At 55.9% G+C, this 57,671-nt stretch carries 45 protein-coding genes and 1 pseudogene (1 of these 46 running past the window's edge); 24 read left to right on the forward strand and 22 right to left on the reverse strand.

Annotation, left to right across the window (positions count from 1 at the left end):
- The first annotated feature begins 115 nt into the window (after nucleotides 1-115).
- The gene (locus tag VGM48_RS19205) at nucleotides 116-919 is read left to right on the forward strand and encodes a LytTR family DNA-binding domain-containing protein (RefSeq protein ID WP_331582048.1); all 804 of its coding nucleotides are present in this window, start codon (nucleotides 116-118) and stop codon (nucleotides 917-919) included.
- Between the two features lie 26 nt (nucleotides 920-945).
- Here the strand turns inward: VGM48_RS19205 and VGM48_RS19210 are convergent, their stop codons facing one another.
- Both VGM48_RS19210 and VGM48_RS19215 read right to left on the reverse strand, forming a co-directional pair.
- On the reverse strand, nucleotides 946-2,295 hold the full coding sequence (locus tag VGM48_RS19210) for a HAMP domain-containing sensor histidine kinase (RefSeq protein ID WP_331582049.1): 1,350 nt from the start codon (nucleotides 2,293-2,295) through the stop codon (nucleotides 946-948).
- Between the two features lie 3 nt (nucleotides 2,296-2,298).
- A complete protein-coding gene (locus VGM48_RS19215; RefSeq protein WP_331582050.1) occupies nucleotides 2,299-3,654 on the reverse strand; it encodes a sigma-54 dependent transcriptional regulator in 1,356 nt (451 codons plus the stop codon).
- Nucleotides 3,655-4,182: 528 nt separating this feature from the next.
- On the opposite strand from VGM48_RS19215, the gene VGM48_RS19220 reads away from it, so the two are divergent.
- The 11 genes from VGM48_RS19220 (at nucleotide 4,183) to VGM48_RS19270 (ending at nucleotide 23,476) form a co-directional block, all read left to right on the forward strand.
- Nucleotides 4,183-5,232, forward strand: coding sequence for an efflux RND transporter periplasmic adaptor subunit (locus tag VGM48_RS19220; protein ID WP_331582051.1), 1,050 nt, complete (start codon nucleotides 4,183-4,185; stop codon nucleotides 5,230-5,232).
- A gap of 59 nt (nucleotides 5,233-5,291) precedes the next feature.
- On the forward strand, nucleotides 5,292-5,468 hold the full coding sequence (locus tag VGM48_RS19225; protein ID WP_331582052.1) for a hypothetical protein: 177 nt from the start codon (nucleotides 5,292-5,294) through the stop codon (nucleotides 5,466-5,468).
- A gap of 27 nt (nucleotides 5,469-5,495) precedes the next feature.
- Nucleotides 5,496-6,173, forward strand: a complete 678-nt coding sequence (locus VGM48_RS19230; RefSeq protein WP_331582053.1) for an ABC transporter ATP-binding protein — start codon at nucleotides 5,496-5,498, stop codon at nucleotides 6,171-6,173.
- A 126-nt stretch (nucleotides 6,174-6,299) separates the two neighbouring features.
- Nucleotides 6,300-8,738 (forward strand): ABC transporter permease, encoded by a 2,439-nt coding sequence (locus VGM48_RS19235; RefSeq protein ID WP_331582054.1) that lies wholly within the window; start codon nucleotides 6,300-6,302, stop codon nucleotides 8,736-8,738.
- Between the two features lie 48 nt (nucleotides 8,739-8,786).
- Nucleotides 8,787-11,231: an ABC transporter permease gene (locus VGM48_RS19240; protein WP_331582055.1), complete on the forward strand. Its 2,445-nt coding sequence runs from the start codon at nucleotides 8,787-8,789 to the stop codon at nucleotides 11,229-11,231.
- 2 nt (nucleotides 11,232-11,233) lie between these two features.
- A complete protein-coding gene (locus VGM48_RS19245) occupies nucleotides 11,234-13,627 on the forward strand; it encodes an ABC transporter permease (RefSeq protein ID WP_331582056.1) in 2,394 nt (797 codons plus the stop codon).
- Between the two features lie 88 nt (nucleotides 13,628-13,715).
- Nucleotides 13,716-16,127, forward strand: coding sequence for an ABC transporter permease (locus VGM48_RS19250; RefSeq protein ID WP_331582057.1), 2,412 nt, complete (start codon nucleotides 13,716-13,718; stop codon nucleotides 16,125-16,127).
- Nucleotide 16,128: 1 nt separating this feature from the next.
- Nucleotides 16,129-18,519, forward strand: coding sequence for an ABC transporter permease (locus VGM48_RS19255; protein WP_331582058.1), 2,391 nt, complete (start codon nucleotides 16,129-16,131; stop codon nucleotides 18,517-18,519).
- A gap of 234 nt (nucleotides 18,520-18,753) precedes the next feature.
- Nucleotides 18,754-21,144, forward strand: coding sequence for an ABC transporter permease (locus VGM48_RS19260; RefSeq protein ID WP_331582059.1), 2,391 nt, complete (start codon nucleotides 18,754-18,756; stop codon nucleotides 21,142-21,144).
- Nucleotides 21,145-21,301: 157 nt separating this feature from the next.
- On the forward strand, nucleotides 21,302-21,970 hold the full coding sequence (locus VGM48_RS19265; protein WP_331582060.1) for an ABC transporter ATP-binding protein: 669 nt from the start codon (nucleotides 21,302-21,304) through the stop codon (nucleotides 21,968-21,970).
- 24 nt (nucleotides 21,971-21,994) lie between these two features.
- The gene (locus VGM48_RS19270; protein ID WP_331582061.1) at nucleotides 21,995-23,476 is read left to right on the forward strand and encodes a TolC family protein; all 1,482 of its coding nucleotides are present in this window, start codon (nucleotides 21,995-21,997) and stop codon (nucleotides 23,474-23,476) included.
- 13 nt (nucleotides 23,477-23,489) lie between these two features.
- Here the strand turns inward: VGM48_RS19270 and VGM48_RS19275 are convergent, their stop codons facing one another.
- Entirely contained in the window at nucleotides 23,490-24,677 is a 1,188-nt protein-coding gene (locus VGM48_RS19275) for a homoserine O-acetyltransferase family protein (protein ID WP_331582062.1), read from the reverse strand.
- Between the two features lie 74 nt (nucleotides 24,678-24,751).
- Between VGM48_RS19275 and VGM48_RS19280 the strand changes: the two genes are divergently transcribed.
- Together VGM48_RS19280 and VGM48_RS19285 are read left to right on the forward strand one after the other, a co-directional pair.
- Nucleotides 24,752-25,183 carry an OsmC family protein gene (locus tag VGM48_RS19280; RefSeq protein WP_331582063.1) on the forward strand — a complete coding sequence of 144 codons (432 nt, stop codon included), beginning with the start codon at nucleotides 24,752-24,754 and terminating at the stop codon, nucleotides 25,181-25,183.
- Nucleotides 25,184-25,211: 28 nt separating this feature from the next.
- On the forward strand, nucleotides 25,212-26,375 hold the full coding sequence (locus tag VGM48_RS19285) for a trans-sulfuration enzyme family protein (protein ID WP_331582064.1): 1,164 nt from the start codon (nucleotides 25,212-25,214) through the stop codon (nucleotides 26,373-26,375).
- A 143-nt stretch (nucleotides 26,376-26,518) separates the two neighbouring features.
- Here the strand turns inward: VGM48_RS19285 and VGM48_RS19290 are convergent, their stop codons facing one another.
- Together VGM48_RS19290 and VGM48_RS19295 are read right to left on the reverse strand one after the other, a co-directional pair.
- Nucleotides 26,519-27,802 (reverse strand): citrate (Si)-synthase, eukaryotic, encoded by a 1,284-nt coding sequence (locus tag VGM48_RS19290; RefSeq protein WP_331582093.1) that lies wholly within the window; start codon nucleotides 27,800-27,802, stop codon nucleotides 26,519-26,521.
- Nucleotides 27,803-28,108: 306 nt separating this feature from the next.
- A complete protein-coding gene (locus VGM48_RS19295; RefSeq protein WP_331582065.1) occupies nucleotides 28,109-29,203 on the reverse strand; it encodes an LptF/LptG family permease in 1,095 nt (364 codons plus the stop codon).
- 354 nt (nucleotides 29,204-29,557) lie between these two features.
- Between VGM48_RS19295 and VGM48_RS19300 the strand changes: the two are divergent.
- A pseudogene (locus VGM48_RS19300) lies at nucleotides 29,558-30,454 on the forward strand (glycosyltransferase); the annotation flags it as partial.
- A gap of 358 nt (nucleotides 30,455-30,812) precedes the next feature.
- Here the strand turns inward: VGM48_RS19300 and tgt are convergent.
- Nucleotides 30,813-31,952, reverse strand: a complete 1,140-nt coding sequence (tgt, locus tag VGM48_RS19305; RefSeq protein ID WP_331582066.1) for a tRNA guanosine(34) transglycosylase Tgt — start codon at nucleotides 31,950-31,952, stop codon at nucleotides 30,813-30,815.
- A 2-nt stretch (nucleotides 31,953-31,954) separates the two neighbouring features.
- Between tgt and VGM48_RS19310 the strand changes: the two genes are divergently transcribed.
- From VGM48_RS19310 to VGM48_RS19320, 3 genes are all read left to right on the forward strand, one after another.
- A complete protein-coding gene (locus VGM48_RS19310; protein WP_331582067.1) occupies nucleotides 31,955-33,319 on the forward strand; it encodes a glycosyltransferase in 1,365 nt (454 codons plus the stop codon).
- A complete protein-coding gene (gene rsmG, locus VGM48_RS19315; protein ID WP_331582068.1) occupies nucleotides 33,292-33,969 on the forward strand; it encodes a 16S rRNA (guanine(527)-N(7))-methyltransferase RsmG in 678 nt (225 codons plus the stop codon). The genes VGM48_RS19310 and rsmG overlap by 28 nt, the downstream gene beginning before the upstream one ends.
- A gap of 129 nt (nucleotides 33,970-34,098) precedes the next feature.
- Entirely contained in the window at nucleotides 34,099-34,752 is a 654-nt protein-coding gene (locus VGM48_RS19320; RefSeq protein ID WP_331582069.1) for a response regulator transcription factor, read from the forward strand.
- A 210-nt stretch (nucleotides 34,753-34,962) separates the two neighbouring features.
- On the opposite strand, the gene VGM48_RS19325 is transcribed toward VGM48_RS19320, so the two are convergent.
- The 6 genes from VGM48_RS19325 to VGM48_RS19350 form a co-directional block, all read right to left on the reverse strand.
- A complete protein-coding gene (locus tag VGM48_RS19325; protein WP_331582070.1) occupies nucleotides 34,963-36,903 on the reverse strand; it encodes a M1 family metallopeptidase in 1,941 nt (646 codons plus the stop codon).
- A gap of 26 nt (nucleotides 36,904-36,929) precedes the next feature.
- Nucleotides 36,930-37,394, reverse strand: a complete 465-nt coding sequence (locus VGM48_RS19330; protein ID WP_331582071.1) for a hypothetical protein — start codon at nucleotides 37,392-37,394, stop codon at nucleotides 36,930-36,932.
- Nucleotides 37,395-37,517: 123 nt separating this feature from the next.
- Nucleotides 37,518-38,240 carry a 16S rRNA (cytidine(1402)-2'-O)-methyltransferase gene (rsmI, locus tag VGM48_RS19335; RefSeq protein WP_331582072.1) on the reverse strand — a complete coding sequence of 241 codons (723 nt, stop codon included), beginning with the start codon at nucleotides 38,238-38,240 and terminating at the stop codon, nucleotides 37,518-37,520.
- A gap of 8 nt (nucleotides 38,241-38,248) precedes the next feature.
- Nucleotides 38,249-38,494 carry a phosphoribosylformylglycinamidine synthase subunit PurS gene (purS, locus tag VGM48_RS19340; protein WP_331582073.1) on the reverse strand — a complete coding sequence of 82 codons (246 nt, stop codon included), beginning with the start codon at nucleotides 38,492-38,494 and terminating at the stop codon, nucleotides 38,249-38,251.
- Between the two features lie 6 nt (nucleotides 38,495-38,500).
- Entirely contained in the window at nucleotides 38,501-39,310 is an 810-nt protein-coding gene (locus tag VGM48_RS19345; RefSeq protein WP_331582074.1) for a CDP-alcohol phosphatidyltransferase family protein, read from the reverse strand.
- A 33-nt stretch (nucleotides 39,311-39,343) separates the two neighbouring features.
- Nucleotides 39,344-40,648, reverse strand: coding sequence for an aminopeptidase P N-terminal domain-containing protein (locus tag VGM48_RS19350; protein WP_331582075.1), 1,305 nt, complete (start codon nucleotides 40,646-40,648; stop codon nucleotides 39,344-39,346).
- Nucleotides 40,649-40,983: 335 nt separating this feature from the next.
- Here VGM48_RS19350 and pckA point away from each other — a divergent pair, with 335 nt between their 5' ends.
- Nucleotides 40,984-42,600: a phosphoenolpyruvate carboxykinase (ATP) gene (gene pckA / locus VGM48_RS19355; protein WP_331582076.1), complete on the forward strand. Its 1,617-nt coding sequence runs from the start codon at nucleotides 40,984-40,986 to the stop codon at nucleotides 42,598-42,600.
- A 563-nt stretch (nucleotides 42,601-43,163) separates the two neighbouring features.
- Here pckA and VGM48_RS19360 read toward each other — a convergent pair.
- Both VGM48_RS19360 and trpS read right to left on the reverse strand, forming a co-directional pair.
- Entirely contained in the window at nucleotides 43,164-43,799 is a 636-nt protein-coding gene (locus VGM48_RS19360; RefSeq protein ID WP_331582077.1) for a deoxynucleoside kinase, read from the reverse strand.
- 22 nt (nucleotides 43,800-43,821) lie between these two features.
- Complete coding sequence (trpS, locus tag VGM48_RS19365; RefSeq protein WP_331582078.1) at nucleotides 43,822-44,829, reverse strand: tryptophan--tRNA ligase; 1,008 nt, start codon at nucleotides 44,827-44,829, stop codon at nucleotides 43,822-43,824.
- A 130-nt stretch (nucleotides 44,830-44,959) separates the two neighbouring features.
- Between trpS and gatC the strand changes: the two genes are divergently transcribed.
- Genes gatC through VGM48_RS19380 form a run of 3 tightly spaced genes read left to right on the forward strand, consistent with a single transcriptional unit; the run spans nucleotide 44,960 to nucleotide 46,792 of the window.
- On the forward strand, nucleotides 44,960-45,250 hold the full coding sequence (gene gatC, locus VGM48_RS19370; protein ID WP_331582079.1) for an Asp-tRNA(Asn)/Glu-tRNA(Gln) amidotransferase subunit GatC: 291 nt from the start codon (nucleotides 44,960-44,962) through the stop codon (nucleotides 45,248-45,250).
- A 19-nt stretch (nucleotides 45,251-45,269) separates the two neighbouring features.
- Nucleotides 45,270-45,980: an ABC transporter ATP-binding protein gene (locus tag VGM48_RS19375; protein WP_331582080.1), complete on the forward strand. Its 711-nt coding sequence runs from the start codon at nucleotides 45,270-45,272 to the stop codon at nucleotides 45,978-45,980.
- Nucleotides 45,980-46,792, forward strand: a complete 813-nt coding sequence (locus VGM48_RS19380; protein WP_331582081.1) for a cob(I)yrinic acid a,c-diamide adenosyltransferase — start codon at nucleotides 45,980-45,982, stop codon at nucleotides 46,790-46,792. Before VGM48_RS19375 ends, VGM48_RS19380 begins: the two co-directional genes overlap by 1 nt.
- Nucleotides 46,793-46,798: 6 nt before the next feature.
- Here the strand turns inward: VGM48_RS19380 and VGM48_RS19385 are convergent, their stop codons facing one another.
- Entirely contained in the window at nucleotides 46,799-47,452 is a 654-nt protein-coding gene (locus tag VGM48_RS19385; protein WP_331582082.1) for an ABC transporter ATP-binding protein, read from the reverse strand.
- A gap of 147 nt (nucleotides 47,453-47,599) precedes the next feature.
- On the opposite strand from VGM48_RS19385, the gene VGM48_RS19390 reads away from it, so the two are divergent.
- Complete coding sequence (locus VGM48_RS19390; RefSeq protein ID WP_039131553.1) at nucleotides 47,600-47,821, forward strand: DUF2795 domain-containing protein; 222 nt, start codon at nucleotides 47,600-47,602, stop codon at nucleotides 47,819-47,821.
- Nucleotides 47,822-47,852: 31 nt separating this feature from the next.
- On the opposite strand, the gene VGM48_RS19395 is transcribed toward VGM48_RS19390, so the two are convergent.
- The 7 genes from VGM48_RS19395 to VGM48_RS19425 are packed head-to-tail and all read right to left on the reverse strand — an operon-like array spanning nucleotide 47,853 to nucleotide 56,349.
- Nucleotides 47,853-48,665 carry an enoyl-ACP reductase FabI gene (locus VGM48_RS19395; protein WP_331582083.1) on the reverse strand — a complete coding sequence of 271 codons (813 nt, stop codon included), beginning with the start codon at nucleotides 48,663-48,665 and terminating at the stop codon, nucleotides 47,853-47,855.
- Between the two features lie 28 nt (nucleotides 48,666-48,693).
- The gene (locus tag VGM48_RS19400) at nucleotides 48,694-48,906 is read right to left on the reverse strand and encodes a hypothetical protein (protein WP_331582084.1); all 213 of its coding nucleotides are present in this window, start codon (nucleotides 48,904-48,906) and stop codon (nucleotides 48,694-48,696) included.
- Nucleotides 48,903-50,558 (reverse strand): DNA repair protein RecN, encoded by a 1,656-nt coding sequence (gene recN / locus VGM48_RS19405; protein WP_331582085.1) that lies wholly within the window; start codon nucleotides 50,556-50,558, stop codon nucleotides 48,903-48,905. Before recN ends, VGM48_RS19400 begins: the two co-directional genes overlap by 4 nt.
- A gap of 41 nt (nucleotides 50,559-50,599) precedes the next feature.
- Nucleotides 50,600-52,042 (reverse strand): hypothetical protein, encoded by a 1,443-nt coding sequence (locus VGM48_RS19410; RefSeq protein WP_331582086.1) that lies wholly within the window; start codon nucleotides 52,040-52,042, stop codon nucleotides 50,600-50,602.
- Between the two features lie 31 nt (nucleotides 52,043-52,073).
- Complete coding sequence (locus tag VGM48_RS19415; protein WP_331582087.1) at nucleotides 52,074-52,829, reverse strand: zinc ribbon domain-containing protein; 756 nt, start codon at nucleotides 52,827-52,829, stop codon at nucleotides 52,074-52,076.
- An 8-nt stretch (nucleotides 52,830-52,837) separates the two neighbouring features.
- Complete coding sequence (locus VGM48_RS19420) at nucleotides 52,838-53,944, reverse strand: Nif3-like dinuclear metal center hexameric protein (protein WP_331582088.1); 1,107 nt, start codon at nucleotides 53,942-53,944, stop codon at nucleotides 52,838-52,840.
- Complete coding sequence (locus VGM48_RS19425; RefSeq protein ID WP_331582089.1) at nucleotides 53,941-56,349, reverse strand: hypothetical protein; 2,409 nt, start codon at nucleotides 56,347-56,349, stop codon at nucleotides 53,941-53,943. Before VGM48_RS19425 ends, VGM48_RS19420 begins: the two co-directional genes overlap by 4 nt.
- Nucleotides 56,350-56,431: 82 nt before the next feature.
- Between VGM48_RS19425 and VGM48_RS19430 the strand changes: the two genes are divergently transcribed.
- Nucleotides 56,432-57,671: the 5' portion of a carboxypeptidase M32 gene (locus VGM48_RS19430; protein ID WP_331582090.1), read on the forward strand. The gene runs 272 nt beyond the window's last position; 1,240 of the gene's 1,512 nt are visible here — the first part of the coding sequence; it begins with the start codon at nucleotides 56,432-56,434; its stop codon lies off the right edge, out of view.

Consider the following 57,671-nt stretch of genomic DNA (forward strand, 5'->3'; position numbering starts at 1 on the left):
TTTCCGACATCTGTTTAACATAGAAGGATATTCATTTAAAACCCGTCATTATATATATAAACGGTAACCGAAAAAAAGCGAGCATAACTAATTTTGTTCATCAAAATTTAGCGAAATGAAAGTCCTGATCGTAGAAGACGAAAAGCCGGCGTCAGAGAATCTGATCGAAGAATTACAGGCTATTGATGATAACATCGACGTCGTGGCGGGCTGCTACAGCGTCGATGAGACCGTCCGCTGGCTAAACCGCAATCCGCAGCCGGATCTCATCCTCATGGATATCCAGCTCTCCGATGGCCTCTCCTTTAACATCTTCAAAGCCTGCGAGGTCACCTGCCCCGTCATCTTCACGACGGCCTATGACAAATACCTAACCCAGGCCTTCGAATATAGTAGCATCGACTATCTGCTAAAACCTATTAGCCAGGATAAATTAAAAAACGCGATAAGAAAATATAAAACCCTCCGCAACCATTTCGTCGGCAGCCAGGACCATGCCAACGGCTATAATGGCAACGGCAACGGCCTCCACGCCATGGGCGACTCCGCCTACTACTCCGGCCACGCCGATCGCATCAGGTCCCGCATCCTCGTCCGCAAAGGCGTCGAATTCCAGGCCGTCCGCGTCGAAGACACCGGCTATTTCTTCACCGAACACAAACTGATCTTTCTGGTAGACAAAGACAACCGGAAATACATGGCGGAAAAAAGCAACCTCAGCGAGCTCGAGGAAGAATTGGACAAAAACGTCTTCTATCGCGCAAACCGAAAATATATTATCAACGCCAACTATATCAAACGCTTCAAACCCCTCGAAAGAAGCAAGATCAGCGTGGAACTGACCCTTCCCGTCAACGAAGAGATCATCATCAGCCAGGAGAACGCCGCTTCCTTCAAAAAATGGATCGCCCAAAGCTGATCCCGTGGACCCGTAGTCCGCTTTGCCTAAAAATGTAACAGGAAACTACTCCCCACCCCCTCCGACGACTGCACCTGGATATTCCCCTTATGCAGCAGGAGTATCTGCTTACAAAGACTCAACCCGATGCCGCTCCCCGTCTTCTTCGTGCTGAAAAACGGGATAAAGATATTATCCATCACCTCCGGCGACATCCCCGTCCCATTATCCGAAACCTTGATAATCGCCTTGCCATTCGGGCCCATCACCGCAGATAACGTGATCGTCGGCTCCGACCGTTCCTTCACCGCATCGATGGCATTCACCACCAGGTTGATCAACACCTGCTCGATCAGCGCCGAATCGGCCTCCATCGAAATATCGGGATCCAGCATGATAATTTCCAGCTCGATATGCTTCTGCTCCAGCGTCGGCTCCATCAGCACATGCAGGTTCTCGAACAGGTCCCGCGCATACACCTTCTTCAGGTTCAACGTCGTGATCTTGTTAAGCGACCGGTACGTCTCCGCAAACTTCAGCAACCCCTCGCTCCGCCGCTGGATCGTCCCGATCCCCAGCTCCAGGTCTTCCAGCGCCGACTCCTGCCCTTCTCCCCGCATCAGCTTCGCCGACTCCTGCAGCCGCAGCAACATCGTCTCCGCCAGCGAAGAGATAGGCGCCACCGAATTCATGATCTCGTGCGTCATCACACTCAGCAGCCGCTGCCAGGCCTTCGCCTCCGTCTCATCCAACGCCTCGTTCACGTCCTGAAATGCGATCAGTTTATAGACCCGCCCGTCGGTCTGAAAGGCCGTCGCCGCCAGCAGCGTCTTGAAAACATGCTTGTCCCGCGTAAGCGACACGATCTTGCTCTCCCCCGGCCGCAGATTCAGGATCTCCTGGCAAAGCAGCGGGTCCCGCCGCTCCAGCGAAGAGATACTCTTCAGATAAGGCACCCCGAGCATATTCTTGATGGCCTCGTTCATCCACCCTATTTCCCCACTCTTATGCTCATACGAAAGGATACCCGTATTCACCAGCTCCAGTATCTTCTGTAGATACTGGAATTGCGTCTCCCGTTCCCGGCTGATCAGCTTGAAGGTGGAATTGATCTCATTAAACCCCTGCCGCAACGACTGCAGCTCCACCGGCGCCTCCTTCACATCGAAATACCGCGAAAAATCCCGATAGTGGATCGACTCCACGAATTGCTCCACCTCCTGCTGCGCCTTGCGGTGAAAATTATAAAAATCGATCAGTTGGAATATCACGACGACCAGCACGACCGCCAGCTTCTCATACATCCCCTTTACCAGCAGGAATGAGGCACAGGACAGCGTCAGGAACATAAAAAGCACCCGGATGAGGATCCGTTCCTGGTAGCGTTTGAATATCATAGGCTAAATATCGTATTTGCTGAGCCTCCGGTACAATGCCGTACGGGTAAGACCCAGCTCCTTGGCCGCTTTGGAAATATTTCCATTATGTTTTTCGATCACCTTGAGAATGGCGTTCTTTTCGATCGTACTCAGCTTCAGCTCCTGCGGCTCATCCGACTGCGCCGGCGCCGACTCGATCGGCGAAAAGATAAGGTCCTTCGCCTGCAACACATCCCCCTCCGCCATAATCACCGCCCGCTCGATCGTATACTGCAACTCCCGCACATTCCCCGGATAATGATAGGACTTCAGCTTCTCCACCGCCTTCGCATCGAAATCATGCAGCGGCTTCATATACTTGTTGGTATAGATCTTGTCAAAATGCCGCGCCAGCAGCACGATGTCCTCCTCCCGCTTCCTCAGCGGCGGGACCACGATCTCCACCGTATTGATCCGGTAGATAAGGTCCTTCCGGAACCGCGCCTCATTGGCCAACTCGGTCATCGGTACGTTCGTCGCGCAAATAAGCCGGATATCGATCGGCACCGATTGATTGGCGCCAAGCCGGGTCACCACCCGGTTCTGCAACACCGACAACAGCTTCGCCTGCTGATGAAGCGAAATATTGCCGATCTCATCAAGGAACAGCGTTCCCCCGCTCCCCGACTCGAACCGGCCCATCCGGTCCTCCCGGGCATCCGTAAAGGCTCCTTTCTTATGACCGAACAACTCACTCTCGAAAAGGGTCTCCGTCAGCGCCCCGACGTCGACTTTAATATACGGCTTCTCAGCCCGCAGCGAATGCTGATGGATCGCCTTGGCAATAAGATCCTTCCCGGTGCCGTTCTCCCCCAATATCAGGATATTCGCATCCGTAGGCGCAATCTTCGAGATCTTGAAGAAAATATCGCTCATCACCTCCGACTCTCCCAGCAGTTCACTCCCGATGACCGAATCCGACAACGTCTCATAACCCGCTTTCTTCGGATCGTTCTTCTTCAACGCTTCCTTGATCGTCGTGATCAGCCGCTCGTTATGCCAGGGCTTTACCACAAAATCCGCGGCCCCCTCCTTTAACGACCGCACCGCCAGATCGATATCCCCGTAAGCCGTGATCATGATAACGGCGGCGGTCGACCCAAACTCCTTTATCTTCCGCAGCCAGAAAAGCCCCTCATTTCCCGTATTGATGCTGCTGTTGAAGTTCATATCCAGCAGGATAAGATCAAAAGTCCGCTTTGCCAGCAAGGCCCGGATATTCTCGGGATTCTTCTCCGTCACAATATCCGCAGCCTCCGTCTTCAGTAAAAGTCTCACCGCAGTCAGTACATCCGGGTCGTCATCTACAGCTAGTATATTGGCATTTTTCAGATTCATAAAAAATTTTGTTGTTAATATGCAACATCGGGTATCTACAAGTATACCTTAAATATAAAAGTATGGCAATTAATTTTTTATATAAGGAGGGCCCAAAACCGATGTGTATCAAAACCGGACACTTCTTGTATCAAAAATGAACTACAAATTCCGTAGGACGCACCTAAGAAACTGTAAATCATGGGTATTGTATTCTGGCATGTGTTTGATATTATCCAGTAAAGAATTTTTTAAGAATTTTCTCATGTGTAGACCTCCCGGTATCTTTATACTGGGGGGCTTTTAAAAAGGACTCTAAACAAACTTAAATTCTTTATGGTAGACATAGTCAGACCGAAAAAAACCTGGACAACCAAACGTTTAATGACCATCGCCGGCATAACGGCCCTTGTTTTACTCATCGCCGGAAGTTTTTATTTCACCTCTGGAAAAAATAGGCTGAACGTTGATCTTGAACGTATTACGGTATCGGAAATCACCAAAGCGCCCTTCCAGGAATCCATTCCCCAGAATGGAACCGTCCTCCCTTTGACCACGATTTACCTGGTGACCACCGATGGGGGCCGGGTTGAACAGAAATACGTCGAGGATGGCGCCATCCTGAAGGCAGGCGACCCGATCCTGAAGCTGGCCAACACCGATCTGGAACTTAGCATGTCGGGGCAGGCCACCCAGGTTTCCTCCATGCTGGCCAACATGCAGCTGGCCGAGGTGAATGCAGCACAGAACACCGTTAATAAACAAACGTCCCTGGCCGCCGTGGAACTCCAGTTCGCCGAAGCTGAGCGCATTTACAACCTGGATAAAAAGCTGTACGCCAAGAACGCCATCGGCGCCCAGGAAATGGCCTCCGCAACGAACAACTATAACAGTTATAAAACGACCCTGGCCCTCCAGCAGGAGATCCTCCGTCAGGATACCGTCTCCCGGCAACAGCAAAGCGAGCAGAATAAACAATCGCTCGAACGGGCAAAGGCCTCGCTGGATATCGTACAAAGGAAGGTCGCCGGCCTCATCATCCGTGCCCCTGTCGATGGCCAGCTGACCTCCCTCGACGCCGAGATCGGACAATCGAAGACCCCCGGCTTCGCCCTGGGCCAGCTCGACGTACTCGACGGCTTCAAGGTCCGGCTCTCCGACGTGGACGAACACTATATCAACCGCGTCTTCTCGGGCCAGACCGGTACCTTCAACCTGGGCAACGACACCACCTACAAACTCAAGATCGTCAAGGTGTATACCCAGGTGACAAATGGCCGCTTCATGGTCGACATGAACTTCGTCGGCAAGGTGCCCAAAGGCATCCGCAAAGGCCAGACCCTGCAGATCACCCTTGCGCTCAGCGACGAAACAACCGCCGTCCTCGTACCCAAAGGCGGGTTCTACCAGCAGACCGGCGGTAACTGGATTTTCAAGGTCAGCGATGACGGAAAAACAGCCTATAAGGTCGATATCCAGCTCGGCCGCCAGAACACGGACTATTACGAGGTGCTCTCCGGCCTCAAGCCCGGCGACAAGGTGGTGACCAGCAGTTATGAGAATTATGGAAATATGCAAGAACTGGTTCTAAAAAAATAGTATCTTAAACAGTGTAACACTACGCCTTCAACAAGCGTCTATTACAAAAAACCAACTATATGCGTCTGCGATTCCTTCTCACCCTCGGCCTCGTCCTGTGTATGGCGACCATCGCCACCTCGAACGAATGCCTCCGCTACTGCCGCCACGCAGTGGTCCAACCGACACCGGCCCCGGCCTCTTCGGTCACCGGTGAGTATTCAACGCTGCTTGTAAATAAACTTCTTTATATATAACACATTACACTCTAAACAGCTAATAGTATGATCAAGATCTCCGAACTTCAAAAAACCTACCGCACAGAAGAGGTGGAAACCATCGCTCTGAACAGGCTCAGCTTCGAAGTAAAAGAGGGCGAATTCGTTTCCGTCATGGGCCCCTCGGGATGTGGGAAATCCACCCTCCTGAATATCCTCGGCTTGCTCGACGATCCCGATGGCGGCAGCTTCCTCTTCAACGGTATCGAAGTAGCCCATTTCAACGAAAGAAAACGCGCCGACCTCCGCAAGCGTAACATCGGTTTCGTTTTCCAGAGTTTCAACCTGATCGATGAGCTGACCGTTTTTGAGAATGTAGAACTCCCCCTCATATATCTCGGCGTAAAAGGCCCCGAAAGAAAACAACGCGTGGAAGCGGTCCTCGACAAAATGCAGATCATGCACCGTCGCAACCACTACCCCCAGCAACTCTCCGGCGGTCAGCAACAGCGTGTCGCCGTCGCCCGCGCCGTCGTCAACAACCCCAAACTGATCCTCGCCGATGAACCGACCGGTAACCTGGACTCCTCGAACGGTAACGAAGTAATGACCCTCCTCACCGATCTGAACGAACAGGGCACCACGATCATCATGGTAACACACTCCGAACACGACTCCCGCTACAGCCATCGCATCATCCGCATGCTGGACGGACAGACCGTTACGGAAAACATCCTTATCTAATCGGCGGTGGGTCCGGCAAAGCCGGCCCCCGCTATCGCGCCCCGCGCTACCGCGCGGCCGCCGACCAACCAACGGAAGCTCTCGAAAATTTTTGTAATGGTCCCAAAAGGCCCAAACGCTAATACTATGCTCAAAAATTATCTCAAGATCGCCTTCCGCAACATGGCCAAATACCGGGTCATCTCCTTCATCAATCTCTTCGGCCTGACCGTCGGCCTCTCCTGCTGCCTGCTCATCCTCACCTATATCCTGCACGAGGAAAGCTATGATAAATACAACAGCAAAGCAGATAGGATCTGGCGCGTCACCCGCAGCTTCAATAACAAGGACGGCATCGTCTCCCTGCACCTCGGGGCCGTGGCTCCCCCCTTTGGCCCCCTCCTGCAAAACGATTTCCCCGACATCCAGAAGGTCACCCGCCTCCTCCCCAGCGGCACCAGCCCCGTCCGCTACGAAGAAAAACTCTTCAACGAAGACAACATCTTCTTCGCCGATAACAACCTCTTCAACGTCTTCGACGTCCACCTCATAAAAGGCGATCGCACAAACGCCCTCACCGATCCCTTCACCGTCGTCATGACCGAAGCCGTCGCAAAAAAATATTTCGGCGACGCCGACCCCATCAACAAGGTCGTCCGCCTCGACAACCGCTACAACTTCCGGGTCTCCGGCATCATCGACCCACTCCCGGAAAACTCCCATTTCCACCCGGAATTCATGCTCTCCTTCAACACCCTGAAGGACTCCGCCATCTATGGCGAACGTGGCCTGATGACCAACTGGGGCAACAACTCCTTCTTTACCTACCTGCTCCTGCCGGAGAACTATCCGGCAAAGAACCTCGAAGCCCAGTTCCCGGCCTTCATCGACAGGCACATGCCCTCCAACAAAAAGGACCCCTCCTCCCAGGCCTCCCGCTTTACCAAACTTTACGTCCAGAAACTGACCGATATCCACCTTCACGGCCATACCGACGAAGAGATCGAAGCCAACGGCGACAGCAGCCGCGTCACCATCTTCGGCGCCATCGCCCTCTTTATATTGCTCATCGCCTGCATCAACTATATGAACCTCTCCACAGCCCGCTCCACCCTCCGGGCCAAAGAGATCGGTATCCGTAAAGTGTCGGGCGCCCAACGCTACGAGATCATCGCCCAGTTCCTCAGCGAATCGGTCCTGATCGCCTGGCTGGCCATCCTGCTGGCCGCCGGCCTCACCCTCCTGCTGCTACCCTGGCTCAACGGCCTCAGCGGCCTCCATCTCTCGGCGCAGATCCTCCTGCACTGGTATGTCCTGCTGCCGCTGTGCCTCACCCCCTTTGTCGTAGGCATCCTCTCCGGCATCTATCCCGCCCTCTTCATGTCCTCCTTCCAGCCCGTCAAAGTGCTGAAAGGCCTGTTCAAGGCCGGCGGCAAGACCGTCAACTTCCGCAAGGTGCTCGTCGTTCTGCAGTTCTCGATCTCCATCGTCCTGCTGATCAGCACCGCCATCGTATTCCAGCAGCTGCACTACATGCAAAACGCCTCCCTCGGCTTCGACAAGGACCAGGTCCTCACACTTCGCTATAACAACGGCCTCGATCAGACCTACGAATCCTTCCGCAACGCCCTGCAGGAAGATCCCCATGTCCTCGCCACCACCCGCTCTTCACGCATCCCCAGCGGCCGCCTCCTCGATGAACAGGGCGCCCAGTCCGAAAGCGGCGACTCCCTCCGCCCCGTCAACGCAGACATCAAATACGTAGCCGTCGACCACGATTTCGTAAAAACATATGGTATCCCCATCGTCGCCGGCCGCGATTTCTCCCGTAACTATGCCACCGACAGCACGGGCTATCTCCTCAACGAAGCCGCCACAAAAGTCCTCGGCATAAAAACCCCACAGGAAATGGTCGGCCGCAACTTCGCCTACGGTGGGGTAAAAGGTAAGGTGGTCGGCATCATGGGCAACTTCAACTTCGAAGACATGCACCAGTCCATCCTGCCCATCATCTTCATCATCCCCCCCGCGGCCCAGGCCGGCAATACCTACGGCAACATCTCCGTCAAACTCGCCGGCGCCAATATAAACACCACCATGGCCCATATCGAAAAGGTCTGGAAACGCTACCTCCCCGAAGTCCCCTACGAATACACCTTCCTCAACGAACGGTTCCAGAAACTTTATAAAACAGAACAACAACAAGGTTCCCTGTTCACCACCTTCGCCGGCATCGCCATCTTCATCGCCTGCCTCGGCCTGCTCGGCCTCAGCGCCTTTGCCATCTCCCAACGGATAAAAGAGATCGGCGTCCGCAAAGTCCTCGGCGCCAGCACCAGCAGCATCATCACCCTGCTCTCGACCGATTTCCTCAAACTGGTGGCCGTCGCCGCCCTCATCGCCTTCCCCATCGCCTGGTTTACCATGCACAACTGGCTGCGCGATTTCGCCTACCGCATCTCGATCCAATGGTGGGTCTTCATCGCCGCAGGGATCCTCGCCGCCGCCGTCGCCCTGTTCACCATCGGCTTCCAGGCGATAAAGGCCGCCCTCGCCAACCCTGTCAAAGCGCTGCGTTCGGAATAAGCATGCGGGCGGCCGCACGGCCGCCCGCTCCAACATAAAAACTAAAATATGTTCCGCAACCACCTCCGCCTCGCCTGGCGCGGCCTCCTCAAACGCAAGGGCTACTCCGCCCTCAACATCTTCGGCCTGGCCATCGGCATCACCTGCTGCCTGCTCATCTTCCATTACGTTGCCTTCGAACGGTCCTACGACACCTTCCAACCCAATGCGAAGCGTATCGTTCGCGTCCGCCTCGACAACTACCAACAAGGCAAGCTCGCCTGGCAGTCCGCCACTTCCTACCCCGCCATCGCCCCCACGATGAAAAAAGAATTCCCGGAAGTGGAACAGTTCGGCCGCCTCATCGACGCCGATCTCCTCCTCACCAACCCGGAGAAGAACGTCAAATTCAACGAACTCAAAGGCTACTACGCCGACCCCAGCATGATCGGCATGCTCGACGTCCGCCTCCTGAAAGGCAACCCCGCCACCGCCCTCGACGGCCCCGATAAGATCATGCTCTCCCAATCCATGGCCAGAAAATACTTCGGCGACCAGGACCCCCTCGGCAAACACCTCCGCGCCCAGGGCGACGGCGTCACCGAGAACTATGAAGTGACCGGCGTCTTCAAAGACTACCCCGTCAACTCCCACCTCATCCTCAACCACCTCGTATCCTACTCGACCCTCGGCAAGATCCTCCGCGCCCAGGGCGACTCCTCCAACCCAACCGAAATGGCCTGGGGCTGGTATGATTACTATGACTATATCCAACTGAAACCCGGCGCCGACTATAAAGCCCTCGAAGCAAAACTCCCCGCCTTCTGCAACCGCCACATCAACAACGACGAATGGCGCATAAAGAACAACGTTCACAGCGAACTCTACCTGATCCCCCTCTCCGATATCCATCTCTACTCCAACTATAACCAGGAGGCCGAGGTCAATGGCAACGGCAAAGCCGTCGGCTTCCTCTTCCTCATCGCCTTCCTCATCATTTCCATCGCCTGGATCAACTACACAAATCTGGCCACCGCCCGCTCCCTCGAAAGAGCAAGAGAGGTCGGCCTCCGCAAAGTCCTCGGCGCAGTCCGCGCCGATCTCATCATTCAGTTCCTCGCCGAAAGCCTGCTCCTCAATACGCTCGCACTCGCGCTGGCCGCGATCGCCGCCGAACTGGTGGCCCCCGCCTTCAATACCCTCATCGGCAGCGACGCCGGCCCGTTCCACCTGCCACTCGATTACACCCTCGGCTTTGCAGCCATCTTCCTGCTCGGCTCCCTGCTCTCCGGCATCTACCCCGCCTTCATCCTCTCGGGCTACCACCCCATCACCGTACTGAAAGGACTCTTCAAAAACTCCACCCGCGGCCTGATCCTCCGCAAAAGCCTGATCATCGGCCAGTTTGCCGTCTCGGTCATCCTCATCACCGGCACCATCCTCGTCTATCAACAGGTCCAGTATATGCGCCATCAGCAGCTCGGCGCCAATATCAACCAAACCCTCGTGCTCGGAGGCGCAAGCTCCATTCAGCAGGACTCGGTATATAAAACGATCTTCCAGCCCTTCAAGAACACCCTGCTCCAGCAGAGCGGTATCCAAAGCGTCACCGCCTCCTCCAACGTCATGGGCCAGGAGATCTACTGGACCAACGGCATCAACCGCATCGGCGCAAACACAAAAACCGCCGTCACCCTGTACATCCTCGGCATCGACTACGATTTCATCCCCTCCTATAGCCTAAAACTCGCCGCCGGCAGAAATTTCTCCCAACAATTCCCAACCGACGCAAAGGCCGCACTCCTCAACGAAAAAGCCGCAACCCTTCTCGGCTTCGCCAGCACCGCCGATGCCCTGCAGGGAAAAATAAAATGGGGCGGTGATACCCTCCATATCGTCGGAGTGCTCGCAGACTACCATCAGCAGGGACTTCGCAACGCGATCAACCCCATGCTCATCCTCCCCCGACCCGAGAACCGCAATTATTATTCAATAAAATTCACCAGCGACAACCCCCATGAGACCATCGCCACGGTAAAAAAGGCCTGGGACCACTATTTCCCCCAGGATCCCTTTAACTATTACTTCCTCGATGAGAACTTCAACCAGCAATACAAAGCCGATACCCGCTTCGGCACCGTCTTCGGCCTGTTCTCCACGCTCGCGATCATCATCGCCTGCTTCGGCCTCCTCGGTCTCTCCGCCTATAACGTCCTGCAGCGCACCCGCGAGATCGGCATCCGCAAGGTCCTCGGCGCCACCGAACAAAGCCTCGTATTCCTGCTCTCGAAGGAATTCCTCTGGCTCGTTCTCCTCTCCCTGGTCATCGCCATTCCCCTGAGCTGGTATGTGATGTACAGCTGGCTCCAGGATTATGCCTATCGCATCACCATCCAATGGTGGGTCTTCGCCCTCGGCGGCTCCCTCGCCCTGGCCATCGCCCTGCTCACGGTCGGCCTGCAAGCCTTTCGTGCCTCTCTGGCAAACCCGATAAAATCATTAAGAACGGAATAACCATGTTCAAAAACCACCTCCGCATCGCCTGGCGCAACCTCCTTCGCCAACGATCCTACACCGCCATCAACATCGTCGGCCTTACCCTCGGCATCGCCTCCGCCATCCTCATCTTTACCCTCGTTTCCTATCAGCTCAGCTTCGACAGCTTCCACCCGGATAAAGATCGCGTCTACCGGATCACCACGGACATGAGAACCGAGAACCTCAATCACGTGCCCTGCGTCCCGCAACCGCTCGGGAAAGCCTTCCGCACCGACTACGACCTCGCGGAAAAGACCGCCCGCATCGTCTACTACAAACAAACCCTGGTCTCACTACCAAACGACAAAGAGAACAGGAAATTTGAAGAGGACAACGGCGTGGCCTTCACCGACCCCGCCTTCTTCGATATCTTCAACTTCCCGCTTAAAGAAGGCGACAAACGCACCGCCCTCAAAAACCCGAACTCCGCCATCATCACGGAATCCATCGCAAGGAAATACTTCGGCGCCGAAGCAAACACCGCCGTCGGCCGCACCATCCGCGTCAACAACGACATCGATTTCACCATCACCGGCATCCTCAAAGACCTGCCGCCAAATACCGACCGCAAACAGGAGGTCTATCTCTCCTACGATAACCTCAAGGACTGGAACCCCTTTTACGCCAGCGACAGCAGCTGGGGCGACCTCTACACCGGCAGCAATTTGTTCGTCCGGCTACGGCCAGGCGTCACCACGGCCTCCGTCGACCGCGCCCTCACCGGCATCGTACATAAATATTTCTCCGCGGAGGACGCAAAGGTCTATACCTTCAAACTCCAACCCCTCGCCGACATCCACACCAACACAAACCTGGACGGCGTCTTCGACAAAAAATACAGCTGGACCCTCATGATCATCGCCGCATTCCTGCTGGCCACGGCCTGCATGAATTTCATCAACATGGCTACCGCCCAGGCCCTCAATCGCGGCAAGGAAGTGGGCATCCGCAAGGTCATGGGCAGCCTCCGCAACCAGCTCTTCTGGCAGTTCATCGCCGAGACCGCCCTCATCACCATCGCCGCGGGCCTCCTCGCCTGGGCCATCGCCATCGCCGCCCTCCCAGCCCTCAACCAGCTCACCTTCGCGAAAATGAGCATCCAGCTCTTCAGCACCTGGCGCTCGATGGCCTTCTTTGTCGGGATCATCCTCCTCGTCATCTTCGCCGCCGGCTCCTATCCCGGCCTCGTCCTGGCCCGCTTCGAACCGGTCCTCGCCCTGAAAAGCAAGCTCTCCCAGGCCCATATCGGCGGCTTCTCCCTCCGCCGCCTCCTCGTCATCGTCCAGTTCACCATCACCCAGGGACTCATCGTCAGCATGATCATCGTCGCCTGGCAAATGCATTATTCGATGAACCTGGACATGGGCTTCGATAAAGAATCCATCGTCAACATCCCCATACCCTCCCGCGACGTCACAAAGATGCACACCCTCCGCACCCGCATCGCCGCCATCCCCGGCGTGGAAAAGCTCAGCCTCTGCATGCAACCACCCGCCGCCCGGCGCAACCATAACACCTCGGTACAATTCGACAACCGGGCCAAAACCGAAACCTGGGGGATCAACCTGAAGTCGGCCGATGACCAATATCTCTCGACCTTCCATCTTCAGCTGCTGGCCGGCCGCAACCTCTATCCCTCGGATACCACCCGCGGATATCTCGTCAACGAGACCACCGTCCAAAAACTCGGCCTCGCCTCACCCCTCGACGCCCTCGGGAAGATGATCACCATCGGCGATACCCGCGCTCCCATCGTCGGCGTCGTAAAAGATTTTCATGTCTATTCCCTCAAGAACGATATCGTCCCCGTCGCGATCGCTTGCGCCGCCGCTCGCTACCAGACGGCCAGTATAAAGATCAACCCCGGTCAGCTCCGTAAGGTCCTGACAGACGTCGCATCCGTCTGGAACAGCACCTACCCCGACTTCCTCTACTCCTATAGCTTCCTCGACGATCGCATCGCCGACTTCTACTTCATCGACACCATCCTGCTCAAACTGGTGGAAGTCTTCGCCGGAATCGCCATCGGGATCAGCTGCCTCGGCCTCTACGGCCTCGTATCCTTCATGGCCGTCCGCCGCACAAAAGAGATCGGCGTCAGAAAGGTCCTCGGCGCCCGCGTCAGCCAGATCACCTGGCTCTTCGGCCGGGAATTCCTCCGGCTCATCCTCATCGCCTTCGCCGTCGCCGCCCCAGTCGCCTGGATAGCCACCCACAGCTGGCTCCAAAACTTCAAATACCGTGTCCCCCTCGGCCCCCTCCAGTTCCTCGCCGGCCTGGCCGCCACCATCGTCATCGCCACCCTCGCCGTAGGATATCGATCCCTGATAGCCGCCAACGCCAACCCCATAAAATCGCTCCGAACTGACTAACCTCAAACCCCAACTCTGCCCACAATCCGGCTAACCGCAATGCAACAAAACCCCCATAACCCGCGACTATAGCATACAACCACTCCCCATGCTCACCAACTTCTTCACGGTTGCCTTCCGCAACCTGTTCAAACACAAGATATTCTCCTTCATAAATATCTTCGGCCTCGCCATCGGCATGGCCGCCGGCCTCCTCATCTTCCAATACTCCCGCTTCCAACTCAGCTACGACAAATTCGAAGCCAACGGCCCCAATATCTACCGCATCCAGCTCGACCGCTACAACGAAGGCAAACTCGCCACCCAGTGGGCCGCAGGCACCGCCGGCATCGGCCCCGTCGTAAAGGACGGCCTCCCCGAAGTCACCAACCTCACCCGCCTCTACGGCTGGCAGTCCATCATGTCCTACAAGGACAAGGAATTCCGCGAAGAGAAGATGTTCATGGCAAACGAAGGTTTCCTGCCCATGTTCGGCTACCCCGTCCTGAAAGGCTCCGCCACCGGCGCCCTGAAAAACGTCGACCAGGCGGTCCTCACAGCCTCCGCCGCCCGCAAATACTTCGGCGACGAGAATCCCATCGGCAAGACGATCCTCATGAACAAAAAAGAACCCTTCACCGTCACCGCCGTCATCCCCGATCCCCCCGCTAACACCCACCTGAAGTTCAGCATGCTCCTGTCCTTCGCCACCTTCCAGAAATTCGCCAACGACCAGGCCACCACCCAATGGGGCTGGGACGGCTTCTTCGCCTATATCCAGGTCCGCCCAGGCACCGATCCCGTCGCCCTCGAAAAAAAGATCAACGCCCTCAGCAATAGCCGCTGGGGCAAGGAAATGAACGAGTCCAAACAAGGCATGGTCTTCCACCTCCAACCCCTCGCCTCCATTCACCTCTCGCCCAACTACATGATGGACGCCGAGGTCAACGGCGACGGAAAAGCCGTCAATTTCCTGCTCATCATCGCCGTCTTCATCATCGTCATCGCCTGGATCAACTATATAAATCTTTCGACTGCACGTGCTGTCGAACGCGCAAAAGAAGTTGGCATCCGCAAGACCCTCGGTTCCCTCCGTCGCCAGCTGATCAGCCAGTTCCTCTTCGAATCCCTGCTCATCAACAGCATCGCCACCGTCCTCGCCCTGCTGCTCATCCTCGCCTGCCTGCCCGTTCTTAATACCGTCGCCGGCAATAGCCTGAACCTCTCCCTGCTGGCCACCGCCAGCTTCTGGTCCACCCTCGCCATCATCTTTGTCGGCGGAACCCTGCTCTCGGGTCTCTACCCCGCCTTCGTACTCTCCTCCTTCAAACCCATCACCGTACTAAAAGGCAAACTCACCACCTCATCGCATGGCGCCTTCCTCCGCCAGGCCCTGGTCATCGGCCAGTTCGCCGCCTCCGTCCTGCTCATGGTCGGCACCTTCACCGTCTATCGCCAGCTGCGCTTCATGCAAAAACAGGATCTCGGCGTAAAGATCGACCATACCCTCGTGCTGAAAGGACCCCGCGTCCTCGACTCCACCTATGACAACAAACTCACCGGGTTCCGCGATGAGATCCTCCGCGTCCCCGGTGTCCGCTATATCAGCTCGTCGACCGAAGTGCCCGGCCATAAGGTCGGCTGGAACGCCGGCGGCATCAAAGAGGTCGGCGCCGACCAGACAAAGTCCCGCCAATACCGCGTCATCGGCATCGACTACGACTTCGTCAAAGCCTTCGACATGAAACTCCTCGCCGGCCGCAACTTCTCCCGCGACTTCCGCTCCGACACCGGCGCCGTCCTCTTCAACGAAGCCGCGATAAAGAACATGGGCTTCCGCAAACCCGAAGAGGTCCTCAACAAACGCATCGATTTCTGGGGGAAACAATATACCATCGTCGGCATCGTCTCCAACCATCACCAGGAATCCCTCCGCGAAGCCTACGACGCCCATATCTTCCGGCTCATCCCCGACGCCAACACGTACTATTCCTTAAAACTCACCGGCGATCCCGGCAACTACGCCTCGATCATCGACGCCACCAGGACCCGTTTCAAAACTTTCTTCCCCGGCAACCCCTTCGAATATTTCTTCCTCGAAGACCGCTACGCCCAACAATATAAAAGCGACCGGCAGTTCGGCCAGGCCTTCACGCTCTTCGCCGGCCTCGCCATCTTCGTGTCCTGCCTCGGCCTCCTCGGCCTGGCCTCCTTCGTCACCAACCAGCGGACAAAAGAGATCGGCATCCGCAAGATCTCCGGCGCCGGCGTCGGAAATATCCTCGGCCTCCTCACAAAGGATTTCATGCGCCCCATCCTCCTTTCGTTTCTCATCGCCATCCCCGTCACGGGGTTCGTACTCGGGAAATGGCTGGACAACTACGCCTTCCGCATCTCCCTGACGCCCTGGCTCTTCATCGGTCCCGCCCTGCTCATCCTGCTCGTCGCCCTGCTCACGATCACCAGCCAGACCCTGAAAGCCGCCAACGCCAACCCCGTAAAAAGCCTAAGAACCGAATAATATGCCGCTCAACAACCTCCGCACCGCCCTGCGCAACGCCTGGAAAAATCGCTCGATCAACGCGATCAACATCACCGGCCTCGCCGCCGGCATGACGGCCGCCATCCTGATCTTCCTCTGGGTCACCAACGAACTCACCTACGACGGCTACCACCCCAACGCGGACCGCATCCACCGGGTCACCGCCTATATCGGCACCGCGAAATGGACCTGGGAAACCGCTCCCCTCCCGCTCGTCGCCGCCGTCCGCACCAGTCTCCCCGAGGTGGAAGCCGTCACCTGCTACGAGTCCGCCTACAACCTCAACTTCCGCATCGGCGAAGATTGGCTCACCGAAAAAAAAGCCGCCTACGTCGATTCGGCCTGGTTCAGCATTTTTCACTACGACTTCCTCGCAGGCAACCCGCGCAATTTCTTCAGCACCCCCCATAGCCTCATTCTCTCGAAGACCAAGGCAAAAAAATACTTCGGCGACCGCGACCCCATCGGCCAAACCCTCCGCATCGATACCATCGACTACCGCGTGGCCGGCATCATAAAAGATATTCCCGCCAACAGCAGCTTCCAGTTCGACGTCATCATGCCCCTCGAAGCCCTGCTCGAACAGCCCGGCCGCCGCGAGAACGAACTCACCTGGGGCAACTTCAACTACCAGGTGTATCTGCGCCTCCGCCCCGGCGCCGATCCCCGCAAAGCCGCCGCCGCCATCGACGGCCTCCTCCACCGCAGCGTTTCCAAAGGCGAGGACGAAAGCACCACCCTGTCCCTGATCCCGCTAAAGTCGATCCACTTCGAGACCGGCCTTACCTCCACCCACGACGTCATCCATGCCAACCGCAGCACCGTCACCATTTTCACCGTCCTCGGCGTCTTCCTGCTGATCATCGCCTGCATCAACTATGTCAATCTTACCACCGCCCGCGCCGGCCTCCGCGCAAAAGAAGTAGGCATTCGCAAGATCATCGGGGCCGGAACAAAAACACTGTTCCTCCAGTTCATCACCGAATCCCTGCTGATCAGCCTCCTCTCCCTGCTCATCACCATCGGCCTCGTATCCCTCGCCCTGCCCGCCTTCCGCGACCTGACCGATAAATCCTTCCCCTCACCCTTCGCCAGTCCCCTCACCTGGGAGATCATCGGCCTCACCCTGCTCGCAGCTACCGCACTCAACGGCGTTTACCCCGCCCTGCTGCTGTCCGGCTTCAAACCCCTCAACGTATTGAGAGGCGCCGCCATTCTGAAATTCAAGGATGTCTTCCTCCGCAAAGGCCTCGTCGTCCTCCAGTTCACCTTCTCGATCATCCTCATCATCGGCACGCTGATCATCCAGCGTCAGCTCAGCTATATCCAGCACACCGATCCCGGCTACAACCGCAGCCAGGTGATCTCGGTGAATATGCCCTTCCTTCGCCAAAAAGGGAAAGACCGCCCCAACCTGACCGAAGCGATCAAACAGGAACTCCTGGCGCAAACCGGCGTATCCGGCGTTACCATCGCCAACTATTCCCCCGTCAGCATCCAAAGCTCCAATTCGGGTTCCGCCAACTGGGACGGCCGGGACACCTCGTTCCGCCCCACCGTTTACCAGCTCTCCACCGACGAGGATTACCAAAAGGTGATGCAGCTCCAAATGGCCCAGGGCCGCTGGTTCGACCCACGCAGCCCGATGGACGCACACAACTTCATCATCAATGAGACCGCCGCGGCCACGTTCAACATGCATAAGCCCATCCTCGGTCAGCGTTTCTCCTTTCAGGGGGACACCGGGGTTATCATCGGCATCGTAAAGGATTTCCACTTCGCCAGCCTGCATGATAAGATCCAACCTCTCGCCGTCCTCAACCGGAATACCTGGCGCACCAGTTTCTTCATCCGGACCGAACCCGGCAAACAAGCGCGCGTCCTCGCCGCGGCCCAGGCGATCGTCAAACGCTACGACCAGTCCAGACCGTTCGAATACAGCTTCCTCGACGAGCAGTTCGATGGGCTCTACAAGGCCGATCAAAAGGTCTCCACGCTCATCCTGATCTTCTCCGTCGTCGCCATCCTCATCTCCTGCCTCGGCCTGTTCGGGCTCGCCGCCTTCACCGCCCAGCAACGCATCAAGGAGATCGGTATTCGCAAAGTACTGGGCGCCACCGTCCCCAATATCATCGCGCTCCTCTCCCGCGACTTCGTCCGCCTCGTGCTCATCTCCCTGCTCATCGCCACCCCCATCGCCGGGCTCACCATGCACAAATGGCTGGAAGACTTCGCCTACCATATCCCCCTCAGCGCAGGGTACTTTATAGCGGGCGGCCTCCTGGCCCTCCTCGTAGCCGTCCTGACCGTCAGCACCCAGTCGGTGCGGGCAGCGATTTCTAATCCCGCTCAAAGCCTTCGAAGTGAGTAAACTTCAGCACCGCCTGGCACCCGCTAATAATTGGCCTTCGGCCGGTCGGCCCCCGGCCGCCCCGGCGCGCCGCCACCAGCAACCCCGCCAAGTCTTTACGAACGGATTGAAATGGGCGTTTCCCGCCGCCCGGCAAAAACCCAATGCCGGGCGGCGGGCCGGGCTCTCTGTCGCGCGCGGCGCTCTCGCCGATCCCTAACGCGGGCTCTGCCAAAAAAAATGTAGCTTTAATTCATGAACACACCGCTAAAACCAGCCCTGCGCCAACTCCGGAAATACCCCGTATTTTCCCTGATCAATATGGGTGGCCTGGCCATCGGTATCGCCGCCTCCTTCATCCTCCTCGTCTATACCCAACGCGAACTCTCCGCCAACCACAACTTCCACGACGCCGGCCGCATCGCCCGCATCGGCACCGACTTCTACCAACTCGGGCCCTTCGCCTTCAGCCAACCCATGATCCGCGACCTGGCCATCTCCACCTGCAAAGACGTAGAAGACGCCACCGGCTTCAACATGCCCTCCGACCCTATCCGCACCAGCCGGAACGACCGCGCCTTCACCGACGTCCAATACTATACCATCGACTCCTCCTTCTTCCATGTCTTCTCCTTCGAGACCGCCGCAGGCGCCATCCCCAAAAAAGGCCTCGCCCCTAACCAGGCCATCCTCTCATCCACGCAGGCAAAAAAATTCTTCGGCGATAAAGAAGCCATCGGTCAAACCATCTTTGTCGGCAAAGAGCTGACCCCCTACACCATCGTCGCCGTTCTCAAAGCATCCTTCGCCAAATCGACCATCGACCCCCAGGTCCTTCTCCCCATACCCAAACGCAACACCGCCGAAACCGCCAACTGGATGTCCGTCGACCTCTATAACTTCGTCAAACTAAAACCCCAGGGAACCCTCGCCGGCCTCGACTCCTGGCTCGACCGGGTGCGCGAAAAGGTCGTCTATCCCGCCAGCGGTTCACCCGACTCCTATAAAGTCTGGAAAGCAAAAAGCACCTCCGTCTCCTTCAATACCAAACTCCTCACAGACATTTATTTCCATTCGGATTGTAAATTCGACGATTTTGAAGGCGGCAACTATACCCAGGTCCAACTCCTCAGCGCCATCAGCATCCTGCTCATCCTGCTGGCCGTCATCAACTACGTCAACCTCGTCACGGCCCGCAGCTCCATACGCCTGAAAGAGATCGGCCTCAAGAAAACATTCGGCGCCCCCCGCCGGCAACTCATCGGCCAGCTGCTCAGGGAATCCCTCATCTTCAGCGGCCTTGCCATGCTGCTCGCCTGCGGCCTCATCCAGGTGATCCTCTTCCTCTATCAATATTCCACGGGCGCGACCCTCACAGGCCCCATCCCCTTCCTATCCGCAAACTATCTCTGGCTGATCGGCTTCTCCCTCGCTGTCGGTCTCATCGCCGGCATCTACCCCGCCATCTGCCTGACGGGCATTCGCCCAGGCCTCACCGTGAGATCGACGGCAGGCGCCGGAAAGAACCTGCCCCTTCTTCGCAATAGCCTGGTCACCCTCCAGTTCGTCATCGCCATCGGCCTGCTCTTCGTCTCGCTCGTCGTTTACAGCCAGCTGCAATACATGAAGAATAAGGACAAAGGCTTCCGTTCGGCCGGCGTCATCTTCGTCGAAGATACCGGGAGCATGAACGATGTCGAAGCCGCCCGGAAATTCCTCACCCTCAAAACCCTCGTCGACCAGCAGGCCCAGGTGACCAGCTCCAGCCTCTGCCGCAGCGTGCCCGCCGGCCACTCGTCAAGTATGGGTAGCTATCGCAGCCCCGTGACAAAAAAAGACGTCCTGCTGCAGACCTTCCAGGCAGATGAAAAATACGTGTCCACCCTCGGCCTCCATCTCAACGACGGCCGAAACTTCACAAAAGGACTGCTCAGCGACACCAATTCCCTTATCCTCAATGAATCCGCCGTGGCTGCCATGGGCCTCTTCAACCCCATCGGCACGCTTCTAAATGGTAGCGAACGCGTGATCGGCGTCGTAAAAGATTTCAATTACGCCTCCCTCCATGAAAAAATTGCCCCGGCCGTCATCCGTTTCTCCCCCGGCAACAACACCACCCTCGCCATCCACGTCTCCTCCGCCCACCCCGGCGCCTTCCTCGACTGGCTGAAAAAACAAAGCGAGACCATCATCCCCGACCAGAAGTTAAACATCAGCTTCCTCGACGACAATTTCCGCCACCTCGCCCAGAAAGAGCAACTCCTCGGCCAGGCCATAACTTTTTTTACGGTTTTAGCCATCCTCCTGGCAACATTGGGCCTCATTGGGTTGACCTTATTCACGATCGAACGGCGGACAAAAGAGATCGGCATCCGAAAAGTCCTCGGAGCCGGGAAACTGCACATCCTTCGCCTGGTATCCGGCCAGTTCATCCGGCTGGCCCTCCTGGCATCGGTCGTCGCCCTGCCGCTGAGCTGGTGGCTCATCCATCGCTGGCTGGATAATTTTGCCTACCGGGTAACCGTCAGCGCGGGAACCTTCCTGCTCACCGAAGGACTCATTCTGTCCATCGCCCTGGCCGTCATCGGCGGACTCACCCTCCGCGCCCTAACGGCCTCGCCCGTAACAAACTTGCACACGGATTAGACAGACCGAAACTGTATCAAAAACGTACACTTCCTGTATCGAAATCGGACTAAAACGCGGCCAACATCATTATAATAAAATGATTATCAAATCTTTGCAATCCGGCATAGGGTTGCAGGTATAGTAAACTCAAGTAATAAATCTCTAATCAGAAACTATGATCGATCTCAAGCGTATCTCGAAATGGGTAAATGTCGGCGGAAAACCCAATTTTATTTTGAAGGACATCAACCTCGAAATAAAAGAAGGGGAATTCGTCTCCATCATGGGGCCTTCCGGCTCAGGCAAATCGAGCTTATTGAACATCATCGGCATGCTGGACGACTCCTCCGAAGGCGAATACTTCTTCCTCGGCCAGGGCGTCCACACCCTCAGAGAAAAGCAACGTTCCCAGCTGTATAAACAATACATCGGCTTTGTATTCCAGGCCTATCACCTCATCGACGAACTCACCGTATACGAGAACATCGAAACCCCCCTCATCTATCAGAATGTAAAATCTTCCGAACGCCAGGCCATGGTAGCGGATATCCTCGACCGGTTCCAGATCGTCGGCAAAAAAGGCCTCTTCCCCACCCAGCTCTCCGGCGGTCAGCAACAACTCGTCGGCATCGCCCGCGCCCTCATCGGCAAACCCAAGCTGCTGCTGGCCGACGAACCCACGGGTAATCTTAATTCCCGCCAGGGCGAGGAGATCATGGATCTGTTCAAACAGCTCAACAACGAAGGGGTCACCATCATCCAGGTAACCCACTCGGAAAAGAACGCCGGCTATGGCTCGCGGATCATCAACCTGCTGGACGGTCGGATCGACAACTCCAACTAACCAGCCACAACACATATAACTCTTATGCGCTATCTATCTTTCTCGTTTTTGCTCCTGTCCTTCGCCCTATGCACCGGCACGCTCGAGGCCCAATACGCCAACAACGCCGTACCCGGCAACGATCAGATCACGGGCACCCTCACCCTCCAGCAGGCCGTCGCCATCGCTATGAAAAATAACCTGGCTGTCAATAACTCGGATCTCGGCTCCCAGCAGTTTAAGATCCAATACGACCAGTCCTGGGAATATATGCTGCCGACCCTCAGTGCAAGCGGCGGCCAGTCGATCAACTTCGGCCGGTCCATCAGTTCCGCGAACAACCAGTACTCCAACACCCAGTTCGAGGCCGGTAATGCCGGGCTCAACGCCGGCCTTGTCCTGTTTCGCGGCCTCCAGTACCAGAATGGGCTGAAAGCATCCCGCTACGCCTACCAGGCCAGCAAAATGGATCTTCAGCAGCAAAGGGATAATGTAACCCTCAACGTGTTACTGGCTTACCTGCAGGTGTTGAGCAACCGCGATCTGCTCGCGCTGGCCATCGAACAGTCCCGCACCGATAGCGTCCAGCTCGAACGCCAGAAGGTCCTCGGATCCGAAGGAGATCTCAATCCCCTGTCCGGCCTCACCGACCTCCAGGGCCAGTATGCCGGCGATCAGGTCGGCATTGCCCAGAACGTCAACAACCTGGAAAACTCCAAGGTCGCGCTCTTCGCCCTGCTCAACGTTCCCTACAACCGCGAGGTCGAGTACCAGAACAGCGTCACCACAACCGATATCTCCCAATACCAGGCCTCCCCGGACAGCATCTTTCGCAAGGCGCTCAGCCTCTACCCCAACATCGAGTCGGCACGGCTGAAAGAATTGCAATACACCCGGGCCCTGGCCCAGGCCCGTGGCGCCTACTATCCGACCGTCTCGCTCAATGCCGGCGTCTCCACGACCTGGATCAATAACCCCGCCGGAACCTTCACGCCCAGCGACAGCGCCTACCAGAAAGTAAATAATATCTACGCCGCCAATGGCGCCGCCCAATACCAGATCTTCCAACAGCAATACACGAATGGAACAACCACCTATCCCGACTGGTGGAACCAGTTCAAGAACAACCGCGGCGAGAACATCGGCATCAGCGTACAGATCCCGATCCTCAACGGCTTCCAGGCCCGGAACAATGTCCGCCTGGCAAAGCTCAACCTCGAAAACTCGCAGATCAATAAGGTCAATGCCCGCAACTTCCTGCAACAACAGGTAGAGAATGCCTTCCAGAATATGGTCGCAGCATACAAAAGCTATAAGTTCTATGCCGAACAGGCAAAGGCCTTCGAGGAATCCTTCCGCATCACCAATATCCGGTTCACGGAAGGCGTCATCACCTCGGACATCTACATCCAGGCAAAATATCGCAGCGACGTCGCCGAGGTCAACCTCGCCGCCGCCAAATACATCTATATCTTCCGGACAAAAGTGTTGGATTATTATCAGGGAAGGCTGGATCTCACCAAATAATCCCCCCTCTATCTTACTTCGATAGCCAGTCACGCAGGTGGCTGGCTATTTTGTTTCCCTCCACCATAAAACCATCATGGCCATAGGCCGAATCTATCTCGATAAGCTGCGCATTCGGCAGGTGCGCCGCCATATGCCGCTGCTCCTCAAAAGGACAAAGGATATCGCTCGTAATGCCGATAACGAGGGTCCGCTGCGTGATCCCCTGCAACACCGCCTCCACGTCTCCGTTCCGCGTTTCCACCGTCGCCGCGCCAGTCGCCTCGGCTTCCCCTGTCGCGGCTCCCGCCGTCTCCCCGGCACCATCCCGCCCCCTGGCAACATTATGACTGTCCATCGCCTTCGTCAGCAGCCAATAACAATAGGCATTAAACCGCTCCACCAGTTTCGTCCCCTGGTACTCGATATACGAAGAAGCCCGAAACCCATCCAGTTTCTGCACATCCGGGTCCGTCTGCTTCTGCACCATGATCCCATAATTACGATAGGTAAGGATGCCGATGGCCCTCGCCGCCTTCAATCCCTTCTGCCCCGCATCGGATCGCGCCTCCCGCCAGCTGCTATCCGCCTCGATGGCAAGCCGCTGCGCCGTATGCACTGCGATCCCCCAGGCGCTCTCCGTCGGCGAGGTCGCGATAAGAAATAATTGCCCGACCCGCTCCGGCTCCATCACGGCCCATTCCAACGCCTGGTATCCCCCCATGCTTCCGCCCATCAGCAAATGGATCCTGCCGATGCCCAGATGCTCCCGGAGGGCAATATGCGCCCGCACCATGTCGCGTATGGTGATCGCCGGAAAATCGCTGTATAAAGTCGCGCCCACCCCAGCGTCACCCGCCGCGTTGCCCGCAACGTCACCCGCCGTTCCACTCTTCCCGCCGCCATCGCCCGCTTCCTGCCGCCCAACCCCATGCTCACCAACACCCGGTCCGGCCCCAACAGGTCCCGAACTCCCATAACAGGAACCGAGGATATTCGCGCAGACGATAAAATATTCCTCCGGCCGGATCGCCCCCTCCTCCCCGATCACGCCGGGCCACCACCGCGCAACATCGGAATTGGCGGTCAGCGCATGACACACCCACACCACATTACTGCCGTCCGCATTCAGCCGTCCATACGTATGATAGGCTATCGTGATCCCGGGCAGCGAGCCGCCCGCTTCCAGCGCAAAAGGCTGATCCAGTCGTAGATAGTTCATGGAGCCGATACTCTCTTAAATTTCGATGCAAAATAAGGGCTTAGGTGCCTTACTTTTGCAAAAATCTTCTATTTATGATCCTAATCGAGCTAGACCGGGTAAGCGGTGACTTTGGTTTCGAAGCAAAAGACACATCCGGGCATACCGTACGCCTGGATAGCAGCCCAGAATCAGGCGGGGCCAACTTTGGGGTACGCCCCATGCAGATGCTGCTGATGGGCCTGGGCGGCTGCAGCGGCATTGATATCGTCTCCATCCTCAACAAACAACGGCAGGCCGTCGAAGGCTTCCAAATGACCATCGATGGCACCCGCGAGACGGGCAAGGAAGCCACCCTCTGGGAGACCATCAACATCCATTTCGCCCTGAAGGGTAATATTGACCCCGATAAGGCAAAAAAAGCCTGCCAACTATCCATGGATAAATACTGTTCCGTCGCCGCCACCCTCCGCGAAGCCCACGCCGCCATCAACTGGACCCTCAGCGTCAACGGCAAGGCCGTCTAATCCTTTTATCACTCAATAGCTAAATAGCATGTCCACTCATCGTATAACAAACGCCATCCGCATCCGTGCCGGCCAGACTCCCGAAAAAGAGCACTCCACTCCCCTCTTCCTCACCAGCAGCTTCTGCTACGATGACGCCGAAGAGATGCGTGCCGTCTTCGCCGACGAGAAAGAAGGAAATATCTATAGTCGCTTCAGCAACCCTTCCGTACAGGAGTTCGTCGACCGGCTGGCCGCCCTCGAAGGCGCCGAGACCGGCTTCGCCACCGCTTCGGGGATGAGCTCCATCGTCGCCACCTTTCTCACCTTTCTGAAGAAAGGCGACCACCTCCTCGTCTGCAATGCGATCTTCGGAAGTACCCATACCATCATCACAAAATACCTCCCCAAATACGGGATCGAGTACACCTATGTCAATACCGATCCTTCGACATGGGACGCCGCCATCCGGCCCACCACCCGCATGGTCTTCCTGGAGACGCCCACCAACCCCGGCCTCGAGATCGTCGATCTCGCCGCTGCCGGCGCCGTCGCCCGGAAACACAACCTTCTCTTCAATGTCGACAACTGCTTCGCCACCCCCATCGGCCAAACTCCTATCGACTTCGGCGCCGACCTCGTCGTCCACTCCGCAACAAAATGGCTCGACGGCCAGGGCCGCGTCCTCGGCGGCGCCGTACTCGGAAGAAAAGAACTCATAAAGGATGTCTATCTCTTCTGCCGCAGCACCGGCCCCTCCCTCTCCCCCTTCAACGCCTGGGTCCTCAGCAGAAGCCTCGAAACCCTCGACGTCCGGATGGAACGCCACTCATCCAACGCCCTCTACCTGGCACAGGCCCTCGAAAACCATCCCGCCATCGCCTCCCTCCGCTATCCCTTCCTCCCCAGCCATCCGCAACACGCCATTGCAAAAAAACAAATGAAGAATGGCGGCGGCATCTTCTGCTTCGACCTGAAAGGCGGCCTCGAAGCCGGCCGCAAATTCCTCGACAACCTCCGGATGCTCTCCCTCACCGCCAATCTCGGTGACACCCGCAGCATCGCCTCCCACCCCGCCAGCACCACCCACGCCAAGCTCACCCCCGAAGAACGCGCCGCCGTCAATATCACCCCCGGCCTCATCCGCATCTCCGTGGGACTCGAACACCGCGACGACATCCTCTCAGACATAAAAAAAGGGTTGGCTTCTTAAGCCAACCCTTTTCAATCTTATTTTTTCGCGCCGCAAACCGGCTCATCCCGCTGCAATCTTCCACCGCTGTCAGCCTACGCCCGCCGCAACCTACCTTTTCCTCCGTCGGCCTGATGCCGCCGCAATCTGCCGCCGCCGCGCTCCTAGTCGCCCCAGATATCCCCCTCTCCCTTCAACCAGGCCTTCACACTCTCCGTCGTCACCGACTTCGGCCGCTCCAGCGGGAATCCCAACGCCCGGTCCCAGCAAAGGCTGGACAACACCCCAAGCGCCCGGCTCACCCCAAACAAAACCGTATAGAATTCATACTCGACAAGTCCATAATGTACCAGCAGCGCGCCGCTATGCGCATCCACATTCGGCCACGGATTCTTGATCTTCCCAAGCGACTGCAATATCGGCGGCACCGTCTCATAGATCGTCCAGACCGTCTGCACCAGCGGATCATCGGGAATATGCTTCTTCCCAAATTCCATCTGCGCCTCGAACCGCGGATCGGTCTTCCGTAACACCGCATGCCCATAACCCGGCACCACCTTCCCTTCACTCAGCGTCTTCTGCACATAATCCGCAATCTGCTCCTTCGATGGCCGCTCCACACCCAGGTCTTCCCGCATCTCCATGATCCATTTGATCACCTCCTGGTTGGCCAGGCCATGCAACGGACCGGCAAGCCCGTTCATCCCCGCCGCAAGGCTCAGATACGGATCGCTCAGCGCCGACCCAACCAGGTGCGTCGTATGCGCGCTGACGTTACCGCCTTCATGATCGGCATGGATCGTCATATACAACCGCATCAGCTCCCGGAACGTCTCATCCTCATAACCCAGCATATGCGCAAAATTCCCCGCCCAATCCAGCAGGCCGTCGGGGTGGATATGATCCTCGTTCTTATATTTTCTCCGGTAGATATAGGCGGCAACCCGTGGCAGCCGCGCGATCAGGTCCATCGAATCGTCAAACACCGCCTCCCAATGATCCTTCTTCGCCATCCCCTTTGCATATTTGTCGGCAAACTTGCTCTCGGTCTGCAACGCCATAATGGCGACCACAAACTGCGTCATCGGATGCGAATCCTTCGGTAAAGCCTCTATCGCCGCAAAAACATGATTGGGAACATGACTCCGCCGCTGCCAGTTGGCGGTCAGATCGTGCGCATCTTCTTCCGTAGGTAACTCTCCCAGCAACATCAGATGGAACAACCCTTCAGGCAATGGCTCCGTCCCGCCCTGGGCCTTGGGCAGCCGCTGCTGCAGCTCCGGGATCGAATAACCCCGAAAGCGGATGCCTTCCTGTGCATCCAGCAGGGAAGTCTCGGTCACAAGACCCGTCATCCCCCGCATGCCCTGATAGATCTGCGCCAGCGTCACCTCGCCGATCTTCTTTCCGCCATGCTCTTTAATGATATCCTTTATCTCGCCGGCCAGCCCATCAGCCTACACCTTGAACCTTTCTTTTATAGTTGCCATATCGATAGATTTTTCGCCCGTAATCCAAATCAGATTTTCCCGGGCGGAGTAAAAGTACACTACAAAACGCTGGGGAACAAATGATCAGTTGCCTTTAAAAATTAAATTCCAATTAACGGAAACTAACGAACGTTAGCCTCAATCCCCTCGGTCGTCACCCCTTCTCGTGCCCCCGTCGGCCCGTCTCTTTTCGCCTCCGTCGTCGCCCCCTCACGCTCTCCATCGGCCCGTCTCTTTTCGCCTCCACGTACCCCCGTCGGCGCCCTATTTCGGCGTCTTCACATAAAGGATACACGCCACCCCACTGAAAATGATATTCGGCAACCAGGCAGCCAGCATGGGCGGCAGATCCCCCTTCGTCGAAAAGGTCACCGCAAACTTATCCATCACGACAAATATCGCCGCAAGCACGATCCCCACCGCCAGATGCAACCCACTGCCGCCTCTGATCTTCCGGCTGGCAATGATCGCACCGATCAGCGCCATGATGATCACGGAAAAAGGCGTGGCATCCCGGTGATACAACTCCACCTTGAAGGTATTCAACCCCTCCGAACCCCGTACCTCCTCCATATGGATGAATTGATGCAACTCCGGCGTCGTCAGCTTATCCTTCATATAGTCGTCCCGCCGCAGTTCCTTGGGCAGCACATTCAGATTCACGTGCAGGCTGTCCCGTTTCTTTAACGTCTCATGCACCCCGTCAATTGTCCGCTCCACCACCGTGGACAGCTTCCAGTCCTTTTTGGCAGCATCCCATCGCACCGACTCCGCCCGGATATTGTAATACACCTTATTCCCCTTCAGCTTCTGCAAAAAGAAATTCGTCGCCACCTTGTTCAGGGTGTCATAATACCGGAATCCCACAAACGTCACGGGGTCCACCCGGAGATAAAAATTATTGTTCTTGTAGGGATCACCGTTGTAGCTGCTGTTCCGGTCCACATACACCGCCTGAAAATCGGTTCTTATCTCGTTGGCCTTCGGAATAAAATACTGGCTGGCAAACCAGAAGATCAGCGAAAGAAACACCGCACCGATCAGGTAAGGCCGCAGCATCCGGTTAAACCGGACCCCGCCCGCAAGGATGGCAATGATCTCCGACCGTCCCGCCATCTTGCTGCTGAAGTAGATGACCGCGATAAACACCATCAGCGGATAGATCATCGACATGATAAACGGGATGAACCCGATATAATACAGCATGATCAGCTGCTTCGCATTCAGCCCGCTCCGCACAAAATCATCCGCCTTCTCGCTCGTATCGATCACCACCGCGATAATCGTGATCACAAGCATCGTGAACACGAACGTCCCAAGAAACTTTTTTAATATGTATCTATCCAGCAGCTTGATCATAGCACAGACATGGCTCCAGCTTCCGGTGCGCAGAGCCGCCGCAATTTACTTCATCTTCCCCACTTCCCCGCCCCCAAACGCGCCAATAGCCCCCCGGGGTATAGAAATTGCTGTTAAAAATGGCGGTAGTCCCACCCCTGATCATCCTCCGTATACTGACCCCGATCACGCTCAGGCTCAATTCCGATCATCCCCGGACCCGCCCCGATAAAGCCCGATCCCGATCGACGGATCACTAATAAATCTCGTCCCATGCAACCTGTCTGGATTATTTTTTGGTACGGGTACCTGGCTGCCCAGCTGTTCCTCGCCTCTTTCCTGGTCCATCCCCTCATCCTGCTGCTCATCTATACGATGGCCCGGCTCCTCGGCCGCCGGCCGTCACCCACTCCTTTCGCCGAGGTCAAAAAAGAGTTCCAGTTCGGCATCGTCATCACCGCTCACCGCGAGGCCGATCTCATCCCACCCATCGTCGATTCCCTCCTGAAACAAACGCATCGGCGCTTTAACGTATATGTCGTCGCCGACGACTGCGACACCACTCACCTGCACTTCCCCGATACCCGTATCCATATTCTCAGGCCGGCCACTCCCCTGAACGACCAGATGGCCTCGCTGGACTATGGCCTGCAACATCTTACCGACCAGGATGAAGTACTGGTCATCTTCGATCCCGATAATCTCGCCCACCCCGATTTCCTCCGCACCCTCAACGCGTTTTACAATAGTGGCTCCAACGCCGTCTATGGCCGCATGCGGTCAAAGAATACGGAAGACACCTACGAACAGATTGACCACTGGGGCGCATCACTCAGCAATTTCATCGAACGCGACATGCGCTCCCTCCTCGGATTCTCCGCGAACATCTCCGGCAGCGGCATATCCGTTCACAAAGCCTTATATAAAAAGATTAAATATGATCAGCGCAGCAGGACGGGAGGATTTGACAAGCAATTACAACTGGGCATCGTAAAAAATATCCACCGCATCACCTACGCCCGGGAAGCGGTATTCTATGACGAAAAAGTCCGCGACGGCAACAATTTCGAGCGCCAGCGCACCCGCTGGATCGCCGCCCATTTCAAATTCCTGGGCAATGCATTCAACTTATTGTGGACAGGACTCCGCAGACGCGATGGCAATCTCATCTATTTCGCCTATAACCTCGTCCGGCCGCCCTATTTTATCCTGCTGGGCCTCTCTTGTTTCATGATGATCACCGACTGGTTCATCGACCCCCGGCTCAGCTATGCCTGGTTAGGTTGCCTGGCGGCTTTTACGCTCTCATTTCTGTTGATCGTAACAAAGGATGTCGCCCATCGGTCCCCGGGAAAGATCCTGCTTTATATTCCCCGCATCTTCTATCGCCAGATCCGCGCGCTGACCCGGCTCCGGTTCAATAAAAGGTCACTGCTAAAAACCAGTCATACCCGGATCGTCTACATCGACGATATCCTCCGGCCGTCCCCAACTGCCCCGCCCTCCGTCACCCGCAGCCCGTCATCCGCAGCAACCCTCTCCTCCCCAACTGCCCCGCCCTCCGTCACCCGCAGCCCGTCTTCCACCCCTGCATCCGTCACCCGCAGCTCGTCGCCCGTCTTCCCCCCATTTAAAGCCGGCGCTTTAAAACCTCCACCTGACCCCGCTTCCAGCTCGCAAAATCCCCCGCCAGGATATGCTTCCTCGCCTCCCCAACCAGCCAGAGATAGAACGCCAGATTATGGACGCTCGCGATCGTCAGCCCAAGGATCTCCTTAGCCTTCACGAGATGCCGCAGATAGGCCTTCGAATAATATTCGCTGAAAGCGCATCCGATGCCGGTGTCTATCGGCGAGAGGTCCATCTCCCATTTCTTGTTATCGATATTGATCACCCCCTCGGAGGTAAAAAGCATCGCATTCCGGCCGTTGCGCGTCGGCAACACACAGTCGAACATATCCACCCCCCTGTCGATGCATTCGAGGATATTCCACGGCGTCCCCACACCCATCAGGTAGCGCGGCCGGTCGAAAGGCAGGTCCTCGCAACAGGCGGCGCAGATATCATACATCTCCTGCTCCGGCTCACCCACGCTAAGCCCGCCTATCGCATTGCCGACCGCACCCTTACCCGCGATATAGGCACAGGAAGCCTTGCGCAGCGCAGGGAACACACTTCCCTGAACAATCGGGAACAGGTTCTGCGTATAGCCGTATTTGTCAGGGGTCTCATGAAAATGTTCCCAGCATCGGTCCAGCCAGCGATGCGTCAGATGCATCGACCGCTCCGCATAACCATAGTCACACGGATAGGGCGGACACTCGTCAAAAGCCATGATGATATCCCCGCCGATCGTCCGCTGGATATCCATCACCTTCTCCGGACTGAACAAATGCCGGCTCCCGTCGATATGCGATTGAAAGATCACCCCCTCCTCCTGTATCTTGCGGGTACCCGAAAGCGAAAAGACCTGATACCCCCCGCTGTCCGTCAGGATCGGCCGGTCCCAACCGTTAAACCGGTGTAACCCGCCCGCCGTCTCCAGCACCTCCAGCCCCGGCCGCAGATAAAGATGATAGGTATTGCCCAAAATGATCTGCGCCTGCACGTCCTGCTTCAGCTGCTGCTGACTCACGGCCTTGACGCTGCCCACCGTCCCCACCGGCATAAAAATGGGCGTCTGTATCTTCCCATGATCCGTGGTGATGGTCCCCGCCCGGGCCGCCGACCCCGGCGCTCCCCCTTCCAATGCAAATTGTAATGATTTCATATTTGTCTGACCTTCGGTCGAACCGCCTCCAGCGGTTCCTGTCGGGCCGCAAATTACATATTCCCCCCCGCACCACCACGACCACCCCACATATCCGCATCCTCCGCACCATCATGCCACCCCTGGGATACCACGTAAGTGGTATCCCCACGAACCCCCTTCTTTTATTCTCTCTACGCCGAAAATTTGTACTTTCGCCCCTGCGCCGGCCACCGGCCGGCGCCGACAGTAAACACCTTATGGCTAAAACGTTTTGGAGTTTCCCCTGGCTCGAGCTGTTTTTTATCGTTTTTTGTCTGATCACCCTGGTACAGTTATTCTACTATGGTTGGTTCTTCAGAAGGCTGGCGTTCTATTCCCCCCCGCCAAAAGAGCACTCTCAACAACACCCCGTCAGCGTCATCATCTGCGCCCGGGACGATGCCGCACGACTCATCACCCACCTCCCCGGAGCCCTCGCCCAACGCTATCCCAGCACCCATGAGATCATGGTCGTAAACCATAATAGCCAGGACGAGACCCGCTATCTCCTCGACGAGTTCAAAAAGACGTTCAAAGGCCTCCATATCGTCAATCTCGAACACGAAGCCCTCGGCATCCCCGGTAAGAAATACCCGCTCAGCATGGGCATCAAGGAAGCCCAGCACGAGATCGTCCTGCTCACCGACGCCGACTGCATCCCCGCCACCGAATTCTGGATCCAGAAAATGCAGGACGCCTACGAAAACGGTGTAGAGATCGTCCTCGGCTATAGCCCCTATAAGAAAAGCCCCGGCTTTCTCAACAAGATCATCCGCTTCGACACCTTCCACACCGCCCTGCAATATTTCTCCTACGCCCTCGCCGGCCACCCCTATATGGGCGTCGGCCGCAACCTCTCGTATAAAAAGGACGTCTTCTTCCGCAACAAAGGCTTCTCCGCCCTCAACCACGTACCCGGCGGCGACGACGATCTGTTCATCAATAAAGTCGCAACGAAGGAGAACACCGCCATCGTTGTCGACCCTGATACCTTCACCCTCTCCGAACCGAAAAAGACTTTCCCCGAATGGTACCGCCAAAAAGCCCGTCACCATACCACCGCACGCTATTATAAACCCCTGCATAAATTCCTGCTGGGGCTCTACTCCACCACCCACCTGCTCTTCTACCCCCTGCTGATCGTCAGTCTCTTCGTCAACTGGCGCATCGCCCTCATCGGCTTCGGTATTCGCACCCTCACCCAGGGTTTCATCTTTCACAAGGCCATGCGAAAGCTAGGCGAAGAAGACCTCTTCCCCTGGTGGTGGCTGCTCGACCTCTGGATGCTCGGCTATTATCTCATCTTCTCTTCCTCATTATGGAAAAAGCCAAAGGCCTGGAAGTAGTCCTGCAATATTTTGAGGACTTTACCCCGGCGCAGATCCAACAACTCAGCGCCCTCGGTGGCCTGTACACGGAATGGAACGCCAAGATCAACGTCATCTCCCGCAAGGATATCGACGCACTCTATGAAAAGCACGTCCTCCACTCCCTCTCCATCGCCGTCCCATTTACCTTTACCCCCGGAATGGAGGTCATCGACATCGGCACCGGCGGCGGCTTCCCCGGTATCCCCCTGGCCATCCTCTTCCCCGAGACCCGCTTCCACCTCGTAGACAGCATCGGCAAAAAGATAAAGGTCGTCGACGCCATCCGCGAAGCCATCGGCCTCACCAATGTCACGACCCAGCATATCCGCGCAGAAGAAATAAAAGATCGCAAATTCGACGTAGCCGTCTCCCGCGCCGTCGCCCCCCTGAAAGAACTCCACGCCTGGTCCCAACCCCTCCTCCGCAAGCGGAAAAGAACCGATCCCACCCAATTCCATTCCGGCCCTCTCTTCGCCACCATCCCCTCCGGCCTCATCTGCCTCAAAGGCGGCGACCTCTCCGCCGAGATATCCGAAAGCAATACCCGCCCCCGCATGGTGGAGATATATGACCTCTTCCCGCTCAACGAGTTCCGCGAAAAATACCTCCTCAACGTGCGCTTCTGACCCTGCCGGCTATCCCCAAAATGTTCCGCCGAACTTCCCCGGGCCTGCCCCACTTCTATCCCCAAATGTCCCCGCAAAACTACCACAATGTGGTATTGCCATCTCGCCAAAGGACCTGACCTTTGCTCCATGACAATATCTGTTTGCATTGTAGATGACAACAAAGACATCCGCTCTGCCCTCGAACAGATCATCCTGATGGCAGAAGGCTATACATTGGCCGGCTCCTATGCTGACGCAGAAGAAGCCCTGCAGAAGATTCCCGAGGTAAAACCCAATGTGGTCCTCATGGACATTAATTTAGGTGATGGTGAGAGTGGCATTGATTGCGTTCGGCAACTGAAACCGCAATACCCGGAGATACTTTTCATGATGTGCACCATCTATGAAGAGGACGAAAAAATATTCGAAGCCCTCAAAGCAGGCGCCAACGGCTATATCCTCAAGAAAACAGCCCCCGGCAAGCTCCTGGAATCCCTGCGCGAACTGCATGAAGGCGGGGCGCCCATGAGCTCACAGATCGCCCGCAAAGTGGTCAACGCCTTCCAACTCCGCGGCGCCGCCGACGCCAGCACCGCCAGCGCCGCCGCAAAAACAACCAGCCTACTATCCAATAGAGAAAACGAAATACTCGAACTCCTCGCCCGCGGCATGCTCTATAAAGAGATCGCCGCCCGGCTCTTTATCAGCCAGGAAACCGTTCGCAAACACGTTTATCACATATATGAAAAACTCCATGTGAACAATCGCGTGGAAGCCATCAACAAATTTTACGGCCGATGACGACCCCCGCATAAAACTTACCACAAAGTGGTATTGTTTTACCCTCCAAGAGCATCTATCTTCGCCACGGGCTGTTTGATATCAGATCCATTAGTCATTTTACCTTTTCCTCGGAATAATTTGCTAAGAAAATGGGCCGTCTTTCGTAGACAGCCCATTTTCTTTTTATGATGTAGGCAGTTCCCCCGCCCCATCCGGCCCGCGCCGGTATTACCAATTCAATTCCAACTTATTATTCTTCCGATCCACATCCGCCATCCGCTGCGACGGATCTATCTCCACCACCTTTAGATCCAGCAACTTCCTGGCGACGCTAAAAGTATACGTCGGACTCGTCCATTTCCACGGCTCAAACACCGTCCTCGGCGTCGCATCCTCCGCCGCCTTCGCCCCAAACATAGAATACTGCGGGATATATGCCATCTCCTTGCTGCCATCCTTATACGTAAGCAACACGTCCAACGGCATCGGCATCGTCCCCACCATCTTCAGCCGGATATTCGACTTCCCATTCTCCTCCCAAAGACTGTCGATCGAATAATCGATCGTCTTCGTCGTACTGATCCAATACTCCCGGTACCAGTCCAGCTTCATCCCGCTCACCTTCTCCGCGATCCGCAAAAAATCACTCGCATTCGGATGCTTGAACCGCCACTCCTTGTAATATTCCAGCAGGATCGCATCCCGGACAGAGGCGCCGGCGATATACCCCAACTCATCTATAAACATCGCCCCCATCGAATACGACGCGATGCTATACGCAAAATTGGTATTGTAATGATCCGCATGTGTCGTCAGCGGCTCCTGCAGCCCGCTCTTCACCAGCGCAAAATACGAGTTGTAGGAACCCGCCTGGTGCAACGGCAGCTGCGTCCGGTTCCGCTCGACGATATCCTGCAGCCCCTTGTTGTCGGGATGCTTCTTCAGCATCTCCTCATAGTAATAGGCACTCACCTCTCCCTCGGCGTAGGTGGTAAACCCTTCATCCATCCAGGGATACATCGACTCGTTCGTTCCCAGCATACCCTGGTACCAGCTATGCATCCATTCGTGGAAAGCGCCGCCAAGTGAAGGCCCAACCAGCAACGTGCTCATCGGGTATTCCATCCCGCCATCGCCGCCATGCACAAACGAATATTGCTTCCAGGGATATTTCCCAAAATGTTTCTCGATATAGGGCAACACCAGCACCGCCGCATCCGCAAGCGTCGTCCAAAGCGTGTCATTCCGCGCCTCGCCGCTCGCGTTCTTGTACAGCACGTTAATCGTCGGTCCGCCGGGGATCCGCCGCACCAGGTGCTTGTAATCGGGATCGGCGGCCCACATGAAATCATGCACGTTCGGCGCCGTAAAATGCCATTTCAGCTTCTCCCCCGCCGGCCGCACCACCTTGACGCCTGGCGCCTCATAACCATAACCGATCTGCGCCGCATTCTCCAGGTAGCCCGTGCCCCCGAGGATATAGGTCTTGTCGATCGAGATCGAAACATCATAATCACCCCAGACCCCATAAAACTCCCGCGCCACGTAAGGCGTCGGATGCCAGCCCTCATAGTCGTACTCGCACATCTTGGGATACCATTGACTCATGGAATACCTGACCCCCGTTTGGGGATTGTCCCGGCCGCTCCGGCGGATCTGCAGCGGCACCTGCGCCTCGAATTTCATCTGAAAGACCGTCGTCGTATGCGGCAGGATGGGCTTCGTCAGCTCCACTTCGAGGATCGTCTCCTCTTCTTTGAACTTTTGCGCCACGCCGTTCATCGTCAGCGCCAGCACATGCTGATAGCCGATCTCCTCCGGTTTCAGGTTCAGGATGCGATCCCGTACGCGGCTATCCCAATCCCGTTGCTCCCCGCCCCCGCGGCGCCCCGAGGAATAAACGATCTTCCCCAGCTCCCGGCTGCGGGTGTCCATCATGCTCCCCGGCTGAAACGCGTTCCAGTAGAGGTGGTAAAATACTTTCGTCAGCGTATCGGGACTGTTATTCGTATACGCCAACGTCTGACTGCCCGTAAACCGGTTCGTGCTCACATCCATATCGACGTTCATCGTATACTTGACGCGTTGCTGCCACCGGTCCGGCTGCGCCGACACCCCGGCCCAAATTCCCAGGAACAACATCCCGGAAAGCATGATCTTTTTTATCATAGTTCAAAAAATGTTCAACCCGGTTACTACAGCGTCGCCCCATCCCTCAGCAACTGCCCCTCGCTGCTAAACAGCAAATTCTTCTTATTCAGATCGCTCTTCTCGACAAAGAGAATGTACTGCACGATATTACCCGGCAGGAACTTCATCGTCACCGTCTTCACCTCCCAGTCCGCTCCCGCATACTTGCTCTTCGAAAGCCCGTCCCTCACCGGTCCCGGGATCGCATCCTTGGCAATCTTCTTCGACGACCACTGCCACTCCCCTTTATTCCCAAACCGCGCATCGAACTTTTCCTTGCCTTCTGTGAAGCTCGCCTGGAATCCACCGGCCAGCAACTTGTCCGTCCAGGTCACGGCTGACGCCCCCGGATACTTCGCCTTAAATGAATCGGTTACCATCGCAGGAACGCTCCTAAACTGCGCCTGCGCACCCACCGCCATAAACATCATCGCGCCGCAAAATGCAGCCCCAAAAAGGATCTTCTTCATAAAACTATATTTAGGTTAACATTGGCTTTAGTCGTCGCCGCCCAGTCGCTTCATCGCCCATCTCTTCCCCGCCGCATCATCTCCCGTCGCAACCTCACCCCTCGCAACCTCATCCCTCGCAACTCACCCCTCGCTCTCATCCCCAGCGTCCTCTTCTTCTTCCGCCTCCCTCCTTCGCTTATCCGGCGCCCCCTCGATGATAATAACGATCTCCCCCTTTACCCCCTTCTCCCGGAAATACTCTGCCACCTCCTTCAAACTCCCCCGGCGATTCTCCTCATAGATCTTGGTCAGCTCCCGGCTCACACAGCATTGGCGATCTTCTCCAAAATACCCCGCCAGCTCTTCCAGCGTCTTCACCAGCCGCATCGGCGACTCGTACAACACGATCGTCCGCGACTCCACCGCCAGCTGCTTCAACACCGTCTGCCGCCCTTTCTTCGGCGGCAGAAAACCCTCGAAACAAAACCGGTTCATCGGCAGCCCGCTGTTCACCAGCGCCGGCACAAACGCCGTCGCACCCGGCAAACACTCCACCTTCACACCAACCCGGATACACTCCCGCACCAATAAAAAAGCCGGGTCTGATACACCCGGGGTCCCCGCATCCGTCAACAACGCCATCTTCTTACCCCCGAGCAACTGCTCCGCCAAATGCCGCAACACCTTATGCTCGTTATGCTGATGATACGGCGACAGCGGCTTGATGATCTGAAAGTGATTCAGCAGTCTCGAAGAATTCCTCGTATCCTCCGCCAGGATCAGGTCTACCCCCTTCAGCACCTCCAGGGCCCTGAGCGTGATATCCTGCAGATTACCGATGGGAGATGGAACGATATACAGCAAAACAATAGTTAGTTTACAGAGATCTCGAAGTATTCCATCACCGGATTGGCCAGCAACTTCTTCCCGGCCTCTTCCGCGATCTTCTTCGCGTCGTCGGCCGAAGCCGCCTCTATCTGCAGATGAATATTCTTCCCGATGCGAACGTCGCTCACACTCCTGATCCCAAGATTCTGCAAACCACCCATCACGGCCTTCCCCTGAGGGTCCAGCAATTCTTTTAAGGGCATAACTTTCACCTGTACCGAAAAGATCATACTGTTTTATTTTTTGTTTGAGCCTTCAGCCGCAACGCTGCTGCCAGTTCTACTCTCCCCCGCGGCGGGCGCCAGCAAAGATACAATAATATAAAAAACGAAAACCACGGGCACCGCCAGCCACTTCAAAAACACCGCCGACAACAACGCCAGCACCACCAGCGCCAGCTTCGGCCAGTTGTTCCGCAGTCCATAATCTTTAAACTTCAGCGCCATCAGCGGCAATTTGCTCACCATCAGCCAGCCCACCACGACGATCAATCCGTACAACACCCATTTATTGACGATCAGCTCCGCCACCGTCGGATTCGTCGTATACCAGGAGATCAGCGGCAGCGACGCGATCAGCAAACCCGCGGCCGGCGCCGGCATCCCTTTGAACCCATAGGCCTGCGACTCATCGATATTGAAGCGCGCCAGCCGGTACGCCGCACAGCACGGGAACAGCAAAGCCGGCAACAACCAGCCCACCGAAACATCCAGCCCGTCATGCTGCCCGGCAAAACTCAACCGCAGCAGCTGATAAAGGATCATCCCCGGCGCCACCCCAAAACTCACGAGGTCGGCCAGCGAATCCAGCTGCTTGCCCAGCGGCGACGTCGCCTTGAAAAGCCGCGCCACCAGCCCGTCGAAGAAATCCACCAACCCCGCCAGCCCGATAAACAGCGAAGCCCAGCCCACCCGCTCCGGCATCCCGATATACTGCGACCCGTCGCTGTAATACAGCACGGATATCCCGTTCTGCAGGATCAGGATCACCGCAATACAACCAAAGAACAAGTTAAGCAGTGTAAAAAGGTTGGGTATATTCTTCATGCCCGAAAATTACTGTTTTATTTGCATTCGTCCCTAAACTACGTGCGCCCCGTGCGCCATCACAGCTTCTATCTCCTCCACCGTGATCGGCACCTTCGCCATCAGATCGACATTCCCGCCCTCGCGGATCCAGACATCGTTCTCTATCCGTATCCCCATCTGCTCCTCCTCGATATAGATCCCCGGCTCCACCGTCAGCACCATCCCCTCGCGAAACGCCTCATGCCGCGGCCCCAGATCATGCACGTCGATCCCCAGATGATGCGAAACGCCATGATACATATATTTCGAATGCGCCCCGCCCTCCGGTCCCGCATTCCTGATATCGGCCTCCGTCAGCAACCCGATGCCCACCAGCTGCCGGCTCATCTCCTCACCCACCTGCCGCACATAATCCGCCGGCAACAGTCCCGGCGTTAACATCTTCTTTGCAAAATTATGAACCGCCAGACAGGCATTGTAGACCTCCGCCTGCCGCCGCGTAAACCGGCCATTCACCGGCACCGTGCGCGTAAGGTCGGCGCTATAGCCGCCATAGGAAGCGCCAAAATCCATCAGCACCAGCTCCCCGTCCCGGCACTCCCGGTTGTTGATAATGTAGTGGAGCGTCCGCGCCGAATCGCCGCTCGCGATGATACTCTCATAGGCAGGACCGCTGCTGCGCCGCGAGACAAACCCGCGCCAGATCTCCGCCTCTATCTCGTATTCCATCACCCCCGGCTTGATAAAGTGAAGGAGATGCCGGAACGTCTCCCCGGTGATATCGGCCGCCTCCTGCATCAACGCCACCTCCGCCGCCGACTTGATCGCCCGCAAACTCCGCAACACCGCCGCACTTCGCCGGTAGGTGTGCAGCGGGAACTTCTCCCGCATCTCCGCGATCAACCGGTACTCCCGCGTGATCAACGGCCCGCGCCGCCGGTCGTTCTCGTTCGTGTTAAGGTAGATACTATCGGCCATATGTACCCACTGCGGCAGGAAATTGTCAAGCACGTCTGCCCACACCACCGTCCCGACCCCCGAGACCGTCTTTCCCTCTTCGGCACTCAGCCGCTTGCCATCCCATTTCTCCTTCAGGGCATTCGGCCGCACCAGCACCAGCACCTCGCGATACTTCTCATCGGGATGCCCCGGAAAAAGGATCAGCATACTGTCTTCCTGCCAAACCCCGGTCAGCCAAAAAAGATCGGTACTCTGACGAAACGGATAATGCGCATCCCCATTCGACGGCATCTCGTCATTACTCGCAAAAACCGCGATCGCCCCCGGCGCCATCGCCTCCGCAAACCGCCGCCGGTTCGCCGTAAACAACTCCGCGTTATTTGGAAAATATCTCATAGTTCATTTTTTTGGGCGCCCGCGCCTCCACGTCTCCTCCCATCGGTCGTCACCGCGTCGGCGCGCCGGGCTCTCCGCTACAGTCCTCGCCTTCGGCTCCGGGCTGCCGCTCCGATCCCTGGCGCAACCTCAAACATGTCGCGAGCCGACAAATTTATGGATTGATCACTAAATCCGCCGTTTTGATAAATCCAACCCAAACTAACGATCGTTAGTTTAGCAATATTTTAACCAATGCTGCCCCAAATTTGATAATCTCTAATCGAGAGGCCCCTTTCGGCCTTGCTATAGAAAAATTTAACTTTAGCTTTGTGTAAACAAACGATTTCTCGCATATGTCAGTGCCTGTTTTTGCTATCCCCACCGACCATCTGGCTCACCTGGGGCTAAAGATCAACGACTCTCTACACTACCAGTTGACTCCTCATGAACTCGTTCGCCATGCCCTTCGCCGCAAAGAAGGCGTTCTCAATGACACCGGCGCCCTCGTCATCCGCACCGGAACCTTCACCGGCCGCAGCCCCAAAGACCGCTACCTGCTCGCCGACGAACACACCACGGATCACATCCATTGGAACGATTTTAACCAACCCATCGACACCCCCCATTTCGACCACCTCTTCGCCGACATAACCAACTATCTCAACCACCTGCCCGAAGTCTTCGTCCGCGACTGCTACGTCTGCGCCGACCAACGCTTCCGCCTCAATATCCGCGTCATCAACGAACTGGCAAGCACCAACCTCTTTGCGTATAATATGTTCCTCCGCCCCACCGAGGACGAACTCGAGAGTTTCCGCCCCGACTGGCAGATCCTCTCCGCACCCGGCCTCCAACTCGACCCCACCCGCTGCGGCACCCGCAGCCCCAACACCGTCGTCCTCTCCTTCCGGCATAAACTCATTCTCATCGCCGGCTCCGGCTACACCGGCGAAACAAAGAAATCCGTCTTCACCATACTGAATTATATCCTCCCCCGCGAAAAGAAAGTGCTCAGCATGCACTGCAGCGCCAACAAAGGACCCAAGGGTGACACCGCGATCTTCTTCGGTTTGAGTGGAACTGGTAAAACCACCCTCAGCGCCGACCCCCGCCGTCAGTTGATCGGCGACGATGAACACGGGTGGACAGGCGATAACATCTTCAACTTCGAAGGCGGCTGCTATGCCAAATGTATCAACCTCAAGGAAGACAAAGAACCCGAGATCTATCACGCCATCCGTCCCGGCGCCCTCGTCGAGAATGTCAAGTTCTATCCCAATACGGATAAGATCAATTTCGAGGACGGCTCCATCACCGAGAACACCCGCGTTTCTTATCCCTTGACGTATATCGGCAACGCGCTCGAGCCCTCGCTCGGCCCTACGCCAAAAAATATTTTCTTCCTCACCTGCGACGCATATGGTGTATTGCCCCCGATCTCCCGGCTAACGCCCGGTCAGGCCATGTACCAGTTCATTTCAGGTTATACCGCAAAGGTCGCAGGCACCGAAACCGGTATCACCGAACCAAAACCAACATTCAGCGCCTGCTTCGGCGCCCCCTTCCTGCCCCTGCACCCCGGCCGCTACGCCGAACTGCTCGGAGCAAAAATGAAACAGCACAATGTAAAGGTGTGGATGATCAACACCGGTTGGTCAGGCGGCGTCTTCGGCAAGGGCAGCCGCATCTCGCTGAACTACACCCGCGCCATGATCGCCGCCGCCCTCGACGGCGCGCTCGATGCAGCGGAGTATGTCTCCCATCCCGTCTTCGGAATGGCCATGCCCCTGTCCTGCCCCGGCGTACCCGCCGAGCTGCTCAATCCCCGCAACACCTGGCCCGACCCCGCCGCCTACGATCAGATGGCCGATGAGGTCGCCGGCTGGTTCATCAAAAATTTCGGAAAATACGCAGACGGCGTCGACAGCGAGATCCTGGCCGCCGCCCCGCAGGTGTCCGGCAAAAAGTAGCCGCCCCCTCTGCCCCTGGGGGTATCGCGTAAAAAAATGTCGTGCTCCCAGGGCACCCGCTAAAAATTAGCAGCCCCCTCTGCCCCCGGGGGATCCAGTAGCAAAATGTCCCTGCTCCAGGGCAGCCGCTAAATATTGGCTGCCACCTCTGCCCCGGGGATCCGGTAGCAAATACCCCCCGGTCCTGCCAAAAAAAAGTACCCAATTATTTTTTTTATTGAGGAAAAAACCAGAGCTTGGCACAACTTTTTCGGCTGCGGGCCACTGCCCGTTGCCTGTTCATCAGAACGTCTTCGATTGTTTGCCAAAACTAACTCCATCCCGCGATGGGGTTTTTTTATTGTTTGCGGAGGCCTTCGTCGGGCCTGCTTCATCACCGCCCTCCTCCGTCGCAGCCTTCACTTCGCTCGCTTGTGGTTGCTATGCAATATAACCTCCGGCCGCAAACGTCTAATGATTGACCTTCGGCCGGTCGGCCCGTGTCCGGCCCTGCCCCCGCGGCAGCCGCCATCTAGCGATGGCCCTTCGGGCAGCCGACCAACGGCCGGCTCTGTCGCCGCCAACTAGAACAACCCGTACAACTGTGAATCGATCCTCGTGATGATCTCGCCCAGGTGCTCCTCATTCTCCGGGAACTTATTCTTATCGATATCTACGATCAGCAGCGGCCCCTCTTTATATCCTTCGATCCATTTATTATAATAGTCATTAAGACGCTTCAGATAGTCCAGGCGGATATTCTCCTCATACTCCCTTCCCCGCTTTTGAATCTGCGCCACCAGCGTCGGCACCGACCCCTGCAGATAGATCAGCAGGTCCGGCGGCTGCACCATCCGCTTCAGCGTCTGAAAGAACTGAAAATAGTTGTTGTAATCCCGCTTGCTCATCAACCCCATCTCATGCAGGTTGGGCGCGAAGATATGCGCATCCTCATAGATCGTCCGGTCCTGGATCACCGTCTCCGTTCCCGTATGGATCTCCAGCAGCTGGTTCAGCCGGCTGTTGAGAAAGAAGATCTGCAGGTTGAAGGACCAACGCGGCATATCCTCATAGAAATCGTTCAGATAGGGGTTATGGTCCACATCCTCGAATTGCGGTATCCACTTATAATGCTTGCTGAGCATTTCGGTGAGCGTCGTCTTGCCGGCGCCGATATTTCCCGCTACCGCGATGTGTTTAGGTTTTTTATTCTTAGTCATAAGTCGTAAATCGTCGTAAGTATCAAATATAACTTAATCCTATTGCATCCTTGGATAATTGAATCGTCACTTTTGCGCTGGCCCGCGCCTTCTCCGCCCCCTGCTCCATCACCCGCCGCAGGTACGCGTCGTCGTTTTGAATCGCCTCCGCCTTCTCCCGGATCGGACCGATAAAACCCACCATCCCCTCCGCCAGTTCTTTCTTCATATCGCCATAGCGGATCGTCCCCGCCGCATAGTCCGCGGTAAACTTCTGCACCACATCCTCGCCCGACACCAGTTGCAACAGCTGGAACAGGTTCGCCACCGACTCCGGCATCGGCGACCCCGGGTCCCCCCCACTATCGGTCTTCGCCTTGGCGACCTTCTTGCGGATCGCCTCGTCCGTATCCGCCAGGTAGATGGTCGCCATCTGGTTCTCGCTCTTGCTCATCTTGCCCGCCCCGTCCAGACTCGGCACCTTTGCCAGCGCCTCGCCGAAATTGAAGGCATAGGGCTCCGGAAACACCTCCCCATAACGGCCATTGAACCGGCTCGCAAAATCCCGCGCGATCTCCAGGTGTTGCCCCTGGTCCTTCCCCACAGGCACCAGCGTAGCCCGGTGTAACAGAATATCCGCCGCCATCAGCACCGGATAGGTCAGCAGCCCCGCATTCACATTCTGCGGCTGCAAGCGGACCTTATCCTTAAAGGTAGGGGTCTTCTCCAGTTCGCCAACATAGGCCAGCATATTCAACAGCAGGTATAACTCAGCCGTCTCCGGCACATGACTCTGACAGTAAAAAGCTACTTTATCCGGGTCCAGACCACAGGCGATATTCTCCGCCATCACCCGCCGGACATGCCCCTTCAGCTCCCGGGTCTCATTCAGCGTGGTAAGGGCATGAAGATCAGCCACCATAAAGTAACAGGTATAACTATCCTGCATCCGTACATAGTTCCGCACCGCGCCAAAATAGTTTCCCAGATGGAGAAAACCCGTCGGCCGGATGCCGCTCATAACAATATCTTTCTTTTTTTCCATAGACATGCCGTCGATGCGTTTTTGCCTAAGGTATCGCATCTCCGGCAAACCGCTAAAGTCTGCCCTTCGGGCGAAAGTAGCTAACGCGACTTTGCGGGGACCGCGAAGATAGCTATTTTTGTCCCAAAGCACCTGCATGGAAGTCAATGACGCACTGATCGACAACCTATCCAATCTCGCCCGCCTGGAATTCAACGCCACCGAAAAAGTGGCCATAAAAAAGGACCTCCAGAAGATGATCCATTTCGTGGAAAAGCTGGGCCAACTCGATACTACCGGCGTCGAACCCCTGCTGCACATGAGCCCCGAGATCAACGTCCTCCGGGAAGATATCCTCCAGGGCTCCATCTCCCGCGAGGCTGCACTCTCCGCTGCCCCGGTCACCGACGGGACATACTTCGAGGTACCAAAAGTCATCCGCAAATAACCCCCGAAAATCCCCGCCGATGCCCAACGCCCCCATCATACACCTCGAACAAATCCAGAAAAGCTATTTCATGGGCAAACAGGCCCTCCCCGTCCTCAAAGGCGTTTCCCTGGAGATCCTGAAAAATGAATATGTCGCCCTCATGGGTCCCTCCGGTTCGGGGAAAAGCACCCTGATGAACATCCTCGGCTGCCTCGACACCCCCACCGCCGGCAAATACGTACTCAACGGACAGGACGTCAGCAAGATGCCCGATGACGACCTCGCCGATGTCCGCAACATCGAGATCGGCTTCGTCTTCCAGCAGTTCAACCTCCTGCCCCGGCTCACCGCCGTGGAGAACGTCGCCCTCCCCCTCGTCTATGCCGGCGTACCCGCCAGACAACGCATCGAACGGGCCATGGCCGTACTCGAAAAAGTGAACCTCAGCGACCGCGGTCATCATAAACCCAACGAACTCTCCGGTGGCCAAAGCCAGCGCGTCGCCATCGCCCGCGCACTCATCAACAACCCCTCGCTCATCCTCGCCGATGAGCCCACCGGCAACCTCGATTCAAAAACCTCCATGGAGATCATGGAAATCTTCGGCGCCATCCAGGCCGGCGGCAACACCGTCGTCCTCGTCACTCATGAAGAAGATATCGCCAACTACGCCCACCGCATCGTGCGGTTGCGCGACGGAGTGATAGAAAGCGACCGCCGCCGCGCCCCGGAAACACTCGCAACCTGATGGCTATCCGCATCTATACAAAAACAGGGGACAAAGGCTCCACCTCCCTCATCGGCGGCACAAAAGTGCCCAAAAGCCATCTGCGCATCGAAGCCTATGGCACCGTCGACGAACTCAACTCCTTCATCGGCCTCCTCAGTGACCACCTGTCCGCCGCCGGAGCCGCTCCTGCCCCCGCCTCCGCGTCCCCTCTCGCCGCAGCCGCTTCCCCGTCCCCAAGTCCCTCCACAGCCGTGTCTCCTCTCGTCTCCACCGCGCCTGCCCCAGCCTCCGCGTCCCCTCTCGCCGCAATCGCTTCCCCGTCCCCAAGTCCCTCCACAGCCGTATCTCCTCTCACAGCCGCCTCTGCCCCGCCCGCAAGTCCCTCCGCAACCGCCGAGCCCGCAGTCGCCGCCTCCCCCCTCTTTCCCGAAGCCCAAATCCTCCTCCGCGAGATCCAGGACCGCCTCTTCACCGTCGGCTCCTCCCTCGCCTGCGACCCCGACAAAGAACCCAAATTCGCCATCCCCGATCTGCACGAAGCCGATATCCAATTGCTGGAATCCGCCATCGACTCCATGGACGCCGAACTCCCGCCCATGAAGTCCTTTGTCCTCCCAGGCGGCCATCCCGCCGTATCCACCGCGCACATCGCCCGCTGCGTATGCCGCCGTGCCGAACGGGGCGTGGTACGCCTACAGGACGCCGGAGCCCCCATCGAGCCCCTCGTCCTGCAATACCTCAACCGTTTAAGTGATTATTTATTTGAGCTGGCCCGCTTCATCGGTCATCGCCTCGCGGTACCCGAGATCCCCTGGAAGCCAAGGGTCTGATTATCATCAATTTACCATCTGCCCATCCTTCATGTGAAGAACCCGGTCGCTCATCATGGCCAGTTCCTCATTATGGGTCACTATTAGAAACGTTTGCTTGAACCGGTTCCGCAGGTCGAAGAACAGCTGATGCAGTTCTTTGGCATTGGCCGTATCCAGGTTACCGGTCGGCTCATCGGCAAATACGATATCCGGCTGATTGATCAGTGCCCGCGCTACGGCCACCCGTTGCTGTTCCCCGCCCGACAGGGCGCCGGGTTTGTTTTCGGCGCGATGATCGACGCCCAGGACTTTTAACAGTTCGAATGCCTGTTCTTCCACTTCCCGTTTCTTCCGGCCGGCGATCCAACCTGGGATACAAACATTTTCCAGCGCGCTGAATTCCGGCAACAGGTGATGGAATTGAAAGACGAATCCGATATGTTTATTGCGAAAGGCGGCCAGCGGCTTCCCTTTCAGGTCATGGAGTTTCTTGTTTTGGAGAATGATCTCGCCGGCCGCAGGTTCATCGAGGGTACCGAGGATATGCAGCAGGGTGCTCTTGCCTGACCCGGAAGGACCGACGATACTCACTATCTCACCTTTTTTAATATCCACCGTCACTCCTTTCAGCACCCATAAATTTCCGTAATATTTCTGTATTCCCTTGGCTGTTAGCATACTATTGATTTAAACGCAGCATTGGATCACCCTTGCACGCGCAAACCTACAAAAAATACCCTCCCCATCCCTCCCCCGTCCCAAAATAGGAAAGGCAAAATTTGGAGAAATCATTTTAAAAATTACTTTTGCGGAAAATTAAGAACGATGTTTTGGACACTTGAACTGGCAAGCTACCTGGAAGATGCCCCCTGGCCGGCTACCAAAGATGAATTGATCGACTATGCTATCCGTTCCGGTGCTCCCATCGAGGTGGTAGAAAATCTGCAGGAACTAGAAGACGAAGGGGAGATATACGAGGGCATCGACGACATCTGGCCCGACTATCCCAGTCAGGAAGATTTCTTTTTCAACGAGGACGAATATTAGCAAAGTGGCGCTCCGTAGAGCGCCACTTTATTTATTTCTCCATCTGTTTGATCACCTCTTCTGTAACCCCGGTCGATGAGAACCCTCCATCGTGAAATAGATTCTGCATCGTCACCATCCGTGTCAGATCGCTGAACAAGGTCACACAGTAGTCTGCACACTCATCACCCGAAGCATTTCCCAACGGACTCATCTTCTCCGCATAGGTGATAAAACCGTCAAAGCCCTTCACCCCGCTGCCCGCTGTCGTCCGCGTGGGCGATTGCGAAACCGTATTCACCCGGACCTTTTTCTTCAAGCCATAATTATATCCAAAGCTTCTCGTCACACTCTCCAGCAGAGCCTTCGCATCCGCCATTTCATTATAGTCCGGGAACACCCGCTGTGCCGCAATATAGGTCAGCGCAACAACGCTGGCCCGTTCGTTCAGCGCATCCAGATCCCAGGCCGTCCGCAGTACCCGGTGCAGGGACATCGCCGAAATATCCAGCGTCTTCTTATTGAACTCATAGTCTATCTCCGTATAGCTCTTGCCCTTCCGCATATTCAGGCTCATTCCGATGGAATGCAGGATAAAATCGATCCCCCCGCCAAAATGTTTCATAGACTCCTCGAATAATTTCTTCAGATCGTCCATATTGGTCACATCGGCGCCAATCACCGGGGCCTTCACCGCCTCTGCCAGCTTATTGATCTCCCCCATCCGCAACGCTACCGGCGCATTCGACAGAACGATCTGCGCACCTTCCTCATAGCATTTAATGGCTGTCCGCCAGGCGATGGATTTCTCATCGAGCGCACCGAATATGATCCCTTTTTTCCCTTTAAGCAGGTTGTATGCCATAGATTGAATTTTGCGCCAAATATAGATTTTATCGCCCAAACAACCGCACAACGACTCCCACGACCAGGATCGTATACACGATGATCAGCAAAAAATTGACAAAGATGAACAGGAAGAACCTCCCAGCCGCTTCCCGCGGCCGGATCACCCGCTGCAACCACCGGTTGAAGAAATACACCGGCACAAGCGCCAGCCCGATGATCAGCAATATAAGAAGGGAACGTATTTTCATGATCTTCATCCCAGCACCATTTCCCGGGCATTCTCAAGCGCCGCCGCCGTTGGCTTCTCGCCGCTGAGCATCTGGGCAATCGCATTGATCCGCTCGTCCTGGTTCAACAAACGTATATTGGTTTGAATGGCTTCCCCTTTGACGGCTTTGTATACAAAGTAGTGCGCATCGGCCTTCCCGGCAATCTGCGGCTGATGCGTGATACAGATCACCTGCCGCTTCTTCGCCAGCCCCTTGAGAATGATACCCACCTGTCTTGCCGCCTCACCGGAAATACCCGTATCTATCTCATCAAAAATAAGCGTGGGCAGATTGATCGATTCCGCCACCAGCGATTTTATACAAAGCATCAGCCGGCTAAGCTCCCCGCCCGATGCCACCTTGCGGATAGGCTCGAATCGTTCGCTCTTATTGGCATCAAAAAGGAAATCGATCGCATCGGCGCCAAAAGGATCAAGGGCGGCCGGCGATACCTGAACCTTCAGCCGGGCATTCGGCATACCCACCTGTTTGAGCAGCTTATTGACCTTCTCCTGCAATGGAGCCGTCTGCGCCTGCCGGTTCTTCGAAAGAACAGCCGCCTTTTTTTGGGCCTCCTGTAACAACCGCGCCACTTCCTTCTCACCGGCGGCAATACCTGCATCCACCTGAAATGAATCCTGTAATTTATGTTGCAGCTGCCGGTAAATTTCCAGCAATGCGCCGGTCGTCTGCGCGCCATGTTTTTTCAACAACTTGTATCCGGCCGATAACCGTTCGTTGATCTCTTCGATCCTCCGGGGATCATATCCTACCTCTTCATTGATACGGTCAACCTCTCCGGCAATGTCTTGCAATTCTATCTGGACCGAAGACATCCGCTCCGTCAGTGCGGACAGCTCGGGATGATAGGCGGCATAGGTCTGTAAGGAATGCTGCAGCGTCTTCAACTGCTGCAACAGCGGTTGCTCGCCTTCTTTCAGCTCATAATATACTTTCGACAAAGCCGTCTTGATCCCTTCCGAATTGTTCAGGATCTTCAACTCCTGATCCAGTTCTTCCAATTCATTCTCCTGCAAATTCACCTCGTTCAGCTCGTCAAAAAGAAATTTATTATAATCCAGCTCTTTATTGAACTGCGCCTGCTGTTCCTTCAACGTAGCCAGCTCACGGGACGCCGCCTGCCACTGGCGATAGATCCCGCGATACTCCTCCAGCACGCCACCCTGGCTTGCCAGGGCATCCAGGACCTCCCGCTGAAAATCCGATTCGCCAAGTTCAAGGGTGTCAAACTGCCGGTGAAGATCCACCAGCAAAGAGCTTAAGCCCCTCAGCTGCTCCAGGTTTACTGGAGTGTCATTCACAAATGCTCTCGACTTGCCCGAAGGCGCAACCTCCCGCCGGATGACCACTTCTTCATCCGCATCAAGATCATGTTCGGCAAAAAAAGCCGCCACCTCTTTCTTTCCCGCTAAAGCAAAGATGCCTTCCACAACACATTTCTTATCCCGTTGTAACAGCGCCGCTGAATCGGCCCGGTCACCAAGGATCAGGGAAAGCGCCCCCATAAGAATGGATTTGCCCGCGCCCGTCTCGCCCGTTATGATATTCAATCGTTGGGAAAAGTCGATACTAAGCGCATCGATGATGGCATAGTTCTGTATTTGTATCCGCTGTAACATAATATTCCGCAAAAACTAAGGCAAAATAAGGAAAATTCACACTACTCTCCTTTGCATCTGGCGAGGCCGGCCTTCGCCCGCTGATCAAGCGAATTCTTATAATCATGATCCTTAAGGGAAAGGCACTTTTCAAAGAAGGCAATCGCCCGTATTTTATCCCCACGTTGTTCATAAATATATCCGATCTGCAAGGCCGCCCTGGCCGCGAAGTATTCTCTCAGCTGCTGTCCCGTCTTTATCGCCGTCAGATATGCCTCGATCGCCTCATCGTTCCTCGTCAACCCATCATAGATCCGTCCGAGCCGGTACGCATACTCGCATTTCTCTTCTGCCGTCACAAAGCCCGAACTGCTCGTCCCTTGCAACAGCTGCAAGGCTTCCCCAAAATAACCGCCATCACTAAGCAATCGCGCTTGCAGCAATAGCTTGTTCGGCCATATCCGGCTTTTGGCTTCCTTCACCGCCTGCCGGTCCGCATCCGCTTCGATGCCCCCCTTACGCAACACCATTTGCCGGCAACTATCCGCCCGGGCTAGCTCCCCCTTCAAATAATAGAACCAGGACAATTTCAGCAGCGCATCTTTGACATAGAATTTGCCCTTGAACCGCTGAAGAAACAGCTTCAGATGGTTCTCCGCCCCCGGCTCCAGGTGATTGAGACTGGCGTAACCCATTTCCAGGTCCCAGACAGGCATGTCCAGATAGTCCGGGGCATTGTTCATCTGCTGCATGATCTGCAAGGCCATCGCACTTCGGTGATCATTGATGCACAGGTTGGCGTAGAGGTAGGTATATAGATGGTTGTTCCTTGCATCCAGCTGATGCTGACGGATAAAAGCAAACACCTCGTCCGGTTTGTTCTCGATATAGAATTTCAGGTAGAGATAATAGAAAATGGCCTCATCCCGGTAAAGCTCCGCCCATTCATCGTCGGTGGCCAGAAACCGGTCCAGCTGTTTCATCCCCGCCGCGATGCTCCCCTTGATCCCCAGGAGGCTGCTTAGCCATTTATAGCTGTCGGGGATCGTTCCCGCCACCACCTGCATGGCCCCGCTAAGCATCGTAGCCGCAGCAAAGTCCGGGAACCGCTTTGCACAGTCCCTGCTTTGTAAAAAACTCCGGCGAAAATCCCAGCCGGCATCCCAGTTATTACCAAATTTGATCTGGATGGCCGCCCACTGAAAATGGATCACGCTCCGGGTAAAAAGATGAAAAGGGGAATTTTCCGGGCCCTCGCTCATCAGCTCGAGACGCTGATCGAGCCGCCCCTTCCAGGCGGCATACTGCCCTGCATCTTCATTAAAAAAGAGTTGGAAAAAATCGATGTAGTTATCAAGAAAAAAAGGGATCAGATTATTCGGATCCCTTCTCTTTTCAGTTTCCAGTAGCCGGCTACCTTCCTCCAATCGCAGCGCGATAATGGACCGGTAGGCCTGGCGACAAGTATTATTAAAATCGTAATGCTTTTGTCCGACGCTTAACAAAGGTATTAGTAAGCCGAGGACAAGCGCGGGTCTATTTAACCTCAACGGCATCATTCAGCTCATTGTCTACCAGGATCCGGCCGCAGTTCTCGCAGACGATGATCTTCTTGCGCTGGCGGATCTCGCTTTGACGCTGAGGCGGGATGGCATTGAAGCAACCGCCGCAGGCATCACGTAGTACCGGTACCACTGCAAGACCGTTACGGTAATTGCCCCGAATGCGGTCGTAAGAGTGCAACAGCCGGGCTTCAACTTTCTCCCGGGCTTCGGCGGACAGCTTTGTGAAATGCTTTTCTTCCTTCTCCGTGGTAGCGATGATCTTGTCCAGCTCGTCCTTCTTGTTCTTCAAAACGGACTCTTTGCTGCCGATATTCTTCTTTGCCTTTTCGAGCAGTTGCACCTTCTCGGCAATCTCCTCATTGGCATCCTTAATATGCTTCTCGGCCAGCTTAACTTCCAGCTGCTGCATCTCGATCTCCTTGTTGATCGCCTCGAATTCGCGGCTGTTCTTTACATTCTGGCTTTGTTTATCGTATTTCTTGATCAGCGCATCGGCTTCTTTAATAGCCTCTTTCTTTTGATTGATGAATTCCTGGATGCCGTTGATCTCCTCTTCCACCCGGGTCTGACGGGCATGCAGACCCGTGATCTCATCTTCAAGATCGCTTACTTCCATCGGCAGTTCGCCTTTCAGGATCTTGTACTCGTCCAACTTCGATTCAACTTTTTGGAGGGTCACCAGGGAGGCGAGCTTTTCCTCAACAGAGAATTCTTTTACGCTTGACATAGTTTACTTTAATAATAGTAGTTTATCGGGTTCGTTTTGACCACCGATTTAAGGACCGCAAAATTACGAAATTTTTCCCGCAAAACCTCAAAAAGCAGGTCCACAGTGAATTGCTCGCTTTCGAAGTGCCCTATATCGGCAATAACCATCTGGTCATTGGCGTCAAAGAACTCATGATACTTAACATCCGAGGTGATATAAAAGTTGGCCCCGGCGGATAAAGCCTTGGAAATGAGGAAACTGCCGGCTCCCCCACAAACGGCCACCTTCTTCACCGGACGGCCTGTCAACCGGGTATGCCGGATCACCGGAACCCCAAACGCCTGCCTGATCCTGTCCAGAAATTCCTTTTCCCCCATTTCAACGGCCAGCTCGCCGATCAGGCCCGACCCTACACCCGGATGCGTATTGGCCAGAGGTACAAGATCATAGGCCACCTCCTCATAGGGATGCGCGGCGATCATCGCCCGCACTACTTCCCGGCTGAGATGGGCCGGCACAACCACTTCCAGCCGGCCTTCCTTCTCATGATGGCGCCTGCCCGGCTGGCCGACAAAGGGTTGCGTTCCTTCTCCCCCCGTAAAAGTACCCGTTCCTTCCACCGAGTAGCTGCATTCGCTGTAAGCGCCGATATGCCCCGCGCCGGCCGCAAAAACGGCCGCCCGGACCGCTTCCAGATGGTCAACCGGCACAAAACAATATAACTTCTGCAAGGTCCCTTCCCTCGACATCAACGGCTTTCCACCAGAGATCCCCAGCTTCTGCGCGATCCTGCCATTAACGCCGCCGGCGACGACATTATCCAGGTTGGTATGAATAGCATAAATGGCAATATCCCGTTTGATAGCCGCGATTATCGTCCGCTCCACATAGTTTCGCCCGGTGATCTTCTTCAGCCCGCCAAAAACGATCGGATGATGAGCGACAATAAGGTTGGCCCGGCAGGCAACCGCCTCCATCACCACCTCTTCCGTCGCATCCAGGGTCGTCAGCACCCCGGTGCACTCCCATAATCCATTTCCGGTGAGCAACCCGGCATTGTCATAAGACTCCTGCCAGGCCAGCGGTGCCATGGCCTCCAAAAAACGGACGATATCGGCGATGGGTGTACTCATTGAACGATCTGTTCGATATGCGTTAGTTTCCCATCCTCGTTAAATCCTTCCAGCACCACCCGGAACTTCTTGGTGATATCGCTATTGAAGAAGTCGATATTGACACGCTTGCTGTCCTTGTCCGTGAGAACAAACGGCCGCCAGTAAAGGGTCGTCCGGAGATCTTCGGCCTCATTACGGGGGTTGTTCTCAAGATAATTCGGCGAATAGAATTCCTTGGGCATGGAATAACCGATAAGGATCGCCCGATCGAGGCCCTTGATATTGGGATCGGCTCGCTTTTCGTCCCCGCCCTTCTTGGTATAGATAGCGATCGTTCCGCCGGCGCCGCCGCCAAATCCGACCCCCGAACCCGGAGGGAAGATTTTCACCAGGGCAATATCGGTCACCGGTATGTTTTGTATTTGCTGGGCATCCGTTTGCATTTCATTCAGATAGAGACTCGGCCTGCTGCCACGCCAGCTCAGGCTGGGAGACCCCCCTGGACCGTTAGCGGTCGTTATCTGCAACCCCGCTACCTTCCCCTGAAGATAGGTGAAGACATCCGGCATCGCCGATGCCAGCGGATCGTTCACCAGGTCAAACATCTTGGAATCCCCACCGGAAAACATTCCGGAAGCATAGCGCTCATCCAGCTTTTCAACATCGGTCTTTACATGCCCTTTGACCGTCACAGCAGCCAGGGTCTTCACCTTCGCGTCGTCAACAGGCTTCACCCGCGCCTGTTCCTGTGCGATATACCGGTTGCGCCGCAAATAAGCGGAGTCCTCCGCCGTCCAGCCGTCAAAGCCAAGGGACAACGGCTTGGCAAACCTGACGCCGGGGACAAGACCCGTATTGAAAGTCACCGCCGCCTGATTGGACAACGCATGATTGACATTAAACATGTAATAGGCTTTCACCGTATCATAAAAGACCAGCCCCGTTATGCCGAACTTGCTGCCCGCGATATGCGGTATCGAGTACATCTGCGTGCTCGAATCCTTCTTGCTCATGATGACATTCAGCGACTCGTCCTTGGCGATCTTAAAGGCGTCTACTCCAAGTACATCCACCCGCATCGAAAGATAATCCTGCTCGGGATGTTTGATCACCGGCAACTGTCCCCGGACAAGCGATTCCCACTTGAATCGCCGCCAGCCATGCGTCAGCATCACAAGGTCCAGCTGCGCCATCAGGCTATCTGCCGTACCCCTGAAATAATAGTAAGGATCATGTATCGTCCCCTTCAGCTCACCCGTCAGCAGCAGCCGCGAAACAATATTGTCATCGTTCGGAAACAGCCCGTCGGCTGTGGCATCCGTCACGGACAGCGAGAGATTGCTTCGCATCGTATCCGGCACATCGATGACAAGGCTGTTCTTCCCGCGCCGCACCACGCTTTTCATCAGCAGTGCCATCTCAGGCTTGAAAGTATATTCGTGGTTATTGACAAAAACCACCCGTTCGGCCACGGGCATCATATTCTCATTGAAGATGGTCAGCTGAAGGACTCCACTGGGGAGCTGACCCGTAGGGATGGTGCCCCCGCTCATGAAATTATCTTCGAGATTGACTTTGGCCTTATACACCAGGTGCTGGTGCATATGCGCGATAATGGTAAGATGTTTGAGTTCCGGTCCGCCTTCCGCGCTCCGGGCCACCGAAAAAAGAACCTTCTGATTGCCGGGTATCGCCCGGAGTACCGCCCCCATGGGCCTCACAGCGGGTAATGCGGTCCGGTGTTCGATCCCTTTTTCGTCCTGCCACACCGCGGTCAGCGAGTCACCCTTGTCAGGCGTGATAGGGAATCTGCCCATCCCATCATGCTCGGAAACAAAGGTCAACACCTCCTTTCCGTTCTTATCCTGTATCGATCCCTTTATGGACACCGGTAAACCAAACTGGTCATTCGCCTTGAACGCGACCATCCCCTCCACACCCGCGATAAGATCGCCACCCTCGGGGAAGAACTGGACCTTTGTCTGCCGGGGAACGATCGTCACCGTGATCACGCTATCCTTCTTGTCGTAGATCCGGATATCCTTCTCGAAATAAAAAGCCGTATCGAAGTTCGACATCCAGGTGGTGTATCCCCGGAAATGCAGGTGCCCCGCCTTTATATTTTTCGGCAGGTCGAAATTACCCGCCGTACTTGATTCGGAGATAGGATATACCTTCCGCTGGACGATCGCCCCTGATGGATCGGACAGCTCCGCATAAAAATTCTTGCTGAAGATGGACGGATCGGCGCCCGAAAATATATACGCCTTGAACCAGACGGTCTCCCCCGGCTGATAAAGATTCTTGTCAAAATGAACATACACCTTCTCCTGAGGATATCTTTCGGCATATACGTTCAACATAGAGTCCAGCTTCTGCGCCTGTAAAAACACGGGGAACAACAAGGGCAGAGCAATTAACAAGCAACAATTTTTTTTCATACTAATCGAAATGCGGGTTAATTTCGGAATGTTTTGCCTCCCGGCCACATTAAAATTTGTTAAAATGATCTTAACAAAGTCATCACAAGACCTCTACGGCGAATATACGGCTCGAATGCAAAAGATCGCCGATGTAAAATTTTCCGCTGCTGTACTACAATGGGATCAGGAGACCTATCTGCCGCCAAAAGGGGCCGAATTCCGCGCGCGCCAGCTGGCCACCCTTTCCGAGATCGCGCACGAATGGTTCACCGCACCCGAATTTGGTCAGCTACTGGAAGAGCTTCACAGCCGGCAGCAGCTGCCCGAAAATCAACAGCGCAATGTCGCCCTGAGCCTGGAAGATTATAACAAGCAAAAGAAGTTTACCCCCGCATTCGTCCGACGGCTCAGCGAAGCGGGCTCCCGCTGTTTTCACACCTGGCTCCAGGCCCGGTCGGCCAATTCCTTTGCATTGTACCGCGCCGATCTCCAAAACATGGTCCAGCTGAAAAAGGAAGAAGCCGGCCTCGCCGGCTACGAGCATCATCCTTACAACGCCCTGCTGGACCAGTATGAGAAAGGCGCAACGGTCTCCCTGCTCGATAAAGTCTTCAACGAAGTGCGCCAGCCCCTGAAAGATTTGCTCACCCGCATCGCCGGCTGTCCGCTCGTCAACGACGATTTCCTGCGCGGCGATTACCCCAAACAACAGCAATGGGATTTTGGAATGGGCCTGATCCGGCAAATGGGTTTCGATTTTGAAGCAGGCCGCCAGGATCTCTCCGAACATCCCTTCACCACCAACTTTAACAGTCTGGACGTCCGGATCACCACCCGGGTCGACGAGCATGATTTCAACTCCATGACCTGGAGCTGCATCCACGAAACAGGCCACGGACTCTACGAACAAGGCCTGCCCGCGGATTACTATGGCCTGCCCCTCGGCGAATACGCCAGCCTCAGCATCCACGAGTCGCAATCCCGGCTATGGGAGAACAACATCGGCAGAAGCTCGAATTGGTGGAAGACCCTTTATCCCCGGCTGCAATCCATTTTCCCAAAACAATTAAACACCGTCTCCGCCGCACAGTTCTATCAGGCCATCAACAAGGTACAACCCTCCCTCATCCGCACCGAGGCCGACGAGGTCTCCTATCATTTCCACGTCATGATCCGGTACGAACTGGAAAAAAAGCTCATCGAAGGCAGCCTCTCCGTTGACGAGATCCCGGCATGGTGGAACGAACATTATGCCGCCTGGCTTGGAGTGACGGTCCCCGATGATAAACGGGGTTGCCTGCAGGATGTCCACTGGAGCCATG

The sequence above is a fragment of the Puia sp. genome, from assembly GCF_036500295.1.
Classification (GTDB): domain Bacteria; phylum Bacteroidota; class Bacteroidia; order Chitinophagales; family Chitinophagaceae; genus Puia.

Coding starts and splice junctions, on each gene's coding strand:
- VGM48_RS19275 (WP_331582062.1), bottom strand. CDS start 24,677: ATGAACTATCTACGACTGGATCAGCCTTTTGCGCTGGAAGCGGGCGGC.
- VGM48_RS19420 (WP_331582088.1), bottom strand. CDS start 53,944: ATGAGTACACCCATCGCCGATATCGTCCGTTTTTTGGAGGCCATGGCA.
- trpS (WP_331582078.1), bottom strand. CDS start 44,829: ATGTCTATGGAAAAAAAGAAAGATATTGTTATGAGCGGCATCCGGCCG.
- VGM48_RS19360 (WP_331582077.1), bottom strand. CDS start 43,799: ATGACTAAGAATAAAAAACCTAAACACATCGCGGTAGCGGGAAATATC.
- VGM48_RS19270 (WP_331582061.1), top strand. CDS start 21,995: ATGCGCTATCTATCTTTCTCGTTTTTGCTCCTGTCCTTCGCCCTATGC.
- VGM48_RS19385 (WP_331582082.1), bottom strand. CDS start 47,452: ATGCTAACAGCCAAGGGAATACAGAAATATTACGGAAATTTATGGGTG.
- VGM48_RS19395 (WP_331582083.1), bottom strand. CDS start 48,665: ATGGCATACAACCTGCTTAAAGGGAAAAAAGGGATCATATTCGGTGCG.
- VGM48_RS19330 (WP_331582071.1), bottom strand. CDS start 37,394: ATGAAGAAGATCCTTTTTGGGGCTGCATTTTGCGGCGCGATGATGTTT.
- VGM48_RS19325 (WP_331582070.1), bottom strand. CDS start 36,903: ATGATAAAAAAGATCATGCTTTCCGGGATGTTGTTCCTGGGAATTTGG.
- recN (WP_331582085.1), bottom strand. CDS start 50,558: ATGTTACAGCGGATACAAATACAGAACTATGCCATCATCGATGCGCTT.
- pckA (WP_331582076.1), top strand. CDS start 40,984: ATGTCAGTGCCTGTTTTTGCTATCCCCACCGACCATCTGGCTCACCTG.
- VGM48_RS19350 (WP_331582075.1), bottom strand. CDS start 40,648: ATGAGATATTTTCCAAATAACGCGGAGTTGTTTACGGCGAACCGGCGG.
- tgt (WP_331582066.1), bottom strand. CDS start 31,952: ATGAAATCATTACAATTTGCATTGGAAGGGGGAGCGCCGGGGTCGGCG.
- VGM48_RS19345 (WP_331582074.1), bottom strand. CDS start 39,310: ATGAAGAATATACCCAACCTTTTTACACTGCTTAACTTGTTCTTTGGT.
- VGM48_RS19235 (WP_331582054.1), top strand. CDS start 6,300: ATGCTCAAAAATTATCTCAAGATCGCCTTCCGCAACATGGCCAAATAC.
- VGM48_RS19380 (WP_331582081.1), top strand. CDS start 45,980: ATGGCTATCCGCATCTATACAAAAACAGGGGACAAAGGCTCCACCTCC.
- VGM48_RS19230 (WP_331582053.1), top strand. CDS start 5,496: ATGATCAAGATCTCCGAACTTCAAAAAACCTACCGCACAGAAGAGGTG.
- VGM48_RS19205 (WP_331582048.1), top strand. CDS start 116: ATGAAAGTCCTGATCGTAGAAGACGAAAAGCCGGCGTCAGAGAATCTG.
- VGM48_RS19285 (WP_331582064.1), top strand. CDS start 25,212: ATGTCCACTCATCGTATAACAAACGCCATCCGCATCCGTGCCGGCCAG.
- VGM48_RS19260 (WP_331582059.1), top strand. CDS start 18,754: ATGAACACACCGCTAAAACCAGCCCTGCGCCAACTCCGGAAATACCCC.
- VGM48_RS19250 (WP_331582057.1), top strand. CDS start 13,716: ATGCTCACCAACTTCTTCACGGTTGCCTTCCGCAACCTGTTCAAACAC.
- VGM48_RS19320 (WP_331582069.1), top strand. CDS start 34,099: ATGACAATATCTGTTTGCATTGTAGATGACAACAAAGACATCCGCTCT.
- gatC (WP_331582079.1), top strand. CDS start 44,960: ATGGAAGTCAATGACGCACTGATCGACAACCTATCCAATCTCGCCCGC.
- VGM48_RS19415 (WP_331582087.1), bottom strand. CDS start 52,829: ATGTCAAGCGTAAAAGAATTCTCTGTTGAGGAAAAGCTCGCCTCCCTG.
- VGM48_RS19265 (WP_331582060.1), top strand. CDS start 21,302: ATGATCGATCTCAAGCGTATCTCGAAATGGGTAAATGTCGGCGGAAAA.
- VGM48_RS19390 (WP_039131553.1), top strand. CDS start 47,600: ATGTTTTGGACACTTGAACTGGCAAGCTACCTGGAAGATGCCCCCTGG.
- rsmG (WP_331582068.1), top strand. CDS start 33,292: ATGGAAAAAGCCAAAGGCCTGGAAGTAGTCCTGCAATATTTTGAGGAC.
- VGM48_RS19225 (WP_331582052.1), top strand. CDS start 5,292: ATGCGTCTGCGATTCCTTCTCACCCTCGGCCTCGTCCTGTGTATGGCG.
- VGM48_RS19210 (WP_331582049.1), bottom strand. CDS start 2,295: ATGATATTCAAACGCTACCAGGAACGGATCCTCATCCGGGTGCTTTTT.
- VGM48_RS19215 (WP_331582050.1), bottom strand. CDS start 3,654: ATGAATCTGAAAAATGCCAATATACTAGCTGTAGATGACGACCCGGAT.
- VGM48_RS19240 (WP_331582055.1), top strand. CDS start 8,787: ATGTTCCGCAACCACCTCCGCCTCGCCTGGCGCGGCCTCCTCAAACGC.
- VGM48_RS19255 (WP_331582058.1), top strand. CDS start 16,129: ATGCCGCTCAACAACCTCCGCACCGCCCTGCGCAACGCCTGGAAAAAT.
- VGM48_RS19245 (WP_331582056.1), top strand. CDS start 11,234: ATGTTCAAAAACCACCTCCGCATCGCCTGGCGCAACCTCCTTCGCCAA.
- VGM48_RS19375 (WP_331582080.1), top strand. CDS start 45,270: ATGCCCAACGCCCCCATCATACACCTCGAACAAATCCAGAAAAGCTAT.
- VGM48_RS19400 (WP_331582084.1), bottom strand. CDS start 48,906: ATGAAGATCATGAAAATACGTTCCCTTCTTATATTGCTGATCATCGGG.
- purS (WP_331582073.1), bottom strand. CDS start 38,494: ATGATCTTTTCGGTACAGGTGAAAGTTATGCCCTTAAAAGAATTGCTG.
- VGM48_RS19280 (WP_331582063.1), top strand. CDS start 24,752: ATGATCCTAATCGAGCTAGACCGGGTAAGCGGTGACTTTGGTTTCGAA.
- VGM48_RS19295 (WP_331582065.1), bottom strand. CDS start 29,203: ATGATCAAGCTGCTGGATAGATACATATTAAAAAAGTTTCTTGGGACG.